This is a genomic window from Acidobacteriota bacterium (genome assembly GCA_035471785.1).
Lineage (GTDB): Bacteria > Acidobacteriota > UBA6911 > RPQK01 > DATIPO01 > JANQFM01.
Genome location: DATIPQ010000138.1, coordinates 1 through 57,525, shown reverse-complemented (window position 1 = coordinate 57,525; position 57,525 = coordinate 1). Strand labels below are relative to the sequence as shown.

Annotated in this window: 50 protein-coding genes and 1 tRNA gene (1 of these 51 only partly in view); 19 read left to right on the top strand and 32 right to left on the bottom strand. The window is 62.6% G+C overall.

Translation table 11 applies throughout. The annotated features are described in order from the left end of the window. On the bottom strand, positions 1–246 hold the start of the coding sequence (locus VLU25_19510; GenBank protein HSR70125.1) for a hypothetical protein. 309 nt of this gene lie to the left of the window's left edge; 246 of the gene's 555 nt are visible here — the first part of the coding sequence; the start codon lies at positions 244–246; its stop codon lies off the left edge, out of view. Further along, positions 243–3,206, bottom strand: a complete 2,964-nt coding sequence (locus tag VLU25_19505; GenBank protein ID HSR70124.1) for a dockerin type I domain-containing protein — start codon at positions 3,204–3,206, stop codon at positions 243–245. Before VLU25_19505 ends, VLU25_19510 begins: the two co-directional genes overlap by 4 nt. Positions 3,207–3,463: 257 nt before the next feature. Between VLU25_19505 and VLU25_19500 the strand changes: the two genes are divergently transcribed. Continuing rightward, positions 3,464–3,631, top strand: coding sequence for a hypothetical protein (locus VLU25_19500; GenBank protein HSR70123.1), 168 nt, complete (start codon positions 3,464–3,466; stop codon positions 3,629–3,631). 140 nt (positions 3,632–3,771) lie between these two features. Here VLU25_19500 and VLU25_19495 read toward each other — a convergent pair whose 3' ends face one another. Beyond that, positions 3,772–4,398 carry a DUF2911 domain-containing protein gene (locus tag VLU25_19495; GenBank protein ID HSR70122.1) on the bottom strand — a complete coding sequence of 209 codons (627 nt, stop codon included), beginning with the start codon at positions 4,396–4,398 and terminating at the stop codon, positions 3,772–3,774. A gap of 119 nt (positions 4,399–4,517) precedes the next feature. On the opposite strand from VLU25_19495, the gene VLU25_19490 reads away from it, so the two are divergent. Then, complete coding sequence (locus VLU25_19490) at positions 4,518–6,032, top strand: type II CAAX endopeptidase family protein (GenBank protein HSR70121.1); 1,515 nt, start codon at positions 4,518–4,520, stop codon at positions 6,030–6,032. Between the two features lie 8 nt (positions 6,033–6,040). Here the strand turns inward: VLU25_19490 and VLU25_19485 are convergent, their stop codons facing one another. Beyond that, a complete protein-coding gene (locus VLU25_19485; GenBank protein ID HSR70120.1) occupies positions 6,041–7,144 on the bottom strand; it encodes a histidinol-phosphate transaminase in 1,104 nt (367 codons plus the stop codon). A 94-nt stretch (positions 7,145–7,238) separates the two neighbouring features. On the opposite strand from VLU25_19485, the gene VLU25_19480 reads away from it, so the two are divergent. Beyond that, positions 7,239–7,314 (top strand) — tRNA-Glu (locus VLU25_19480). 111 nt (positions 7,315–7,425) lie between these two features. Here the strand turns inward: VLU25_19480 and VLU25_19475 are convergent. Beyond that, a complete protein-coding gene (locus VLU25_19475; GenBank protein HSR70119.1) occupies positions 7,426–8,130 on the bottom strand; it encodes an ABC transporter ATP-binding protein in 705 nt (234 codons plus the stop codon). Between the two features lie 295 nt (positions 8,131–8,425). Here VLU25_19475 and VLU25_19470 point away from each other — a divergent pair, with 295 nt between their 5' ends. After that, positions 8,426–9,898: a multicopper oxidase domain-containing protein gene (locus tag VLU25_19470; GenBank protein ID HSR70118.1), complete on the top strand. Its 1,473-nt coding sequence runs from the start codon at positions 8,426–8,428 to the stop codon at positions 9,896–9,898. Positions 9,899–10,213: 315 nt separating this feature from the next. Here VLU25_19470 and ytxJ read toward each other — a convergent pair whose 3' ends face one another. The 16 genes from ytxJ to VLU25_19390 all read right to left on the bottom strand — a co-directional run bounded on the left by ytxJ (position 10,214) and on the right by VLU25_19390 (position 28,897). Beyond that, positions 10,214–10,537, bottom strand: coding sequence for a bacillithiol system redox-active protein YtxJ (gene ytxJ / locus VLU25_19465; protein ID HSR70117.1), 324 nt, complete (start codon positions 10,535–10,537; stop codon positions 10,214–10,216). Between the two features lie 22 nt (positions 10,538–10,559). Continuing rightward, positions 10,560–12,446 (bottom strand): stage II sporulation protein M, encoded by a 1,887-nt coding sequence (locus tag VLU25_19460; protein ID HSR70116.1) that lies wholly within the window; start codon positions 12,444–12,446, stop codon positions 10,560–10,562. Positions 12,447–12,457: 11 nt separating this feature from the next. Further along, positions 12,458–13,789, bottom strand: a complete 1,332-nt coding sequence (locus VLU25_19455; protein HSR70115.1) for a DUF58 domain-containing protein — start codon at positions 13,787–13,789, stop codon at positions 12,458–12,460. After that, a complete protein-coding gene (locus VLU25_19450) occupies positions 13,786–14,835 on the bottom strand; it encodes a MoxR family ATPase (protein HSR70114.1) in 1,050 nt (349 codons plus the stop codon). Before VLU25_19450 ends, VLU25_19455 begins: the two co-directional genes overlap by 4 nt. Further along, on the bottom strand, positions 14,832–16,142 hold the full coding sequence (locus VLU25_19445) for a DUF4350 domain-containing protein (protein HSR70113.1): 1,311 nt from the start codon (positions 16,140–16,142) through the stop codon (positions 14,832–14,834). Before VLU25_19445 ends, VLU25_19450 begins: the two co-directional genes overlap by 4 nt. Next, a complete protein-coding gene (locus tag VLU25_19440) occupies positions 16,120–16,770 on the bottom strand; it encodes a DUF4129 domain-containing protein (protein HSR70112.1) in 651 nt (216 codons plus the stop codon). Before VLU25_19440 ends, VLU25_19445 begins: the two co-directional genes overlap by 23 nt. Then, the gene (locus tag VLU25_19435; GenBank protein HSR70111.1) at positions 16,767–17,702 is read right to left on the bottom strand and encodes a hypothetical protein; all 936 of its coding nucleotides are present in this window, start codon (positions 17,700–17,702) and stop codon (positions 16,767–16,769) included. The genes VLU25_19440 and VLU25_19435 overlap by 4 nt, the downstream gene beginning before the upstream one ends. Positions 17,703–17,787: 85 nt before the next feature. Beyond that, positions 17,788–18,558 (bottom strand): queuosine precursor transporter, encoded by a 771-nt coding sequence (locus VLU25_19430; GenBank protein HSR70110.1) that lies wholly within the window; start codon positions 18,556–18,558, stop codon positions 17,788–17,790. Between the two features lie 48 nt (positions 18,559–18,606). Further along, positions 18,607–19,776, bottom strand: a complete 1,170-nt coding sequence (locus VLU25_19425; GenBank protein HSR70109.1) for an NADP-dependent malic enzyme — start codon at positions 19,774–19,776, stop codon at positions 18,607–18,609. A gap of 59 nt (positions 19,777–19,835) precedes the next feature. After that, complete coding sequence (locus VLU25_19420; GenBank protein HSR70108.1) at positions 19,836–21,083, bottom strand: hypothetical protein; 1,248 nt, start codon at positions 21,081–21,083, stop codon at positions 19,836–19,838. Between the two features lie 520 nt (positions 21,084–21,603). Further along, a complete protein-coding gene (gene prsR / locus VLU25_19415) occupies positions 21,604–22,962 on the bottom strand; it encodes a PEP-CTERM-box response regulator transcription factor (protein ID HSR70107.1) in 1,359 nt (452 codons plus the stop codon). Positions 22,963–22,989: 27 nt separating this feature from the next. Further along, on the bottom strand, positions 22,990–24,360 hold the full coding sequence (locus tag VLU25_19410) for a nucleotide sugar dehydrogenase (protein ID HSR70106.1): 1,371 nt from the start codon (positions 24,358–24,360) through the stop codon (positions 22,990–22,992). After that, positions 24,357–26,459 carry an XrtA/PEP-CTERM system histidine kinase PrsK gene (gene prsK, locus VLU25_19405; GenBank protein HSR70105.1) on the bottom strand — a complete coding sequence of 701 codons (2,103 nt, stop codon included), beginning with the start codon at positions 26,457–26,459 and terminating at the stop codon, positions 24,357–24,359. The genes VLU25_19410 and prsK overlap by 4 nt, the downstream gene beginning before the upstream one ends. Beyond that, entirely contained in the window at positions 26,449–27,042 is a 594-nt protein-coding gene (locus VLU25_19400) for a D-sedoheptulose 7-phosphate isomerase (protein ID HSR70104.1), read from the bottom strand. Before VLU25_19400 ends, prsK begins: the two co-directional genes overlap by 11 nt. Before the next feature lie 14 nt (positions 27,043–27,056). Then, positions 27,057–27,968, bottom strand: a complete 912-nt coding sequence (rfbA, locus tag VLU25_19395; GenBank protein HSR70103.1) for a glucose-1-phosphate thymidylyltransferase RfbA — start codon at positions 27,966–27,968, stop codon at positions 27,057–27,059. Between the two features lie 221 nt (positions 27,969–28,189). Beyond that, positions 28,190–28,897: an AraC family transcriptional regulator gene (locus VLU25_19390; protein ID HSR70102.1), complete on the bottom strand. Its 708-nt coding sequence runs from the start codon at positions 28,895–28,897 to the stop codon at positions 28,190–28,192. Positions 28,898–29,048: 151 nt separating this feature from the next. Here VLU25_19390 and VLU25_19385 point away from each other — a divergent pair, with 151 nt between their 5' ends. After that, positions 29,049–29,510 carry a thioesterase family protein gene (locus VLU25_19385; GenBank protein ID HSR70101.1) on the top strand — a complete coding sequence of 154 codons (462 nt, stop codon included), beginning with the start codon at positions 29,049–29,051 and terminating at the stop codon, positions 29,508–29,510. Between the two features lie 14 nt (positions 29,511–29,524). Next, on the top strand, positions 29,525–30,328 hold the full coding sequence (locus VLU25_19380) for an alpha/beta hydrolase (GenBank protein ID HSR70100.1): 804 nt from the start codon (positions 29,525–29,527) through the stop codon (positions 30,326–30,328). Positions 30,329–30,343: 15 nt separating this feature from the next. On the opposite strand, the gene VLU25_19375 is transcribed toward VLU25_19380, so the two are convergent. Then, positions 30,344–31,894, bottom strand: coding sequence for a M20/M25/M40 family metallo-hydrolase (locus tag VLU25_19375; GenBank protein ID HSR70099.1), 1,551 nt, complete (start codon positions 31,892–31,894; stop codon positions 30,344–30,346). A gap of 147 nt (positions 31,895–32,041) precedes the next feature. Here VLU25_19375 and rarD point away from each other — a divergent pair, with 147 nt between their 5' ends. Continuing rightward, positions 32,042–32,983, top strand: coding sequence for an EamA family transporter RarD (gene rarD / locus VLU25_19370; GenBank protein HSR70098.1), 942 nt, complete (start codon positions 32,042–32,044; stop codon positions 32,981–32,983). Between the two features lie 91 nt (positions 32,984–33,074). Here rarD and VLU25_19365 read toward each other — a convergent pair whose 3' ends face one another. Then, positions 33,075–34,091, bottom strand: a complete 1,017-nt coding sequence (locus VLU25_19365; protein ID HSR70097.1) for a hypothetical protein — start codon at positions 34,089–34,091, stop codon at positions 33,075–33,077. Between the two features lie 213 nt (positions 34,092–34,304). Between VLU25_19365 and VLU25_19360 the strand changes: the two genes are divergently transcribed. Then, complete coding sequence (locus tag VLU25_19360) at positions 34,305–35,981, top strand: formate--tetrahydrofolate ligase (GenBank protein ID HSR70096.1); 1,677 nt, start codon at positions 34,305–34,307, stop codon at positions 35,979–35,981. A 27-nt stretch (positions 35,982–36,008) separates the two neighbouring features. Here VLU25_19360 and VLU25_19355 read toward each other — a convergent pair whose 3' ends face one another. Beyond that, on the bottom strand, positions 36,009–36,911 hold the full coding sequence (locus tag VLU25_19355; GenBank protein HSR70095.1) for a DMT family transporter: 903 nt from the start codon (positions 36,909–36,911) through the stop codon (positions 36,009–36,011). Between the two features lie 68 nt (positions 36,912–36,979). On the opposite strand from VLU25_19355, the gene VLU25_19350 reads away from it, so the two are divergent. From VLU25_19350 to VLU25_19330, 5 genes are all read left to right on the top strand, one after another. Continuing rightward, complete coding sequence (locus tag VLU25_19350; GenBank protein ID HSR70094.1) at positions 36,980–37,810, top strand: RNA methyltransferase; 831 nt, start codon at positions 36,980–36,982, stop codon at positions 37,808–37,810. Further along, complete coding sequence (locus tag VLU25_19345) at positions 37,803–39,116, top strand: replication-associated recombination protein A (GenBank protein HSR70093.1); 1,314 nt, start codon at positions 37,803–37,805, stop codon at positions 39,114–39,116. The genes VLU25_19350 and VLU25_19345 overlap by 8 nt, the downstream gene beginning before the upstream one ends. A gap of 58 nt (positions 39,117–39,174) precedes the next feature. After that, entirely contained in the window at positions 39,175–39,465 is a 291-nt protein-coding gene (locus VLU25_19340; protein HSR70092.1) for a hypothetical protein, read from the top strand. A gap of 453 nt (positions 39,466–39,918) precedes the next feature. Further along, a complete protein-coding gene (gene glgP / locus VLU25_19335) occupies positions 39,919–42,063 on the top strand; it encodes an alpha-glucan family phosphorylase (GenBank protein ID HSR70091.1) in 2,145 nt (714 codons plus the stop codon). A 14-nt stretch (positions 42,064–42,077) separates the two neighbouring features. Next, on the top strand, positions 42,078–42,671 hold the full coding sequence (locus tag VLU25_19330) for a hypothetical protein (GenBank protein ID HSR70090.1): 594 nt from the start codon (positions 42,078–42,080) through the stop codon (positions 42,669–42,671). Positions 42,672–42,690: 19 nt separating this feature from the next. Here the strand turns inward: VLU25_19330 and VLU25_19325 are convergent, their stop codons facing one another. Continuing rightward, complete coding sequence (locus VLU25_19325; GenBank protein ID HSR70089.1) at positions 42,691–43,851, bottom strand: ArgE/DapE family deacylase; 1,161 nt, start codon at positions 43,849–43,851, stop codon at positions 42,691–42,693. A gap of 81 nt (positions 43,852–43,932) precedes the next feature. On the opposite strand from VLU25_19325, the gene VLU25_19320 reads away from it, so the two are divergent. Beyond that, entirely contained in the window at positions 43,933–45,045 is a 1,113-nt protein-coding gene (locus VLU25_19320) for a zinc-binding dehydrogenase (GenBank protein ID HSR70088.1), read from the top strand. A gap of 365 nt (positions 45,046–45,410) precedes the next feature. Here the strand turns inward: VLU25_19320 and VLU25_19315 are convergent, their stop codons facing one another. The 3 genes from VLU25_19315 to VLU25_19305 form a co-directional block, all read right to left on the bottom strand. Further along, on the bottom strand, positions 45,411–46,166 hold the full coding sequence (locus VLU25_19315) for a hypothetical protein (protein HSR70087.1): 756 nt from the start codon (positions 46,164–46,166) through the stop codon (positions 45,411–45,413). Positions 46,167–46,278: 112 nt separating this feature from the next. After that, positions 46,279–47,469, bottom strand: a complete 1,191-nt coding sequence (locus VLU25_19310) for a phosphoglycerate kinase (protein HSR70086.1) — start codon at positions 47,467–47,469, stop codon at positions 46,279–46,281. A 19-nt stretch (positions 47,470–47,488) separates the two neighbouring features. Continuing rightward, positions 47,489–48,493 carry a malate dehydrogenase gene (locus VLU25_19305; GenBank protein HSR70085.1) on the bottom strand — a complete coding sequence of 335 codons (1,005 nt, stop codon included), beginning with the start codon at positions 48,491–48,493 and terminating at the stop codon, positions 47,489–47,491. A 192-nt stretch (positions 48,494–48,685) separates the two neighbouring features. Between VLU25_19305 and VLU25_19300 the strand changes: the two genes are divergently transcribed. From VLU25_19300 to VLU25_19280, 5 genes are all read left to right on the top strand, one after another. Then, positions 48,686–49,981, top strand: coding sequence for a BamA/TamA family outer membrane protein (locus tag VLU25_19300; protein HSR70084.1), 1,296 nt, complete (start codon positions 48,686–48,688; stop codon positions 49,979–49,981). Between the two features lie 13 nt (positions 49,982–49,994). Beyond that, positions 49,995–51,683, top strand: coding sequence for a hypothetical protein (locus VLU25_19295; protein ID HSR70083.1), 1,689 nt, complete (start codon positions 49,995–49,997; stop codon positions 51,681–51,683). Beyond that, entirely contained in the window at positions 51,680–52,255 is a 576-nt protein-coding gene (locus tag VLU25_19290) for a TIGR00730 family Rossman fold protein (protein ID HSR70082.1), read from the top strand. Before VLU25_19295 ends, VLU25_19290 begins: the two co-directional genes overlap by 4 nt. 2 nt (positions 52,256–52,257) lie before the next feature. Further along, a complete protein-coding gene (locus VLU25_19285; protein HSR70081.1) occupies positions 52,258–52,770 on the top strand; it encodes a GNAT family N-acetyltransferase in 513 nt (170 codons plus the stop codon). 193 nt (positions 52,771–52,963) lie between these two features. Then, complete coding sequence (locus VLU25_19280; GenBank protein HSR70080.1) at positions 52,964–54,322, top strand: radical SAM/SPASM domain-containing protein; 1,359 nt, start codon at positions 52,964–52,966, stop codon at positions 54,320–54,322. Positions 54,323–54,329: 7 nt separating this feature from the next. Here VLU25_19280 and VLU25_19275 read toward each other — a convergent pair whose 3' ends face one another. From VLU25_19275 to VLU25_19260, 4 genes are all read right to left on the bottom strand, one after another. After that, the gene (locus VLU25_19275) at positions 54,330–54,851 is read right to left on the bottom strand and encodes a hypothetical protein (protein HSR70079.1); all 522 of its coding nucleotides are present in this window, start codon (positions 54,849–54,851) and stop codon (positions 54,330–54,332) included. Between the two features lie 116 nt (positions 54,852–54,967). Then, positions 54,968–56,254 (bottom strand): CDP-alcohol phosphatidyltransferase family protein, encoded by a 1,287-nt coding sequence (locus VLU25_19270; protein HSR70078.1) that lies wholly within the window; start codon positions 56,252–56,254, stop codon positions 54,968–54,970. A gap of 235 nt (positions 56,255–56,489) precedes the next feature. After that, complete coding sequence (locus VLU25_19265) at positions 56,490–57,014, bottom strand: tail fiber protein (protein HSR70077.1); 525 nt, start codon at positions 57,012–57,014, stop codon at positions 56,490–56,492. Positions 57,015–57,026: 12 nt separating this feature from the next. Then, positions 57,027–57,525 (bottom strand): tail fiber protein (locus tag VLU25_19260; protein ID HSR70076.1); only part of this gene is annotated, 499 nt, incomplete at its 5' end.

Here is a 57,525-nt window from a genome sequence, read left to right as displayed (position 1 = left end):
CAGGTCGGGATCGGCCATCACCAGATCGAACTGGATACCGCTGAGACCGCTGGGAAGGCGGGTCAGCTCCACGGTCGCCTCAAGGGTTCCCTGGTTGCTCGGCTGCAGCTTTCCCAGGCGCAATTCGCCTGCTCCAGGAGAGCCGAGCGCCAAGGCCGTCCCCAAGGGAAGGACGGCCGCGACGAGGGCGGCTGCAAGTTTGCGTGAAAGGGTGCGGATCAACCGTGGGCGGAAATTTCTGCTCATTGGCATCCTCCACCAAGTGCGGCGTTGATTACCGCCTGAATGTCGGCCACGTTAATGGCGCCGTCTTGATTCAGGTCGCAAGTGGGCGGGGCGCTTTGCAGGGCTTCGTTGATCATGCTCTGCACGTCCGCGACATCTACGCCTCCATCGTCGTTGATGTCGCAGTCGCAACCGGCTCCGGCCGCCGAGAAAAAGATGAAATCATTGCTGAAAAGACCATTGCTGTTCTGGACCTGCAAGAAGTGCATGCCGGGCGACGGGGGAACCGTCGCCAATTGGACCACTACGTCCTCGCCCGAGCAGTCGGGAAGCTGGCCTCCTTGATGACACCGGACGTTGCCCAGGATCCGTCTTCCGTCGACATAGACTCGGGCCCCCGCTTCAACATGCCGTGCGCTGAGCAGCATGGAGTTGCTGCCGTCCAGGACGGTGGGGAAAATCTGGGGCCCCCGTTGCTCCTCGATAGGTCCCTGACTCCAAAGGGCGGGCTGGGGGTGATCCAGATCGACATTGACGCCCAGGCGTCCGGTAAAGGTGACGAGCAGCTCCCCGGCCGAGGCGCGTCCGATCAGATCGGAGCGGGTAAACCTTTGGGGCCTGGGACCGTCCTCCACATAGAGGCCCGATACGTACTGCAAGCGGACCGGCAGGGCGCTGTCGCCGTCGATGAACACACCTTCGCCCTGGAGCAGGACGGCGCCTTCACTAGCCGACACTTCCAAGGCGTTGAGCAGGTCATCGGTCAAGGCGGACCGGGCGGAGCCCTGATTGAGGGTGACCTGGCGGGCGAAGGATCCGGAGAAACCGGTGCTGCCTTCGGTCACCATGTTCCAGGCGGGCTCGAGGGCCGGGCTCAGCCCCACCCACATGTCCCTCTCCACGATCCCGGTCTGGCGCGCGGAGGGGAGCATGAGGTCCACCAGGTTGACCCGGCCCTGGGGCAGAATCAGCCAGCGGTCGTAGGCTCCGCGCCAGGTGGGTGCGTCCATCCCCGTCTCCGGCGTATTGGTGCTGACCCAGAAGGGCATTCGATGACAGTCGCCGCAGGTATTGGGGCCATCGGCAGTAATGACTCCGTCGATGTGAAAGACCTTGAAGCCCCGCTCGGCGGTGTCTGAAAGGACGTTGTCGAAGGAACGCCTCCTGGACGGCGGGTAAGGTACGCTGAGCAGGAACCTGGCCATGTCATCGCGCTGGCCGGCTGTAAATGCGCCGGGTTTGCCTTCGTCGTTGACCGTCGGGTCGCCAACCCTCAGCATGGTGGTAGCCAACCCTCCGTCGACGAGATGGCGGGTACTGCTCTCAGGAACATTGACGTCGCTGTTCGGGGGGTCGGAGCCCATGATATTGGCGGTGTTTCTTCCGCCATAGGGATCGCCGGGAATGCCGTCCCAGTGATAGGGGGCGGTGTCGCGCAGACCCCGGACCGGCATCGTTATGCGAGGCGGAATCTGGGTGCAGCCTGGCACACTGCAGATCGGCGTGTCCAATACCCACAGCAACTGGTCGGTGTGCCCGTCAGGATGGCAGCTCTCGCAGGAGAAAGTCCCCGTGCTGGACGCACTGGCGTCGTGAAAGACCATCCGCCCCCGCTTCACTTCGGGATGAGTGGGATCCTCCAAAGCAACAGTCTCGACCACCTCGGGGTGGGAGGGATCGGAGAGATCGACCAGCGACACCGTGTTGGAGACGGCATTGAGTACCCAGGCCCGGGCCGGCTCACCCTGGACGCCCGACTCCAGCGCGATGCCTCTAGGAACCGCGCCGACATCGGTGCGTCCCAGAGCTTGTCCGCTGGCGGCGTCGATGGTGAAGAGCTTATTGGAGCCAGCCGCCGAGACGACCAGCGTCGAGTCGTCGGCGCTGATCTGAATGGCGTAAGGCGTCGCCAACGCCATAGCAGGCGCCGGATGCTGGGGTGGAAGCGGCTCGAGATCGATCACCTGGGGAGAGCCGCAGCCCCCCCCGCCGCAGTCGACGCGGGCGATCTGGTTGAGGAAGGCCCGGTTTTCCAGCTCAGCCAAGCCGTCCCCTCGGGTCCCGGCCCGGCCGTTGACATGATTGCGGGCCTCCGTCTGAGCCACGAAGACGCGTCCGGCGGAGTCCACGGTCAGGCCATAGAGCAACGTCCCCACCTTGCTGACAACCCGGACCAGGCGGTCGGTAGTCGTATCGAAGACGTAAAGGTCGCGGTCCGGGACGGCCGGATTCTTGACGATGTCGACGTCGATGCCCAACGACAACACGTTGTTGGAATGTTGGATGGCATTAAAGGTACACAAGTCCCCATTGACGGGTCCTGTGCAGCCCGAGATCTGGGTCTGGTTGTTGGACTCGAAAGGAATCACGTAGAGCCGGTCGCCGCGCACGGTCAACGCCCGAGGATCCTGGGCCGTGATCGTCAGCCGTTTCACCACCCGCCGCTCGGGCACGCTGATGACGGCAACCTGGTTCTCTGACGACAGCGCCACGTAGGCTTTCTCATTGTCGGCGAAAGCCAGCCCCACAGGCTCGTCAAAGCGGGTCGCCTTGGTGACGGGGTCGAAGTCCTGAACCGTGGCCAGGACTTGCAGGTAGGTGAGGCTTTGCGGATCGCTGTCGATGACGCTCACCGAGTCTGAGATGTGATTGCTGACCCAGACTTCCTTGCCGTCCGGACGCACCGCGATCGCCACCGGGTCGATGCCCACGTTGACCCGCGCGAGGATGGAATGGCTGGAGGCGTCGATGACGTCCACGGTATCGGCGGGAGTGTTGGCGACGAAGACGCGTCCGCCGATCAGGACGATGGGATTGGAATGCGGACTCATGAAGGTGGGATGTCCCGTCTGGGAGCGCTGCAAGGGAGGCGCTTGGGCGCCGTTGGCCTCCTGCAAGCCTCGGGCCGTCAGCAGTCCGGCCACGGCTACGATCCCCAGGCCCAGGATGCTTGTTGCGGATAACTGCTTGAAGCGTCTCATGCTGTTCTCCAGGCCACAACGCTGATCGTTAAAAAGTGCGGAAGCTTGATGCTCAAGTTAGCACCGTTCTTTTCTCGCCTTCTGACCTGCGAAGGCACTTCCCGGGGACAGAAGCCCGATGGCCTTGAATCTGAAATCGTGGGCGGTAACGAGGAACGTATGGAGCGTTGGCCGTTGCCAGGTATCAAGCGCCGACCACGTTCTCCTTGGCTGGGGCCGCCTTCCCGGTCAGTTGCGAATCTTGTAAGCTCTAGGCCATGCAGCGAACAGCTTCTCCCAACATGGACCCGGCGCCCAGGGACATCGCGCCGGGACGGTTGTGGATCGACGGACGGCCCTGCGAGGCGGCTTCCGGCAAGGCCTTGGAAGTGGACTACACTCTCGATCTCTACAGCCAGACCAAGAGCGTCTGGATCAGGCTTTGACTGGATATGCGCGCTTTCTACGACGAGGACGCTGATCTGGAGGAGTTGCGGGATGAGACCGTGGCCGTGCTGGGCTAAGTCATCCAGGGGAGGACCGAGAGAAACCGGGAAGTGAACACATTGGATTCAGCGCTTTGGACCTATTCTTCCGGGCTGACCTGGGTTCCTTGGAACAGGGCTTGCACCGGGACCCACAGGCGGTGGGGGCCGAAGCGGATGTTGAGGACGGCTTTTCGGTGGTCGGCTTCGTCCAGCGTGAAGTCGATTTGCAGCTTGTCGGCCACCCTCTCTTCCTTCGACCATTGCAGCGGGACGCGGAGGCCCTCGGGACTTTCCTTGCGGTTGACGTGCCAGGCGTCGATCTTCATCTCGTAAGTCGAATCGGGATCGAGCAGAATCAGTGCCCAGTCGTCTTCGGCGCTGCGTTCCAGCACCGCGTAGTAGATTCCGGGCTGGACGGTGGTTTGACCCATGCGCAGGGGAAAACGGGTGTCGAGGTTGCTCCAGTAGTTCTGACCCATGCGCCAGCGCTTGCCCCGGGTCAACCGGTCGAACTGCTGGGCGTACTCCTGCTTCCAGGGAGGTTGGCCGTATTCGATGGCCACCTGTCCGGGCGAGTAGTTCCACGGTTTGTCCGAGGTCTTGCTGAAGTAGATCAGGCGGGTTGAGCCCCGTTCTTCGCTCATCGCCCAGCCTTGAAAAGGCGCGTCTTTATAGTCTTCCGGCGGCGCCGCCAGAAGCAACACCATTGTTACCAGTAAATGCATGACTTCTCCCTTCACTCCCTTTGATATTTACACGCCGGCAAGTCCTCAGGGGTTCCGTCCTGAGGAGCGGGAGTCAGGGGAGGCCGTCTTCCTGGCAGCGACGCTGGTAGACTAGAAGGGTGGAAGAGACACCCAGGGACGCCCCGGAGAACACGCCCCAGCACGATGCTGCAAGAACTGGACAAGAAAAATCTCCGCAGGACCTTGACCCGCCGCGCCAGCCGACGTGGTGGCTTTGGCTGCTGCTGTCCCTGTTCGTGGGCGCATTCATGGTGCTGGCCTTCCTCCAGCAACAAGAGCTTCACCAGTCCAGCTCGTCGCCGCTGACGCAGCCGCTGGGAGATCTCGCTGAAGATCCTCACTTCCGCCTGACCTCCCGCTATGCGCTGGGCGTCTATCGCCTCTCCAAGATGGGGATCGCAGTCGGCGGTAGTGCCGAAGATGAAACGAGTTCGGAGCAGCTTGTGGACTCGATGCTGGAGGAAGTGGAATCTTCCGCCGCGACGCTTGTTAGCCGGCTCCGCACCGTCCCTGTCCTGGCCGAGATGCGGGGAAGAGATGCCGCTCTGCAACGCCTTGAAGAGGTCAAGGGCTCCATCTCGGCCGTCATTGCCGGCTCTGGCGACGACCAAGCACCCTCGGTTTCTCCCCAGAGCCTGGAAGAGGACGCTCAGGTCTTCGCCACCATCTACCAGCAAGGCTCCGACTCGCTCTCCCAGGAGCAGCGCCAGAGGTTGATCGATCGCCATCACTGGTATGCCCGCTTGGCGCTGGAGCAGGGCGGCGACGAGTCGGTGTCGGCCCATTCCGTCATCTGGAGAACGACAATCGTCCTCTTGTCGGCAGGACTGGGACTGCTTGCGGCAGCCGCGACGGGATTCGTGCTCTTGGCGGCGGCAATTCTCCTTTTCGCCAGAGAACACCTGCGGACACACTACCGGACCCTGCGCAGTCAATCCGCCGCCCTGAGCCGTCCTTTGTTGGAAGTCGTCGTCTTCTTCTTGCCGCTGCTGCTGATGCTGACCGTGATTGGGGAAGGGATAGGACAGCTCTTGGGAGGCGTACCCCTGCTGGCCATCGTCCTTTGGGGAGCATTGCTGGCGCCGCTCTGGCCGCTGCTGCGGGGCGTTTCGCGGAGGCAGTTGAGGCAGGCGCTGGGCTGGAATCGGGGACGCGGCGCCGGATGGGAAGTGCTCAGCGGGGTGGGCGGCTACCTGGCCGGAATTCCAGTGATGGCGGCGGGAGTGGCAGCGACCTTCTTCATCTCTCAGGTTTTCGAGACCCAACCCAGCCACCCGGCGGCTCTGGAAGCGTTGAGCGGCGGATTCTGGCAGATCTTGCAGATCTATCTGCTGGCCTGCGTGTGGGCTCCCGTGGTGGAGGAGTCGGTTTTTCGAGGAGCCCTCTTCAGCCACCTGCGTATGCGCTACTCCGGAGCGACATCGGCGTTGTTGTCGGGGATTATTTTTGCCGCTATCCATCCTCAGGGACTGGCCGCCCTGCCCGTTTTGACCGCCATCGGATTCGTGCTGGCCATGCTGCGCGAATGGAGGGATTCGCTGATCGCCCCCATGACGGCCCATGCCCTCAACAACTTCCTGGCGATCACTCTCCTCTTGCTGCTCTTCCGCTGAAGGAGGGCTTAGACCACCTTCCTGAGGGCCTCTACGAACTGCTCCATCTCTTCTGGCAGGCCTAAGGAAACGCGGTTCCAGTCGAGCAGCGGGGGGAAGGGGCGGCCTACCAGCACTCCCTGCCGGCGCATCGCTTCGATGTGATCGGCAACCCTGCCGGGGATGCGGTGGAAGATGAAGTTGGTCTGGCTGGGCAGGTACTCGATTCCCATTTCGTCCAGAGCCGCAGTGACGATCCGCCGCGCCTGCAGGTTGCTCTGGAAACTGCGCTGCAAGTATTCCTGGTCGCCGTAGCAGCCCAGGGCGGCGCAGGCGCCGGCGTGGTTGACTCGACCCCATTGGGCCAGCTCGCCCAACTGCTTGGCCGTCTCGGGATGGGCCACGCCGTAACCGACCCGCAAGCCGGCCATGGCGTAAATCTTGGAAAACGTGCGGGTGACCAGCGTGCGGGGACGGGCCGCCGCCTCGGCAACCAAACTGCGGTAGCGTTCGTCGCGCACGAACTCGTGATAGGCCTCGTCGATCAAAAACCAGGTTTCGGACGGCGCCTCCTTCATCCAGTCGGCTACAGCCTGGCTGGAAATCACCGTCCCGGTGGGATTGTTGGGATTGCAGATGTAAACCAGCACCGGCCCTTCTATCTGGCTGGCCGCCTGGCGCATGGCGTCCAGAGGATAGTCGCGTCCATCGGCCAGGTCGAATTCGCGCACCGTCACGCCTCGGGCCTTGGCCTGATCGGAGAAGGTCAGGAAAGTGGGGCGGCCTTGCAGGGCCGTGCCCCCTTCAAGCTGGGAGAAGGCCTCGGCCGCCATCACCAGCAGTTGGGCCGATCCTCCGCTCATGACCACCTGCTCCGTCTCCACGCCCAGCGCGCCCGCCACCATCTCCTTGAAGCGGGGATAGATGTCGCCGGGATAGCGGTTGGCGTCCACCAGCCCCTCCACCAGGGCCTGGCGGGCTGAAGGAGCCAGTCCCAGGGCGTTCTCGTTGGAATCCAGCCGCAGCAAGGGAGTCCCGTCCCCGGCGGCCTGAGGATCCCGGGGCTGACAGCCCATCACCTTGAGCGCCGCCAGTCCTGCGGCAGTCCCGATCAGAAAGCGTCTTCGATCCATCTGTTCTCCTCTGCAAGAGGGGGGTTTAGGGGCGATTCTGACAGGGCGGCCCTGGATTGACAAGCTCTCGGCGATCTTGCTACATTCCTGCGGCGGCCCCATCGTCTAGGGGACTAGGACGCCGCCCTCTCACGGCGGAAACGGGGGTTCGAATCCCCCTGGGGCTACCAAACCCGTTCCAATCTCCGGTCAGGGAAACGCTGGAACTCACCCTTCCGCCGCCGACTTCAGTTCTTATCGACCCTCGGAGCAGCTTGACAGCGGACCGGCATTGGAACTGCTCAGTTGCTGGTTTCGCCGTCGAAGAGTTTAACGGTGCGTTGGGAGCGGCGGGCGTAGTCGGGGTTGTGGGTGACCAGGAAGAGTGTAGCGCCTTTGGCGTGGAGGTCTTGGAGCAGGCTCATCACGGCTTCGCCGTTCTTGGAATCGAGGTTGCCGGTGGGCTCGTCGGCCAGCAGAATGAGCGGATCGGCCACCACCGCCCGGGCCACGCCCACGCGCTGCTGCTCGCCGCCGGTGATCTGGGAAGGATAGCGGCGGGCGTAGGAATTCATCCCCACTTTGGAGAGCGCGTCCATAACCCTCTGACGACGTTGCTCGGCGGGCATCTTCAGGTAGGTCAAGGGCGTTTCCACGTTTTCGTAGACCGTCAGGTCGCCGATCAGGTTGAAGTTTTGGAAGATGAAGCCGACGCACTTGTTGCGGATGTAGGCCATCTGCTGGGGCTTCAGTCCGGCTACCGGAGTTCCGTTGAGCGTGTAGGTGCCGGTGGAAGGCGTTTCCAGCAGGCCGATGATATGCAGCAAAGTCGATTTCCCGCATCCCGAGGGACCCGCCACGGTAACGAACTCGCCCCGCTCAATCTGCAGATCGACTTCGCACAGGGCTTGCGTGCGCACCTCGCCGTTGCCGCTCACGAAAACCTTGGAGATTCCCTCCAGGCTGATCAGAGGCGTGTCGGCGCGGGCCCGCAAAAAATCTTCCATCTGCTGTTGGGCGTCAGAACCCGAAATTCGGCGCAGCAATGTCTTGAGCATTACCCTTAAGACGGACTTCACCCTCGGATGGTTGGCTTTTAAAGGACAGAATTCTCCACCTCCTGCCAACTCACCGGGCGGATCGCGGCGGAGCCGGCCCAATCGGCCTTTAAACAGCGTCCCTCACTGTGCGTGGCTGTACGAGCTATAGGCTATTGACAGCACCGACCACCCCGCGCATAATCGGCCCTCAAGTCCATCAGGACAATATTTCAAATTGTTCATTGCATTAGGGGAGGAGAAAATGTCGAGGATCGCGACCACGCCCAAAGTCCGTCTTTTGGCCGTAGTGCTGAGTTTCTGCCTGGCCGTGGGCTGGCTGCAGGCTCAGAACTGCGAGGGCCAGAATCTGCTCCAGCCCGAGATCAGGGATTCCGAGAACGGCAGGCTCGACACCGTCATGACGGTGGCCTATGCCGTCAACATCCTGGGATGCGACAAGGTCAACCTGCGCAACTATGAAGCCACCTTGAGGCCGCCCACCTTCAAGGTCAAGGCGGGCGACCGCATCACCATGCAGCTCAACAACGACCTCCCCCACAAGGACATGAACCATCCCGCCGATCCCAATGTCCCACACGGGTTCAACATCACCAACTTCCACACCCACGGATGGCACATTTCGCCCACCGGCAACAGCGACAACGTCCTGCTCGAGCTGGAGCCCGGCCAAGGCCTTCTCTACGAATTCAACTTGCCCGACGATCACCCGGCGGGAACCTTCTGGTACCACCCCCACAAGCATGGATCCACGGCCATGCAGGTGGCCAGCGCCATGGGCGGAGCCCTGATCGTGGAAGGCGGACTGGACAACAATCCCCAAATCGCCGCCGCCAAAGATCGGATCATGATCTTGCAGCAGATCCCCTACGAGCTAGGCGACGACGGGATCGGCACCATCGAAGACTTTGCGCAGTTGCAGGGCGAGTACACCCGCCCAACCTTCGTCAACGGGCAGGTCCATCCGGTCATCCGCATGAAGCCCGGCGAGGTGCAGCGCTGGCGCTTCATTCAAGCCGGCATTCTGGAACTGGTCCACCTGAGCCTGCAAGGCCATGAGCTCAACGTCATCGCCTGGGACGGGCTGGCCACCGGTTCCATCGACCCTCATGAATCGGTAGAACTGGCTCCGGGCAACCGTGTGGACGTACTCGTCAAAGCGGGAGCGCCGGGAACCTACCAGCTCATGAAGATCGCCGAACAACCCGATCAGGGCCTGCGCAATCTGCCGACCAACGAGGAGCTGGTAGCCACCGTCGTGGTCGAGGGCTACCCGGTCGTGATGTCCCTTCCCAATAGCGCCGAACTGGCCAAGTACAAGCCTTTCAGAGACATCCGCCCTGACCAGCTCCAGTCGCAGAAGGACGTGGTCTTCGCCAAGAACAACTCCAGCACCTTCTTCAACATCAACGGCGTCCCCTTCAATCCCAACGAGGTTCCCTGGCAGCTCAAGCTGGGCCATTACGAGCAGTGGAACCTGTCCTCCGACGACCAGAACCACCCCTTCCACATCCACGTCAATCCCTTCATGGTGGTCAAGATCGGAGATGAGGAACTCAACCCGCCGCGCTGGATGGACACCATCCTGGTGCGCAAGGGCAAGCCGGTGGTCTTCTATACCTTCTACAAGCGCTACATCGGCAGCTTCGTCTTCCACTGCCATATCCTCAACCACGAGGATCAGGGAATGATGCGGCTGGTGGAAATCGTACCTTGAGGGATTCTAGTGCGCTGAAGTTTTGAGCCGCCCCGTTGTGTTATTCCACGCCTTCAGCGTTCGGACCTTGGCCGTCCTGAACCCAGGGTGGCGCCGCCGTCTCGCTGGCGCTCGCCGGGGCTGACCCTGGGCTAGCGAATCGCTCCCCTTCAGGGAGCTTGTGCTCGACTTTCAACACAGCCACTGCCTGCCCTCCGAAGCCCTGCCTCGCCCTCCGTAGCCTCTGGCGAAGGGGGCGAAGGAGGGGGCTGGCGCATCTGTCCCTTGCAGGGACAAGAAGCAGGCGTCCAGCGTCCAGTGGTTTGACCGGCAGCGCTAGGCTGAGGCGAGTTTCCTGGCGATGCGGCCGGCGGTAATGCCGAAGTGGGAACTGTGCCATTCCACCTGGCCGCCGCGCAAGCAAATCATCTGAGGCGAGGCGTGGGCTACTGAAGTCTGCCGGGCGATGTAGTTGGAAACGTCGCGTTCTTCGATGACGTGCACCTTGTGGACGACGGCGCCAGGATGCTGGGAGAGGTATTTTTCCACCTCGCGATGAGCGAAAGAACTGATGGCGCAGGAGGTGCTGTGCTTGAAGATCAGGGCGGTGGCTTGCTGAAAGAGCTGATCGACTTGAGCCGTTTCGATGAGTTGCTGCATGTTTTTCCTCTACCCTCGCGCACTAGGACGCCGCGGCCGGGAGGTTGGATTCTCCAGGAGCGGGATCTTTTTCAGCCCTGCCCTGCAGCCCGACTGCGCCCAGGTAGAGGAACCACATCAGCAAGGTGGCTGCCAGGAAAGCGATGCGGCCCGAGAAGCCCAGCGTGCTGGGCGAAATGAACCCTTCCACCAGACCGGCGAAGACCAGCATCACCATCACGCCCAGTTCCAGCGTCAGGGCACGCGGAGCGACACGCTTGAGGGCTTCGCTGCGGGTCAGCCGTCCCGGCGCCAGCATGGTGCGGGCCAAGAGGAATCCGGCGGCTCCAGCCAGGACGATGGCCAGCAGCTCGGTGCCTCCGTGAGGCATGATCCAGCCCCACAAGGCCCGTCCATTGCCGTTGAGCGTCATCCATCCTGCCACCGCGCCGATGTGGATGCCGTTGTAGATCAGCAGCAGCGCGGTGCCCACTCCCGCCGTCAGTCCCAGTCCGAAGGCCAGCAGCGAGACCTGCAGGTTATTGGTCATGATGGAGCTGGCGGCCACGGGACGCATCAATTCGGGAAAGCTGTGCATGGTGTCTTCGCGGGCCGGTTGGAAGTCGAGAAACGCCGCCGGAACCAGGTCGTAGCCCAGCGAGGGGTCGCCCATCACGGCAAAGGCCGTCACCACGGCGGGAAAGAAGAAGAAAAAGGCCGACAGTCCCGCCGCCCCCAGAGAACGTCGGAAAGCCCTTGGAAAGGCGGCCAGCCAGGAAGCGCTCTCTGCCCCGCCCTTGCTGTGCCGGGCGTAGCCGTAGAAGAGCAGATGGCCGGCCAGGGCGATGCGGTTGAGTTCCAGCACGGCGTCCTCGTCTCCCCCCATCGAGCGGGCCCGGGCCAAATCGGCGTTGACGCGGCGATAATCCTGGCTCAGGTCCTCTATGTTTTGGGGGGAAAGGCGACGCAGGGCCGGAGCGCCGCGCGACAGCAGGCGTCTGACCCGGCGCGAAAATCTAAGCCAGAGCAGGCGTTTGCGGGCCGCGGCATCGAGTTCTTTTTGAGGTGGCTGCTCGCCTTCCTTCAAGGGGGCGGCCTTAAGCCGAGCGGCGTCAACCTGCCGGGAAGAGAGTTCCAAGATGCGCCGCAGAACGCCTTCGCAGTACTCGCGCGGATCGGGCAGGGCGGCCACCCGCTCCGGGTCTTCTCCCATCATCTCGAGGAAGGGACGGGTGATGCGCCAGGCCAGTTCGGAGCGTTTGTCGGGGTTCATCTGCAGGCGGCGGTCCATGAACTTTCGCACCAGCGCCAACTGGCGGGAATCGATCTTGCCCCGGGGAAGAGTAACCACCTGGCGGGACTGTCCCGCTTCGACCCTGGCCAACCATCCCGAGCTGGAGCGGAGAGCCGACTGGCGAACAGGATCGGTGGCGAAGGCCTCACGCACCACGATGGTGCCGGCCGCCATGTCGCCCAGGCGTTTTCCATGAGGATGGTAGAGGGCCACGATTCCGCCCAGCACGTAGGTGGGTATAGGGAGCATGTCGGCGGCCCGCAGCAGGTTGCGCAATGCGCTCTCGCGCAAGGTGACCGGAAAACCGTCGTCACGCAGCACCCGCAGACCAGCAGCAGCCTTACCGGGAGTGCGCCCGCGCATGAAATGTTCGACCAAGACGTAGTAGCCCCAGTTGAGGAGAAAGAAGAGAATCAGCAGGACGGCTGCCCCGAGAGAGTTGAGCCCCTGGCTGAAGGGATTGTCCGCGGCCAGGTTGAGCAAGCCCACTGCTGTAGCCAACAGGCTCAGCACCACCATCAGCCCTATGATGATCAGGGTATCGAGCAGCAAAGCCGCAAAACGGGCCAGGGGTCCGGCCAGTTCGAAATCGATTTCGACGTGATCGGGAGTTCTGATGGTGTAGCTGCCGTGCACGATGTCCTATTTTAAATCAGGTTGGCCTGACGAATTTCAAGATACTTGCGAACCAGTTGGATGCTGAGCTGGCGGGGATCGGTCTCCAGCACCAGAATGCCGCGCGAGCGCATCCGTTCCAAGGCGATCTGCCGCTCGATGCGGAAATGGGCAGCGGCGGCTTTGCGGAAGGCCCCGCGGGTATCGCGGGGGACGCAGTCGGCTGTTTCCTCCACCTTGGGCTCGGAGAGCACCACGCACAGAACCAGGTGCTTGGAGGAGGCCCGCATCAAATTGGCAATCAGTCCTGAGCTGGAGACGGAGTCGAGCACATCGGTCAGCACCAGCACCAGGCTGCGGCGCTGCAACAGGGCCATCGACTCGGCGATGACCTGCCAGTAATCCGATTCCACCTCCCTCAACTGGACGCGGTAGATGCTCTCCAGCACCGAGGGCATGATGAGGTGTCCGCGGATGGGCGGCAGGAACGATTCGATGCGGTTCGAGAAAGTGGCCAGGGCGATGGAGTCGCCCCGCTTCTGGGCCACGTAGGCCAGCATGACGGCGGCGTTGAAGGCGTGTTCGAGGCGGGCGAACTCGCCGATCTGGGCGGCCATCAGGCGTCCGCAGTCGAGCAGGATGGCGATCTGCTGTCCCCTCTCCACCTGGAAGACCCGGCTGATCAGGTGTCCGCGGCGGGCGCTGGCTTTCCAGTCCACTTTGCGCAGGTCGTCTCCGGGCACATATTGACGCAGGCTTTCGAAGTCGGTTCCGTCCCCGCGCAGCCGCCGCGGACGGCGCACCACCTCTTCCCGCTCGTCGATCTTGGCCAACAGTTCATACTCGGCCACCTGCAGGAACTGAGGATAGATCTTGCAGCGGTCCTGAAGATCGAAAGCCAGCCGCCGCTCCAGCAGTCCGGCCTTGGACAGGCGCAGGAAAAGCAGCAATTCGCCGAAGACATGATCGCCCCGCCGCACCGGGCGCACCTTGTAGGCGGCCCTGACGGCCTCGCCCGGCGCCACGCGTCCGGCAGGCAGCGGATCCAACACCTGCAAGGCCGTCGGGGGCTGGTCCTCAAGAGAAAGTGAGATGGCCCGGAAAGAGTTGTTTTGCAGCTTGATCTCGATGTTCTGCACCGAGTCCATCGAGAACCTCCTGGGCAGTTGGCGGGAGGCTTCGATGTCCGGGGAGGAGGGCAAGGCGGAGCGCTCACGCAGCGCCGCCAGTGCCAGGAGCAGCCAATAGGCGGGTGCCGCCAGCCAACCCATCGGCAAGACCAAAGAAAGAAGCCACAGCGGCCCGCCCAGGGCAATCAAGCCCAGCAGAACGGGAGTCGGGACGGTGCGGCTGCGGCTCTTCATGAGGGGGTTTCGGTGGGCTCGCCGGCGGACGCTTCCTCTGCCTCAGCGGCGGGAGGACTGAAGCGCGGCACCGCCACCTGCTCGAGCAAGGCCCGCAGACAGTCGTCCGCATGCAGGCCCTCGATCTCGGCCTCGGGCGTGAGGCGGACGCGGTGACGAAGCACCGGCAAGGACATGGCTTTGACATCGTCAGGAGTAGCGTAGAAACGGCCTTCCAGCACGGCCAGAGCCTTGGCGGCCTGCAACAAGGCTACTGCCGCCCGCGGCGAGGCTCCCAAAGACAGCGAGTCGAAGGCGCGCGACTGACGGATGACATCGACGATGTAGTGCCGCACCGACTCGTCCACCTCCACCTGATGAGAGAGCCGGCGCAGTTGCAGAATCTCCTCGGGCCTCGCCACCGCTTGGATGGTTTCCGAGGGACGGGCGGCGGTCGGGCCCAGACGGTGCATCTTGTCCAACATCTCGCGCTCGGCCTCCAGCGAAGGATACTGGATGGAAATCTTCATCAGGAAGCGGTCGAGCTGGGCCTCGGGCAGCGGATAGGTTCCCTCGTATTCGATAGGGTTCTGGGTGGCCAAGACGAAGAACAGAGCCGGCAATTGCCGGGTTTCTCCGTCGATGGAAACCTGCTGCTCCTGCATGGCCTCAAGAAGGGCCGACTGGGTCTTGGCGGGGGCCCGGTTGATCTCGTCGGCCAGCACGATCTCGTTGAAAAGGGGACCCTGGCGAAAGGAGAATTCCCCTGTTTCAGGTTGGTAGACATTGACTCCGGTGATGTCGGACGGCATCAGGTCGGGCGTGAACTGGATGCGTGCGAAGCGGGCTTCGATGGCGCAGGAAAGGCAGCGCGCCAGCAGTGTCTTGGCCACGCCGGGGACTCCTTCGAGCAAGACGTGTCCTCCCGCCGTCAGGCTTGCCAGCAAGTCGCGCATGATTTCGTCCTGTCCGGAGATTACCCGCTTCAGTTGACGGCCGATAGCCTCGGTCAATTGCAGGGCTTGCTCAAAAGGAGGACGGTTTTCGGGTAGCTGAGATGAGTTCATGATGACTTCAGTTCCTGAGCCAGTTTTCCGGCTGCTTGGGCCAGCTCGGTCAGTTGTTGGGGAGTAACCGTACCCTCTTGGGGCAGGTTGCGCCAGTGAAGCAGGTAGTCGCGGAAGCTGCGGGCCCGACTATGCTCACCCAGGCTGAGTTTGCGCTGCACCCGCTCCTCGTCGATGTCGACGCTGTAGCCCACACTGCGCGAGAGGCGCAAGGCCAGCGAGCGGTGCATCCAGCGGGCGCAGAGGCGTCCCGCGCCGGCGGCCTGCAAGAGTCCGGCGCGGGCGTCGATCCACTCCAGCGGACTGGCCCGGCGGGGCGGCGGCGCCTCCTCCACCCGGCCGAAGCGTGCCTGGAAAATCAAGAGGTAAGCCAGCAGGGCCAGGGTGATCTGCAGGCACATCCATCCCCAGGGCGTAGTCGCGAAGTCCCACAGCAGCGACACCATCCGGCGCCGGCTGCCGAAACCGTGGTGGTATTCATCGAAGGCTACTTGACCGCCCCGGTAGGAAGCTGCCGTACGCACCAGCCAGATGGCGTTATCGCTCTCCCGCAGGCGGGAGTTGCTGAATGCCAGCGGATCGGAGATGACGGCCAGTCGCCCCCGTCCCACCGTCTTCCAAACGGCCCGGGGACCTCTCGGTCCCTGGGCGATCACCTGCAGCCCTTGCCCCTCGACGATGAGATCGCCGCTCTCCAGGCGCAGCGGCGGCGAAGCGCCGGCAGCAGCCTCCGCTGATTCCCCGCCCTCATCCTGGACGGAACCTGATGCGGGAGCGGCGCGAATCACGATTCCCAGACGTTTGAGGAACCCGTCCGGCGGCTGGTCCGGGTCGACGTTGGGCGACTCTTCCGCTTGCCGGCGGGAGGAGGCCCGAAATCGGCTCCTCCGGCCTTCGATCAACCAATCGCTCTCCAAACAGAGAATGGCCTGACCGCCGTCTTCCAACCACGTCCGCAAGCGCTCTGCTTCACCAGGTGAGAGGTGAAGGCGGGGATGGGCCACAATGAAGGTATCGACGGGCTCCTCCACGCCTTGGCTCCGGGCTGGCTGGGAGGTCGAGGGCAAGGCCAAGAGGACGCTGCGCCAGCGCTCGGCCGAGGTAAAGCGCTGCAAGACCAGCAGGGCGGCCCGCATCCCGCTGTCGTCAGTAAAGAAGGTCGAGGGTTGGCGCCTGACGCTTCGACGGCTTTCACCCGAGAGGCTGCCCAGCAGCACCGCCAAGCCGAAGGTCAGCAGCAGCGACAGCGCCAGCAGCATCCAGTTAAGCCGGTTGGGCCCGGAGTCAGGATTGACGGTAAAACTCATCGACTTGATTGAGAAGTCCCTGCAAGCGTCCCTGGGCGGCGGGACGGTGAGCGTATACGATTTGGTCGTAGGCCTCGGAAAGGTCCTGCAACAAGCGGTAGCCTTGGCCCTTCTGGCGGCACTCCTTGAGATAGTCCCGGTTGGTTTTCCAGCGGGCGAACTGCAGCAGCCCCCGCTCGTCCATCACTCCCAAGAGCAAACGGTGGGAGATCCAGACTGCCTGGTAGAGGTCGCCCCGCTGCAGGGCGCGGCGTGCCAGCTGCAGGGCTTCCTTCCAACTGGCGGCTTTCCCTTCCAGGGTCTTCCAAGGCGTGCCCGCCACCCCAATACGTTGGTCCTGGCGCTGGGGCAAAATCCGCCAGATGGTCCAGGCGATATGGGCCAGCAGAGCCACCAGAATAAGGGAAAGCACCACGATCAGAACCCAGCGTCCGGTTGGGTTGGCTTCCGCCCATCCGGCCAGCGACGACAGTTGATCCCAAAGCCAGTCGATGGCCTGTCCCAGCCAGTCGGAGAGCGGGTCTTTGGCAAATTCGGGACGAAGGAAGACCTCTTCTACGGCCTTTTCGATTTCAGCCGGAGGGGGCGGCTCGGAAGCGGGTTGCGGCTGCATCACTGTCGACGTCATCCTCTCTTGTCCGGCTGCGTCCCGCCGCCTCCCTGGACGGCCTCTTCCAGGCTTTGGCTGAGATAGTCGAGATCGAAGGCCTCCTTGCGGATACGCAGGTCGTAATAGACGAAGACCACGCTGGTATAGAGAAGGGGCGTTGAGATCAGGTTGCCCACCATTTGGGTGACTTGCCCGAAGATGGGATTCTCGACAGCCTCCAGTCCGAAAATGGCCATGCCCGCTGCCAACAGCGCCACGTTGACGACGATGATGACGACGTAAAGCACGGCGAAAACGGCGAAAATTTTGATTCGGTTGCCGCGGGTCAATTCGATGCTGCGGCGCATGGCCTGCACGGCGTTGAGCTTTTCAAGCAACACCACCGGTACGACCATGCTGAAAATCACGAAGACCGCCACCATGCCTCCGAACATGGCCACGCCGCTGCCGGTGCCGAAGAAGAGAAGAAAGAAAAACCGGGCCGATGGGCCCATCAAGCTGGAGAGCAAGAAGACAGCCGAAATCAGCAGGAATCCCCCCAGCACAATGCCGGCCAGGACCACTCCCACCAGCAAGTAGGCCAAAAAAACATGGATGAAGCGCCGTAAGGCGACGCGAAAGGCGCTGATGATGGAAACCCGGCGCTCCAGATAGCGTTCGCTGACCGCCACCAGAGTAGCGGCAATCGAGAGAGGAGAGAGGACGAAAAGCAGTAGGACAAGTCCAAGTCCTGAGACCAGGACGGCCACCAGCGTCATCAGTCCCGGCTCCCCGCTGCGGGCAAGCAGCAGCAAGAGGATGGCCGCGCCGTAGTATGGAACGAAGGCCACGGCTGTGATCCCGGCCAGCAGAGGGATGTGACGCACGTACATGCGCAGCGTCGAATCCAGTATTTGTCCCACCGACATGGCCTGAAAACGGGGCATCATGTCGGCCAAGAATTCGGTCATGCTGGTTTCCTAGCTTGAAAGCGCATCCATCACTTGCCCGAGCAGGTTGCTTTGCAAGGGTCGCACACTCGGATAGAAGAGGCAATTATCGTGATTCACCCTGACTAAGAGGCGCCGGGATCTCCAAGTAGGCGCTCAACCATCGTACGCCGAGATAGAAAGGAACGGTGTCGAGCAGGGCTGAGACCAGCTTGAAGACGTAACCGGAGCCTATGAAAACCCAGAGTTGAGGCCAGATGGCGGCTTGTTCGTCGACCGGCAGGGCGCGGGCGTAGAAGTGAGTGATGGTGATGACGGCGAAGGTGTCGATGAACTGGCTCACCAGAGTCGAGCCGTTGTTGCGCAGCCAGAGATGCTTTCCTTTGGTCAGGTCCTTCCAGAAATGAAAGAGGTAGACGTCGCAAAACTGAGCCGACAGGTAGGCCAACATCGAAGCAGCCACAGCGCCGAAGGTCAGGGCCCTGATTTCGAAGAAGACTGGAAGCCGTCCCGCGGCGTCGCGTACGATCTGGCCTGTTTGCGGGTTGACCTCCTCGTAGCCGGGAAGCACGCCGCCCAACCAGAGGATGAATATCACCCAGAGGTTGAGAATCAAGCCCACCCAGACCATGAAGTTGGCGCGGCGGCGCCCGAAGAGTTCGCTGATGAAATCGGTGCAGAGAAAGGTAATGGGGTAGGGCAGCACGCCAACCGCCAGGACGAATGGGATGCGCAGGCCGAAGATCTCGAAGCTGAGATCGACGAAGCGGCTGATGCCGATGATGTTGAGCATGGCCAGCGAGCCCAGGAAGAATCCGGCAAAAACCAGAAAGACCCTCTCGCGCCGTTCCCGCAGATTGCTGTCCGATATCTTCATCGTCGTCATCGTCGTCAGCAGCTATGAGGATTGGGATCTGTCGCTTCTTCAGGCAGAGCGGGCCGCCTCGGCTACCTGCTTGGCCACCCGGGGAGCGACCGAGCGGTCGAGCGCGGCGGGCAGAATGAACTCCGGACGGAGGTCCGAGACGCAGTCGGCGATGGCGTCCGCGGCGGCCAGCAGCATGGCATGGGTAAAGCGGGGAGCGCGGGCCAGCAGGGCTCCTCTGAAGAGCCCGGGGAATGCCAGTACGTTGTTGACCTGGTTATCGTAATCGCTGCGTCCGGTGCCCACGATGGCAGCCCCGCCCAGGCGGGCTTCGTCGGGATCGATTTCAGGAATGGGATTGGCCATGGCCAAGACGATGGCATCCTCGCCCATGCGCTTGATGTCGTCGGCCGTAAGCAGATTGCCCTTGCTGACCCCGATGAAGATGTTGGCGCCATGCAGGGCGTCCCTCAGATCGCCTTGACGCCCCTTGGCGTTAGTACGCCGGGCCAGTTTTTCCTTGAAGGTGGTGTTGCCCGGGCGCCCCGGCCAGAGAATGCCCTTGGAGTCGCATACCAATACGCTGCCGGCCCTTAAATCGGCATCTTCGGCCGCAGGACTGCTGAGCAGCCGGGCGATGGCGCGTCCGGCGGCGCCGGCACCGTTGATGACCACTTTAAGGTCCTGGAATTCCTTGCCCAGAAGTCGCAGGGAATTCTTGATGGCGGCCAGGGTGACTACGGCGGTTCCGTGCTGGTCGTCGTGAAGGACCGGGATTCCGATATCCTGCAATCTCGATTCGATCTCGAAGCAGCGGGGAGCCGAAAAGTCCTCCAGGTTGATGCCGCCGAAAGTGGGAGCAATGGCTTTCACCACCGCCACCACGTGATCGACCTCGCGGGCGTTGATAACCAGCGGAATGGCATCGATGCCGCCGAACTCGCGGAAAAGCACCGCCTTGCCTTCCATCACGGGAAGGGCGGCTTCGGGACCGATATCGCCCAACCCGAGGACGGCGCTGCCGTCTGAAACAACCGCCACGGTACGGCCTCTCCAGGTCAGGTCCCAGGCTCGGGAGACGTCGCCGGCGATGACTTCACAGGGACGGGCGACGCCTGGCGTGTAAGCGAGGGAAAGGTCTTCGCGCGAGTTCAGGGGCATGCGCGAACGGATTTCGACCTTTCCTTTCGTTTCTCCATGTCGTTTCAGAGAGCGTTCGTAAATGTCCATCGAGGCAATCTTCTGACGTTGGACCGCTCGCTGTCAACAGGCAGGATTTGAAGATACGATCAAGGTTGCTGAGCCTCTTGCAGGCTGACCACCAAGTCATAAGTGAAGGCGGGGCCACCCTGCAAAGCGAAGTCTTCAACCCGCAGAACGTACTCGCCGTCGTCCGGAAGAACCACCTGAAGGAAGGAGTCGAACCGGCGCAGCAGCCGGTTGAGGTCGTTGAAGGCCAGCAGTTCTCCGGAGGGCGTTTCCAAGGAGAGGAAGGAGTCGAGGCGGGAGACGCCGCGCTCGGTTTGGGTATAGACGGTCAGGATGTCGCCCTGGCTTGCCTGGAAGCTGAAAAGGTCGGTGTCCTGAACGGGCGTAACCACGCCCGAAACGCGGGCAGGCAACTGCAAGTCGCCGGCTGTCTCGAGGGTGTCGTTGGGCTCCTGCTCGGGAACGGCGTCCAGGCTGGAGGTGATGTCGAAGGAGGAGAACACGGGACCCTCGCTGACCGCGATGGTCGAGAGGATGCCTTGCTCCAGACGCAGGGCCGTGAGTCCGAAGTCGATGCCCGCAGAGACGCTCAAGACACCTCGGAAGTCGTTCAATCCCGGAAAGAGACGCTCATCGTCGACAAAGAGGGAGGTATGCCCGTCGAGGTCGAGTTGCAGCACCTGCTGATCGACGATCATTCCCTGCTCGTCGATGAGAGTCAGGACGAAGCCCTGGGGGGCGGGATCAGGAGTGGCGATGAGCCTGAAAGATCCGTTGGCCAAGGCCAGTCCGGTGTTGACCCCCGCCTGGGAGTCGACTTGGACGGGGAAGCTGAAGCTGTTGAGGGGAATCAGAGAGGACACCCCCAACTGAGTTTGCAGTTCGCCCTGTGCGTCCAGCACGCGCAGAACATAGCTGCCCCGCAATGAGATCTCGGCCGAATGGGTGATGCGGGCGTAGCCGGGAATGGCCACTTCACTGTCCAGAGAGACGGGTACCACGCGGCTGTGCCCGGCACCCAGGGAGAAGATGATCTGGCCGGCCGGCTGCTGCTGGCCCAAGTCGACCATCAGGGGCTGGCCGTCGTCGCCCCAGAAGTCGATGCGCACCTGGGCATCCTCGACGTATCCCTGATTGGTCACCACCAGTTCGCCCGAGAACCCCCCTCCCACGGCAATCTGAGGAAAGACCTGATAGATGCAGACCGCAAGGTCGACCTCGTCTCGAGCCGTGCAGTCGAATGGGTCCGGTTCTCCTTGGGCGAAAGCCGGAACGGCAAGCAGCCATGCCGATAAGATGATGACACCGATAAACTGAATGCTCTTCATTTCAACTCCAAATCAATCGAATTCCCGGCACTTTGGCGCGACAAGAATACATCCCCACTATACTGCCGCTCGTCACCGTTTCGCGCACCTTGCCCCCTGCCTTCCTCTTGCCACAATCGCTGAGCGACCTCATCATGCCCAACCCATCGACCAATCGCCGACGTTTCCTTAAACAAGCTTCCGCTGCGGCGGCACTCTTTGCGCTTCCGCGCCTGGCTTGGGCGGAGAGGATGCGGCATTCGGGACCGCCTCAAGCCGGCACCCAGCAGGACTGGGCCGCATGGCGCAGCCAGTACCGGTTGAAGTAAGGCATCATCCATTTCAACCACGGCTCCATCGGCACAATTCCATCACCTGTGCTGGAGGCCTGCAAGGACTACCGGAGCACTCGTTTGCGCTCGCCGGGGCTGACACAGTCGCTGGGCTGGCGAATCTGTCCCTGCCAGGGACTAGAAACGGAGGGTCCTGGCTCAGAATTTATGACCGGCAGCACTTAGCGGCTCCTTGCGTCCCTGGCGGATCAGGGACGCTCGACGTTGAGCTTGTCCATCAATTCGTAGAGAGTGGGCCGGCTGATCTCCAGATCCGCTGCCGCCCGGCTGACGTTGCCCTGGTTGCGTGCCAAGGCCCGGTCGACCATGTCTTTCTCAAGGGCCTCACGGGCGGCCTTCAAACTCAGACCCTCGTACTTGGCATGCCCCCCCTCCAGGCCCAGGTCGTCGGGAGTGATGTTCGCCTTGTCGGCCATGATCACAGCCCGCCGCACGCGGTTCTCGAGTTCCCTGACATTGCCAGGCCAGGCGTGGGTTTCCATGGCGGCCACGGCTTTGGCCGAGAAGCCTTTGATCTTTTTGGCGTTCTCGTCGGCGTAGCGGTCGAGAAAGGACTTGGCGAGAGGCAAGATTTCACCCTCCCGCTTTTGCAGGTTGGGCAGAGGAATCACGATGACGGCCAGCCGGTAGTAGAGGTCGTCGCGGAAGCTCCCTTCCCCCATCATGGCCTCGAGGTCGGCGTTGGTGGCGGAAATGACCCTGACGTCGACGGCGATCTCCTTGCGGCCGCCCACCCGCTGAATGACGCCTTCCTGCAAAAAGCGCAGCAGCTTGACTTGCAGGTGGGAGGGCAGTTCGCCTACTTCGTCGAGAAAGAGCGATCCGCCTCGGGCAGTTTCGATCTGTCCCTTTTTCTGGGCATGAGCGCCGGTGAAGGCTCCCTTCTCATGACCGAAGAGCTCGCTTTCCAGCAGATTCTCAGGGATGGCGCCGCAGTTGATGGGGACGAAGGCACCGTTGCTGCGTCCGCTCAGATTGTGGATGGCGCGGGCTGCCAATTCCTTGCCGGTGCCGCTTTCGCCCACGATGAGAACCGGAGCAGTGCTGGCGGCTACCTTGCGTATGGCTGTAAAGACCTGCTGCATCTGGGGCGAACTCCCCAACATGCCTTGAAAGCTGTCCTCGCGGAAGTGTTTGCGCAGCTTGCGATGTTCGACCTCGAGGCGGCGCAGATAAACGGCCCGCTTGAGAATGACCTTGAGCTCCTCGATTTCCACCGGTTTGGCCAGGAAATCGTAGGCCCCTTGTTGGATAGCTGCCAGGGCGTGCTTTTTCTCGTCCTGGCCGGTGATTACCACCACCTTGACCCCCTGGACGGCTTCAAGCAATTGACCCAGGGCATTCATCCCCTCGCTGACGTTATTGGCTTCGGGGGGCAAACCCAGGTCGAGCGTCACCGCCTCGGGCTGTTCCTTGCGGGCGATCTCCAAGGCCCTGGGGCGACTGTCGGCCAACAGTATCTGGTAGTCGTCGATCAGTCCCCATTTCAACTGGCTGCTGAGATCTTCGTCGTCGTCGACGATCAGCAATTTCGTCTGTTCGCTCATGTGCTTCGCTAATGTGGGACGGGCTGGCTACCGCTGGCCCTCTTTTCTGCTTTCCCGTCCGCCCAGCGTCACCACCCTGGCGCGTCCGCTCATCCGCCGCGTAACGCCCCGAGTGTCGACCACCAGCCCGCTGTGATCGAGCAGCAACTGGTAGTCGATGGCGGAATGATGGGTAACGATGACGGCGGCATCGTAAGACTCCAGAGCCGTTTGGCTGATTTCCCGGCTGCGCAGCGTGCACGGCTGCGGCCAACCGAAGGCAGCGGTTTCGATTTCAGGGATGTGGGGATCATGGTAGGCGATCTGCGCTCCCATCTCCTGCAAGCGGCGCAGGATCTCCAGCGCCGGACTCTCCCGCAGGTCGTCGACATCCGGCTTGTAGGCCGCACCCACCACCAGTATCTTGCTGCCCCGTACCGGTTTCGATTCCAGATTGAGGGCGTCGGCCACCTTACGGACCACGAAGGCCGTCATTTCGGAGTTGATCTCGCTGGCCAACTCGATCATGCGCGTCTTAAAGGAAAGGGCCCGCATCTTCCAGCTCAAATAGTGGGGGTCGACCGGAACGCAGTGGCCTCCCAGCCCGGGTCCGGGGGTGAACTTCATAAAGCCGAAGGGCTTGGTGGCCGCGGCCTCAATCACCTCCCACACGTCCACCTGAAGCCGGTCGCAGACCTGGGCCAGCTCGTTGGCCAAGGCGATGTTGATCATGCGGTAGGTGTTCTCATAGACCTTGGTCAACTCGGCCGCCTCGGGACTCGATACGGGGACCATCTCATCGAAAATCTCCTGGTAGAGGGAGAGCCCGGCCTGCAGACAGTCGTCTGAAAGGCCGCCCATCACCTTGGGGGTGTTGCCGGCATTCCAGATGCGGTTGCCGGGATCGACCCGTTCAGGACTGTAGCAGAGGAAGAAATCCTCACCGGCCTTCTTTCCCGACGTCTCCAGCACCTCCAGCAACACTTCGCGGGTCGTGCCCGGGAAGGTGGTGCTTTCCAGCACGATCAAATGGCCCGGCTTTAGGTGGCGGCTGATCTGGCGTCCCGCCTCGACCACATAGCTGAGGTCGGGATCCTTGATCTTGTTGAGGGGCGTGGGAACACAGATGGAAACCGCATCGCACTGGCCCAGGCGGGAAAAGTCGAGGGTGGCCTGGAGGCTACCCTCTTCCACCAAGGGGCGAAGGCGTTCCTGGGGCAGGTCCTGAACATGACTTCGCCCTGCCTTGATTCCGTCTACCACTTCCGGACTGACATCCAGTCCCAGACAGGGGAATCCTTTCTCAGCGGCCACCACGGCCAGCGGAAGGCCGACGTAGCCGAGCCCGACCACGCCCAGGCGGGCGCTGCGGTCTTCGACTTTCTTCAAGAACCGTTCGAGTAGGGGAGATTGACTCATTCTCTCTCCTCGGCCGCGGGGAGCTGCACCCGTATGGTGGTTCCCCTCCCTTCCCGGCTTTCCACTTCCATATGGCCCTTGTGGGCCTCGACGATCAACTTGCTTTGATAAAGACCGATGCCCATGCCGTCTTTCTTAGTGGTTTGAAAGGGCCTAAACAAGCGACTCTCGATGAATTCCCTCGACATCCCGCATCCTTGATCGCTGACGGCGAACTCGACAACCCCGTTGAGCAGCCGGCTGGTCAGGACCACCTGGCTCCCTCGAGCCGAAGCCTGAGCGGCATTGATGAGCAGATTGCTGGCGACCGAATGCATCTGCTCAACATCCAGAATCACTGGAGGCAAGGGGGAAAAATCGGTCTCAAGCTTAACTTGAAGGGATCCTTCCAACTCGCCGGCGATACCGGACAGCAGGGCGTTAAGATCGACCTTCTCGCGGGCCGCGCCCCATTTCTGCAGGGTGGAAAGGCGGCTGCAGAAGTTCTTTATCTTGTCGACACTGCGCTGCATGACGCGGATGGCGTCCTGGCGGAACTCGGGATTGTCGAAATACCTGGGGAGGTTGTCAGCCGTCAGGGAGAGGCGCGAGACCAGATTCTTCAGATCGTGGATGAAGAAGGCCGACATGTTCTGGAAGACTTCCATCTCCTTGGCCCGGCGCAGACGGTCGGAGAGCTCCATATTGAGCATTTGAGCGGCGGCCTGGTCGCAGATGACCTGAAGCAAATCGTGGTCCTCAATCGTCAGCGGACGATCACTCACCCGCCCCTCAACGGTCAGGATCCCCAAAAAATCACCCTGGGCCCGCAGCGGGAAGCAATAGCGGATCATGGCCTCTTTGAGGAAGTCGCCGTGAGTTTGGCGAAGCTCCTTGCACCATGGCGCGGAGCTCTCCATCAGATCCAAGCCCTCTTCTTCGGCCGCCACGCCCGTCAACAATTTCTCGAAGGGCTCCCGCTGAGAGGTGCAATCTTGTCCCGCCGACTGGGTCAAGGCGGTGGATGCGTCCATGCTGACGCGGGCGGCGCCCGAGGAAACCACCCAGATGGTCACGGCGTGGGCTTCCAGCGTCTCGGAGAGCATCTTGACCGCGGTGCGGCTGAGTTCTCGGCGGTCGACCAGTGCGGCGGTGCGCAGGGTGAAGTTCCGCCATACCTCACGGTAATCGTAGAGCGGACGCTTGAAATGGCGGCTGACGAAGCGGCGCAGGCTGAGGCGCAAGCGGTCGGAAAGGAGAGCCGCCAGGAGCGCCAGCAGGGTGACGAGGATGAGGATGGTGTCGAGATGAGGAACCTTGTCGAAGAAGCTGGCCAGGTGAACGGCCAGGGCCACCGCCATGAGGTAGATTCCCACCGCCAGTATGGCGATGGAGCGATGAAGCATGGCGTGGGAGACGTAGAGATCAAGTTCCAGGGCCCCGCTGCGCCGCATGCCTACCAGAATGAGGACGGCAGCCAGCATCATCACAAGGCTGTTGACCACCTCGATTTGGGTGTCGATCTGGGCGTAAAAGAGCGCGTTGGAGGCGGTAAAAATCCGGCAGGCGAAGATGCCCACCAATCCCAGCACCAGGAACTTGAGCCGCCAACGGGCGTGACCCGTGGTGGAGACCAGGGTCCGTTCCAAGGCGGCGATGACCAGAGTGGAAGTCACCAGCAAGATGAGGTGGTAGACCTCTCCGGCGAAGCCGATGGGAATGATCCAGTTGTGGGGGGGCTCAAAGATGGGGACGGCAGCGAAGAATCCCGGCTGAAAGAGCAAAGCCAGCGCCGCGGCAGCGGAGATGACCAGCGTGGCCAACCATCCGCGTCCCAGTCGGTGCCTTCCTTCCGGCTGTCCGAAGGTCAGCGTGAAAGCCAGCCAAAGGGGCGGCGACAGGGCCAGAGCCGCCAGACCCACCTGCATGAGCGGGGTAATCCCGGTCCCGTCCGACGAGCGCATGCTCAGGAAGAGGACGGTCCGCTCCACGGCGAAGGTCAACATCCCCAGCGCGAAGAGCTGGTGCAGGTGTGAGCCTCGCCGAAGCCACAGTGCGGCTGCGCCCAGCAGAGCCGATAAAATGGATGCCGCCAAAGCGGCGCTCAATTCAATGGTCATGGTTCTCGGCAACCATCCCCAGATCCTGCTCAACGGCCCCCACCAAGAGATGCCCGATCAGGATGTGCATTTCTTGAATCCTGGCGGTTGAGCGGGAGGGTACAACGATGACATGATCGGCCAAGTCTCTCAACTTGCCCCCATCGCCTCCGGTCAGAGCAGCCGTCACGGCCCCCAGCGCGCGCGCCGCCTTTAGGCCTCTCAGAACGTTCTCGCTGTTTCCGGAAGTGGAGATCCCGATCACCACGTCTCCTTCCCGGGCCAGGGCCTGGACCTGCCTGGCGAAGATCTCCTCGAAGCCGTAGTCATTCCCTGCCGCCGTCAAGGTCGAGGTATCGGTTGTCAAGGCGATGGCGGGCAGCGGACCTCTGTCGCCTTGCAGGCGGACGACGAACTCGGTGGCAATGTGCTGGGCATCCGCCGCGCTGCCCCCGTTGCCCATCACCAGCAACTTGCGGCCGCTCTTCATTGTATCGACGAGGACGCCAACCAGCAGTTCGCAGTGGGGAAAAAGCGACTCCCGGACCTGATCGAGCAGGGCTCGATGAGCATCCAAGACAGTGTTCCACAGGTCGATCTTCATACTTCGCTCCCCGCTCATCCGCGGAGTGTGGAGTGGCGCACCTCCTGGAGGAGGCTCCTCAGGTATGCGGCGTATCCGGTGCCTTTCAGGTTGATGATGCAGGACTCCAGTTGAGAGGCATCGATATATCCGAGACGGAAAGCGATCTCCTCCAGGCAGGCCACTTTGAGTCCTTGACGCTTCTCCAGGGCCTCGATAAAGGTGCCGGCCTCCAACAGCGATTCATGGGTCCCGGTATCCAGCCAGGCGTAGCCGCGCCCCAAAAGCTCCACTTCCAACTGGTTTCGCCGCAGGTAGTGCTTGATCACGTCGGTGATTTCGAGTTCGCCTCGCGAAGAGGGCTCCAGTCCGGCGGCTACATCGGCCACGTCACCGTCGAAGAAGTAGAGTCCGGGAACGGCATAGCTAGACTTGGGTCGGGAGGGCTTCTCCTCGATGCTGAGGACGCGTCGCCGGGCATCGAATTCCACGACTCCGTAGCGTTGCGGGTCCTGCACCCGGTAACCGAAGATTACGGCCCCTTTTTCCACGCCGGCCGCCCGCTGAAGGATCTCGGGCAATCCGTGACCGTAGAAGAGGTTGTCCCCCAGGATGAGGCAGGCCCGCTCTCCCTGCAGAAAGTCACGCCCGATGATGAAGGCCTGGGCCAGGCCTTCGGGACGGGGCTGCACCTGGTACGAAAGGCTCACCCCCCACTGGGTACCGTCGCCCAGCAGCTCGCGGAAGCTCTCCTGATCTTCGGGAGTGGTGATGATGAGGATTTCGCGGATTCCGGCCAACATCAAGACCGAGACCGGATAGTAGATCATCGGCTTGTCGAAGACGGGCAACAGCGACTTGGTGACGGCCCGGGTGACGGGATAAAGACGCGTCCCCCGGCCGCCCGCCAAGACTATTCCCTTGCGCGTGGCGGGTTGTTGTTCCATAAGGTTTGCGGTCCAGCTGGGCATTGGGCCCCGCTCCGCCTGAGAATACGCTCCGCGTGTGTCACTTACACTCCTCCTTGCGGACAGGAGGAAAGAGGCTTTGCGGCAAGCCCGGATGGTAAAGAATGTACCAATCCCAGCGACTCCGTGTCACATCTGAATAATGCCATAAGAAACGGCTGGGGCGTCCAAGTCTCTCCACACGGCCTTGCGGGAGCCCGCTAGCTGGGACGCACCAGGCGGCGATAGTGCGCGGGTGTCATACCGGTCCGTTTGCGGAAGGCGCGCTCGAAGGTACGCAGGTTGGAGAAACCCACCTCGTGGGCCACAAAGGTGATGGAGTGGTTGCCGCCCTGAATGAGTTCGATGGCCCGGCCGATTCGCACTTCGCTCAGCCAGCGGGTGAAGGGAACCCCCACTTTGCGGCTGAAGAAGTCGGAAAAATAGGTTTCTTCCATCCCGGCTACCTGGGCGGCCCGCTTGAGAGGAATGGGCTCGGTGTAGTGCTCCAGCACGAAGTCCTGGACTCTTCCCAGACGGCGGTAATAGTGAAAGGCTTCAGGCTCCACCGGCAACGACTTGAGGATCTCAGGCGTCTCCAGCATGTGGGCCTCGGGGGTGGCGACCTCAGAGGAGATGTTCTTGAGCAGGTGGGGACAGTCGAGGAAGTTGACGTGGACCTCGAAGGCCCGGCCGGAGCGGATTTCCATGGCTGAAACCGAACCGAAGCCTTCCAGCAGGTCGGTCCCGCCCCCGATCATCGGCCAATCCAGGCAAAGCTGGATGGCATCGCCCACACGGGGCCGATAGTCGGTCCGGCAAACCGCCTCTGCCGAACTCAAGCAGGTGGTGGAGACGGGTATTTCCAGGCCGGTGGAAACCAGGATGCCTTTTCCCCGCAGTCGCATTTGCAGCTTCCAGGCTTGCATCTATCTACTCTAACCCAGGCGGCGCTGCTGGAGGGATGGCAAGGTCGAGGGCCTTCAAGAAGGCGATGCCCGAGGGGGCGTCTGCTACAATTGCCCCTTCCCGCGGCCTCCTTGTTGAGCCGGCCCCGCAGCGTGGACGGAGGACGTTCTAATGGCATTGGATTTGATCCGCACCATCTACGAAGAGAAGATACCCTTCCATGAGATACTGGGGCTACGGATTACCGCTGCCGGCCAGGGCAGCGCTAGCCTGGAGTTCGACTTTCAGGAGAGACTGGTCGGCAACTACCGCACCCAGGCCCTGCACGGGGGGGTCATCGCTGCCGTGCTCGACGTGGTGGGCTCGGCGGCGGTGCTGACGAGCTTTACGCCCCAGCGTCCTCCCCGGGGACTGGGCACCATCGACCTGCGCACCGACTACCTGATGCCGGCCCGCGGCAGTTCCTTCAGGGCCAGCGCAGAGGTTCTGCGTCCCGGCCGCTCGGTAGCGGTCACGCGCATGGAACTGCGCAACCAGGACGATGAACTGCTGGCGGTGGCAACGGCGACCTACCGGGTCAGTCTCTCCGCTTCGGGAGGACACGACATCATGCAAGGATGGCTGCAAGACTGAGCGGGAGGAGGGGCATGCATCAATCGGAAATCCGCGGACTGTGGACGCGGGAGCGCCAATCGGCCCTTGGGCGTGGAGACCTGGTTCTGATACACGGGCTGGGCGAGTCGAGCCTGGGCTTTGAACGTCTCATCGCCAGTCCCCGCCTCGAGTCGTGGAGCTTGTGGGCGCCCGACTTGCCCGGCTACGGAAAGACTCCGCCCGATTCCTCCTGCCGCACCCTTCCCCAGCAGGCCCGCCACCTCAGCCATTGGATCGCCGAGTTGCGCTTGCGCCGGGTGGTGTTGGCAGGCCACTCCATGGGAGGGGTCATCGCCACCCTGATCTGCGAGGAGCGTCCCGAGTGGTTGCAGGCCTTTGTCAACATCGAAGGCAATATCAGCCCGGGAGACTGCCACTACAGCGCCAAAGCAGCCGAGTTCGAGGAGGAAGCCTTCTGTCGGCAAGGCTACGCCCAGGTGGGCAGCCTGATCATGGAAAAAGGGAAATCCGACCCGGCCCACGGCAGTTATTGGGAAAGCTACCAACTGTGCGACCCGGCCCTCTTTCACCTCAACAGCCGGGAACTGGTGGAGCTCTCGGAAAAGGGCCGCCTGGCCCGCCGCATGCGCGACATCGGACGCACTCTCCCCGTCATTTATCTGGCCGGCTACCCGCAGGGAGCCGCCCGCGAAACGCTGGACGAACTGTTCCGCCTGGAAGTGCCCGTGCGCATGCTCTATCCCAGCGGACACTGGCCTTTCATCGACCGTCCCGAGGAGTTCGACACTGAACTGCTGCGCTTTCTCGACCACCTGGAAATCCTGGGCGCCGGCTGACTCTGCCGGATTGCTTCAGAAAGTGAAGATGGCGCCCATCAGGTCGATTCCGTACCAGAGATTGGCCAGCCGCAGGTTTTCGTCGGGAGCGTGCTGGTTGTCGTCGTGGTTGGCCATGGGGGTGATGACCAGCGGCGCCTGCAGGAGATCGGTAAAGAGATAAAGAGGCAGAGAGCCTCCCAGGCTGGGGACCAGAATCAGCTCTCCCCCTCCGGCCATTCGGGCCGCCGAGGCGATTTCCAGAGCAATGGGCAAGTCCATGCGGGTGCGGGCAGCCGGGTATCCGTCCCCCCTCACCACCTTGACGATGCGCGGATGAGCCAGCCGCGTGGCCTTGTCCGGCGTCTCGCGCACGATGTGATATCCCTGGCGCCGGATGTGAGCCTCCACACGATCAAGCATGTCTTGAGGATCGTTGCCCTTGACCAGGCGGATGTCGAGAGAGGCGATGGCATGGGTGGGAATCACGTTGCGGGCCTGGCGTCCCACGCTGGCTGCCGCCAGTCCGCGGACGTTGAGCGAGGGCAGCAGCAGGCGTTCCATTAAGGGCTGATTCCCGTTTTCGCTGCGGGCCAGCCCCAGTTCGCGACGAAGCTGCTCGTCCACTTGCGGAACCTGTTGCAGCTCCTCCCGCTCGCGGGCGGTGAGAGGCGCTACCGTGTCGTAGAAGCCCTCCACGACGGCGTTGCCTTCCGGGTCCTTCATGGAGGCCAGCAGTTCAGCCAGCATCTGGGCGGGATTGGGAGCCCAATTGCCGTAATGTCCGCTGTGCAGGTAGCGGGTGGGGCCGTAGACCGTCAGTTCCATCTCTACGATGCCCCGTACTCCGAAGACCAACTGGGGCGTGCGCGATTGGTGGACCGGCCCGTCACAAAAGAGCCAGATGTCGCCCTCCAGGAGATCGCCGTAGGCTTTCAAATACTGCTCGAGGTGGGGCGACCCGGCCTCCTCCTCGCCCTCGAAGAAGAACTTGAGGTTGGAGGTGGGCTGTATCCCTGCCTGGCGCAGAGCGTCCAAGGCCGTGAGGATGGCTGGGATGGGCGCCTTGTCGTCTCCGGCCGAGCGGGCGTAGATGCGCCCTTCAGGATCTGTACGATCTCCCGGCTGTGGCCAGTCGATGGGCTGTCCTCCGTCCTCCATCGAGGCCGAGTAGAGGACCGGTTCCCAGGGCTTGTGGGTCCACTGCGGAGGCAGCGCCGGCTGGCCATCGTAATGGACGTAGATGTTGAGCGTCCGCTGCGCGCCGGGGACTTTCAATTCGCCGAACACAATCGGCGGCGCCTCTTCCTCTTGTAAGGTCAGCAAACGGGCTTCCACTCCGCGCCGTGCCAAGGCATCGCGGATCCACTCCGCGTTGCGGCGGATGTTGGGGGCGTCGAAGGCCACGTTGGGAATCGAGAGCAGTTCCCGGAAATCTTGCAGGATCTCGACCTCGTGGGCCTGACGATAGAGGCGCACTTGCTCTAGGGCCTGTTGGGCGGTAGGAGAGGATGCCTCCTGCCCCATGAGGGTTGAGATGAATAAGGCCAGTAGCGCCGCGATGCCTCCGATTGTCTTCTCGTGCATGCTCCGATTCTAACCGCTCCAGCCTGGCACTGCATGCCTTCGGGAGGGTCGGCTTTTTGGCAAAAACGACCTCGAGGAGCGATACTAGGCCGTCTGCCGGGGAGCGGGGCTTCCGTTCTGCGCAGAGAGGGAGCGAGGAGAGCGGATTTGTCCAACGATGCGGCCACAGAGCATACGCCTTCGTCCAGCGGCGCGGGCGTTCTCTACGGAGGTGGAGCCTTCCTGATATGGGGACTCCTTCCGGCCTTCTGGAAACTGCTGCAGGCTGTGCCGGCGCTGGAGATCCTTTGCCATCGCGTTCTCTGGTCGGCCCTCTTCGGGGCCCTTCTGATCAGCTACAAGCGCCGTTGGAAGGAAATCCCCCAGATCCTGCACTCCGGCCGGACCATGGCGGCGCTGAGTGCCTCCACCCTCATCATCGGATCGAACTGGCTCATTTTCATCTGGGCCGTCAACAACGGATACCTGCTGGAAACCAGCCTGGGCTACTTCATCAATCCGCTCCTGAACGTGCTTCTGGGCATCCTCTTTTTGCAGGAGCGTCTCAGCCGGCTGCAGGGCCTGAGCGTACTGCTGGCGGGTCTGGCCGTGCTTTACCTGACTTTGGACTACGGAGAGTTCCCCTGGGTGTCGATGGCGCTGGCTCTGACCTTCGCCTTCTACGGGCTGGTGCGCAAGAAAGCTCCTGTGGGTGCCTTGATGGGACTGGGTTTGGAAACCTTCTTGCTGACCCTTCCCGCCGCCGCCTATCTGGGATGGCTGGAGTGGACGGGCGCGGGCGCCTTCGGCGGGGGAGGCGGATTGGCCTGGTTGCTGGCGGCCGCCGGACCGGCCACCTTCATTCCCCTGCTCTTCTTCAACGAAGGGGCCAAGCGCCTGCCCCTCTCCACCCTCGGCCTATTGCAGTACCTGGGTCCCACTCTGCACTTCCTGCTGGCGGTCTTCGCCTATGATGAAGAGTTCACCAGGAGCCATCTCATCACCTTTACGCTGATCTGGACGGCCCTGGCGCTCTTTTCCATCGAGATGCTGCGTCGCGAACGCTCGCGCCGCCGCGCCCTGCGCGCAATCCCGCCGGGGAAGCTCTAGCGGGCAGCCTCATACCGCCTAGAGCAATTGGGCCTTCACCACGGTCGCTGAAACCTGACCCGCGTGTGAACTTGTTGGCCACCTCATGGCCCTAGCGGGCCTGGATCTTCATCTCGACGTCCTCTTGCAGTTTGAAGGCGAACTTCTGTTCCACCGGGAAATCGACGGTCTTGCCCTTGGTGAGCAGAACCGCTCCGGTGCCCGCTCCGGCTCCGATGGCGGTGCCGATGGCGGCGCCTTTGCCTCCTCCGGCGATGGCGCCGATGACGGCTCCGGCGGCGGCACCGATTCCGATCTTCTTGGCGTCGCCCTTCTTATCGCCCTCGGCTTGAAAGGCCAGGGTATTGGTGTCGATCGAGTAGCGCTCCTCCTCGACGTAGATACGGTCGAGGGTAAAGGACAACTCGGCCCGTCCCTTGACCTTGCCCGAGGGCTTGGCGTTGGTGACGCGTCCCGTGATGCGGCTGCCGCGGGGGGCCAGCAACTGGCCGTCGACTTCCAGGTCCTCGGCCAGAGACGCCTCGAAGATGTCGCCTGCCTGACTCTGCTCGCTGCTCAGCGACTGTTCCAGCCGGATCTCGAAGTTGAGCCCGGCGGGAAGAGTGGCCGTGGTTGGCGCGGGCGGTTCGGCGGCAGGCGGTTCGGCGCCGGGCGGCTCGGCGGGGGCCGCCTGTTGAGCCGGGGGACTCTCGCGGCCGGCCTGGCGGTCGGCGGAGGAACGGGTCGGCTGGTCCGGCGTCGCGGCCTGGCTGCCCGAAGCGTCACCGGCCGGAGGAGCGGCTTCTTCCGCCTCATCCCCCTCGGCCTGAATGTCTTCCTCCTCTGCGCCCGCGAAATCGCGCTGGGCTTCGATCATCTGGCCCACGGTCATGCCGGCGGGCAGCTTTTGCCCGGCGGGCACGTCGGCCCGCGCCAGGTAGTCCTGAAGCAACTGATATTCCTCGCTGCTCAAGGCGTTGCTGGCGATGATGTCGTTGTAGAGTTGCTCCTGGTTGCTTTCCGTCACTTCCACGTCGAGCAGAGGACTGTCCGCGCCGCCGCGGTTGCAGGCTGCTCCTAAAACTGTGATCAAGGCCAGCGCCATGATCCAGGTCTTCATCGTTTTCATCGTTAAACTTCCTCCCTGTCGGACTCTCTTTTGGGGGCTTCCCGCCTCTGGCGTGCTCGCTGCGGCGCCTCGCCTACTTGACGAGGCTGGGTCTGCCACGACTCTATTATCGCAAAGCGCCGCTCCCCACGACAAACGCCCAAGTTCTTGCTTCGATGCGGTGGATGGGTTATTCAAGGTGTAAGACGAGGAATCACAGCAAAGGAGCTTCAGGTGAGAGAGCAAAGCATCGAAATCGCTCAACGTTCGACACTCAAACCCATCCACGAAATCACCTCCGCGCTGGGATTGGAAGAGGACGAGGTGGAGCCTTGGGGTCGCCATAGCGCCAAAATCAGCCTGCAGGTGCTGAAGCGCCTCGAGGACCGTCCCCAGGGTCGACTGATTCTGGTGACGGCCATGACTCCGACCCGCTTCGGCGAGGGCAAGACGCTGACCACGGTAGGACTGGGCCAAGCCTTGCCGAGGATCGGCAAGAAAGGGGCCATCACCTTGCGCGAGCCTTCGGTGGGACCAGTCTTCGGCGTCAAGGGCGGAGGATGCGGCGGCGGCCACGCCCAAGTGGCTCCTCAGGAAAAAATCAACCTTCACTTCAACGGCGATCTGCATGCCATCACCACCGCCCACAACCTGATGGCCGCGCTTCTCGACAATCACATCTACAGAGGCAATGAGCTGGGCATCGACGTCCGTCAGGTGCTGTGGCCGCGGGCCATGGATATGAACGAGAGAGCCTTGCGCCAAATCGTCATCGGTCTGGGCGGACTCATCAACGGCATCCCCCGCGAATCGGGCTTCATCATGACCTCGGCCTCGGAGATCATGGCCATCTTGGGCTTGACCTCGTCACGGGCCGATTTCAAGCGCCGGCTGGGCGAAATCGTGGTGGCGCTGGACGGCGACCAGCGCCTGATCAAAGCCGCTCAACTCAACGCCCAGGGATCGATGGCCGCCGTCCTCAACGACGCCGTTGAGCCCAATCTGGTGCAGACGCTGGAGCACACCCCGGCTTTCATCCACGCCGGACCCTTCGCCAACATCGCTCACGGCACCTGCAGCGTGCTCTCCAACCGCATGGCGCTGAGATTGGCCGACTATGTCGTCACCGAGGCCGGATTCGCCGCCGACCTGGGCGCCGAGAAATTCTTCAATCTGGTCTGCCGCAGCTCAGGACTGTGGCCCTCGGCTGTGGTTATCGTGGCCACTTGCCAGGCTCTCAAGCATCATGGAGGGATTGAGGCCTCGCACATTCAGCAGGAGAACACCGAAGCCCTGCGCAAGGGGTTCGTCAACCTTCAAGCCCATATCAGGAACATCCGCAAGTTCGGCGTGCCGGCCGTGGTGGGCATCAACCGCTTTCCCTTCGACAGCGATGCCGAAATCGCCACGGTGGAAGAGCTGTGCCAGGAGATCGGAGCCTCCTGCCAGCCGCACGAGGCCTTCATGAAAGGCGGAGAGGGAGCCGAGGCTCTGGCCCGCAAAGCGGTCGAAGCGGCCGATGCGGCGGGAGCCCCTCAGCCGCGCTTCACTTACGAACTCTCCGACGATCCCAAGGAGAAGATCCGCAAGGTGGCCACCGAGATCTACGGGGCCGACGGCGTTGTCTTCGATCCCGCCGCCGAGAAGTCGCTCAAGGCCTTCTGGGAGGCCGGCTACGGCGAACTGCCGGTGTGCATGGCCAAGACCCAGTCCTCGATATCGGACAACCCTGCGGCTCTGGGAGCGCCCAGGGGCTGGAAGCTCAGGGTCAACGAAGTGCGCCTGTCGGCGGGCGCCGGATTCCTGGTGGTCGTGTGCGGAAACATGATGCTGCTGCCCGGCCTTCCCAAGGCGCCCTCGGCCATGCGCATCGACGTCGACGGAGCGGGGAAAATCTCGGGACTCTTCTGAAGTGCCAAGTGGACTGAAGGGAGCCGCTTAGCCGGCTTGCAGCTTGGCTCGGCGGGCCTGGCGGCGTTTGGGCCATTCGGCGATGAAAATTCCGGAGAAAATGAGCACTACGCCCACCGCCACTCCCCATGAGGGCGTGATTCCGAAAACGATCCAATCCAGCAGCAGGGCCAGCACGGGAGTGACGTAGATGATCAGCGACATGGTGGTGGCGTGGAAGCTCTGCAGGAGCCAGTAGTAAAGCGAAAAGGCCAGGGCTGAAGCGGCCGCCGCCAGGTAGAGCACCGCCCACCAGGACACCGCCGGAACCGGCCAGTCGACGGTTTCGCCGGACAGCCATCCCAAGAGCAACAAGCCGGTGGCGCCGGGCAGCATCTGGTAGAAGGTGAGCAGGGCCGGGTCCAGACGGCTGAGACGCAGCTTGGTCAAGCCGATGCCCAGGGCGCCCCCGGAAGCCCCGGCCAAGACGGCCAGACCCGCCCAGGGAGCCATTCCCTGCAGGCGGGCGCGCACCAGGTCGGGAGCGAAAATGGCGGCCACCCCCGCAAGGCCCAGAAGCATCCCCACAAGAACCCCTCCCCGGAAGGACTCGATGCGGTAGACGAAGATGGCGGCGGCGGCCGTGAAGAGCGGGAAGGTGGCGAAAAGCACCGCCGTCACGCCCGGATTGAGGTGCTGCTGGGCCCAGTAGATGAGCCCGTAGTCCCACACGTAGGTGAGCAGTCCGGTAACGAGCAGCGGCCACCAGTAACGACGCTCCAGCCGCAGATGGCCTCGACGACGCCAGACGAAGATGGCCAAGAACGACACGGCCAGCGAAAAGCGGAGTCCGGCACCCAAGAACGGCGGGAACCCCTGCAAGGAGAACTTGATCCCGATCCAGGAACTGCTCCAGATGAAGCAAAGCAACACGAAGACGAAGATCTGCACCGCCTGATTATGACCCAAAGCGCAAAACCGGGGCGAGAACCCGTGGGGGAGGCGGAGCCGGGAGAAGAATGCCCGACTTACGGGGATGCTACAATCGACTTTTCGCTGCGGTCCGCGCCATGACGTCCTTCATCGAAAGCCGCCACAACCCGCGTTTCAAGCAGTGGACCCGCTACCTGCGCCGTCCCCAGGAGGAAGACTGCCCCTGGATCGCGGTAGAAGGATGGAAGCACCTGCTGGAGGCCTGTGCCTGGTCCCCCCCTCAATTGCTGCTCTACAGCGACTCGGACGACCGGCGCCTGGGACCGCTCTTGGACCGGTCGCGGGAAGCCGTACGGCTCACGCCGGCGCTGATCAAGCGTCTCTCCGAAGTCAAAACGCCCCAGGGCGTAATGGCCTTCTTCGACAAGCCGCGCTGGAGCAGCGGCGACCTGGGCGAGTTCGTGCTGGTGGCGGACGGGCTGCAAGACCCCGGCAATCTGGGGACGCTGCTGCGCAGCGCCGCCGCCGTGGGCGCTTCCATGGCCTCCACCCCAGGCACCGTGTCGCGCTTCAATCCCAAGGCCGTGCGGGCCTCGGCGGCGCTGATTTTCAGCGTCCCCTTTCTCCAGGACACCTCGCCGAGCTTCTTGGAGGAGCGGGGATACCGCCTGTGGACGGCCTCGGCCCAGGGACGGAAACCGCTCTTCCAGACCGCTTTTCGGGGGCCCACCGCGGTGCTGCTGGGCAGCGAGGGCGGCGGCCCCGGAAGCGAATCCCGCCAAAAGGCCGCGGGAAGCTTGCGAATCCCCATGCGTCCTCACGCCGAGAGCCTCAACGCTTCCGTGGCCGGATCGCTGATTCTCTACGAGTGGTTCCGACAGCGCAGCCAGCCCGACAAGGAGGCCGCACATGAGTGACTCGCTTTTTCCAGACATGAAGCAGCCCCGAGAGGAGGGCCGGGCGGGCGGGAGCGGCCCGCGGGCCTCGGCGGCGGAAAAGGGAGCGGCGCCGCTGGCCGACCGGATGCGGCCAGGCAGCCTGGAAGAGATGCTGGGCCAGGAGCACCTCTTGGGCCAAGGCAAGGTGCTGCGGCGGCTGATCGAAGAGGACCAAGTCTCCTCCATGATCCTGTGGGGACCTCCAGGAGTGGGCAAGACCACGCTGGCCCGGCTGGTGGCCCGCCACAGCAAGGCCTATTTCGTCTCCCTCAGCGCCGTCCTCTCAGGCGTCAAGGACATCAAGCAGGTGGTCGAGCAAGCCCGCCGAATGACTGCGGCCGGGCGCCGGACGGTACTCTTCATCGACGAATTGCACCGCTTCAACAAGGCCCAGCAAGACGCCCTGCTGCCTCACGTGGAAAGCGGCGCACTGACCCTGATCGGGGCCACCACCGAGAATCCCTCCTTCGAGGTCATCGCGCCGCTGCTCTCCCGCTCGCGGGTATTCGTGCTGCGTCCGCTGGAGGAAGAAGACATTCTCAAGCTGCTGCACAGGGCCCTGCAGGATGAAGAGCGTGGACTGGGCAAGTGGGCCATGGAGGTCGAGGAGGACGTCCTGAGCCGTATCGCCTCTTTCGCGGAGGGAGACGCCCGTCAGGCCCTCAATTCGCTTGAAGTCGCCTGCCGCCTGGCCCGAAGCTCGGGTCAGAGTCCGCCGCGGCTGACCGCCAAACTGCTGGCCGAGGCGCTGCAGAACCGCCACCTGCGCTACGACAAGTCGGGAGAAGAGCACTACAACATCATCTCGGCCTTGCATAAATCGATGCGCAACTCCGACCCCGACGCTTCGCTCTATTGGCTGGGGCGCATGCTCGAGGCCGGCGAAGACCCGCGCTACATCCTGCGCCGCATGATCCGCTTCGCAGCCGAGGACGTGGGACTGGCCGACCCCGATGCGGTGGGCCGGGCCGTGGACGCCTTGCGCGCCTACGACTTCGTGGGGCTTCCCGAAGGCAAGCTCTTCCTGGCTCAGACCGCCGTCTACCTGGCCAAGGCGCCCAAATCGAACGCCGTTTACAAAGCCTATGGGGCGGTTGAGAAGGACGTCCGGGAAACGCGCAGCGAGCCCGTTCCCCTGCACCTGCGAAACGCTCCCACCCGGCTCATGAAGGACCTGGGCTACGGCCAAGGCTACCGCTACGCCCACGACGAGGGCGGACGGGTGGAAGAGATGAATTGCCTGCCCGAGAAACTCAAGGACCGGCGCTACTGGGAGGAAGACTGAGGGCCTGCTTGACGCGCCTGGCCTCACGAACACAGTATTATGTCCTGGAGGAGGGATCATGGATAAGTTGGCAAAGCTGAAGAAAGAGGACTTCGACAAGTGCAAAGACAAGCCCTTCAAGGTACGGACCGAGGAATTGGATGAGGACTTCAGCCTGCGCGTTGACAAGGTGGAAGCCATGAGAGGAGAGTCCTTCTCGGTGGTCTTCGCAGGCCCTCAGGAGCCGGTCCTTCAGCAGTCCATCATCCCCTTGTCCCACGCGGACCTGGGAGAACTGGACATTTTCCTGGTGCCGGTCGGTCAGGAAGATGGGACCACCTACTACGAGGCGGTGTTCACCCGCAACTGACGCCGATCACGCTTTTCAATCACAAGGGATGGGGACGAGGTACTCCGCCGGACTGCGGACGGGCGGGCCAGTCTCGATTGCGTCGAGCCTGCAAACTCCTACGAGGCTGCCGGCGTCAGCTTAGAGGCCGACCGTGATCCCCCCAGATTGCCCGTCCGCAGAGAACATTCGAGGCGCCCGGCGTAAAGCCTCCCCCCAGAAAAAATGGCTTGACGCTCCTGGGCCCGCCGCGAATGCCGGCAGAGAACAAAAAGATAGCAACGAGCCTACACAGATGTCAATACCTTCAAGACGAATGCGCGCTTCTGCAAAGTCCTGTCTCAAATGGCCTCGGCCTGGAAAACTCCCCGGCCAGGGAGGGCGAGCGCATCTCAGGCCACGTTGACCTGGATGGGCCAAGTCACAATAATGAGGCCCCGTGACACGTTTGGAGCGAGGAGGGGAGTCCGAAACATGAAAGTGGTATTGCCGAGTTTTCAACAGCTTCCCAAGCGAATCGGCCGTCTGGGAGAGCTTTCCTACAACCTTTGGTGGAGTTGGGATTCCTCTGCCCGGGCTCTCTTCCGGCGACTCGATCTCTACCTCTGGCGCAAGACCAGCCACAACCCGGTCGTCATGCTGCAGGAAATCGATCCGCAAGTGCTGCAGGAACGGGCTCAGGAAGAGGGGTTTTTGGCGCATTACGACCGGGTGATGGCGTCGTTCGATCACTATTTGAGCGGTGAAGACACCTGGTTCGAGAGTTTCCATGGTCACGACTCGGACTGCCGCATTGGCTATTTCTGCGCCGAGTTCGGCTTGCACAACTCCCTGCCCATTTATTCGGGAGGACTGGGGGTGCTGGCCGGGGACACCTGCAAGGAAGCCAGCGACCTGGGTTTGCCTTTCGCCGCCATCGGATACTTCTACCCCGAGGGCTATTTCCATCAGCGCATCGAAGCCGACGGGATGCAAGAGGCCCGCTACGTGCGCCTGGACACTTCCACGGCCTCCATCCTGCCGGTGCTCAACGAGGACGGCAGCCGCTTCATTCTTCCGGTTCCGGTAGCCGACCGCGAAGTCAAGCTGGCGGTCTGGAAAGTTCAGGCGGGGCGGGTCCCCATCTACCTGATGGACACCAATATCGAAGAGAACGACCCTTGGGACCGCGACCTTTCGGCCCGCCTCTACGGGGGCGACCAGTCGGTGCGTCTGCGCCAGGAAATCGTGCTGGGAATGGGCGGACTGAGGGTTCTTAAGGCGCTGGGGCACGAGCCCACGGTGCTCCACCTCAACGAGGGACACGCGGCTTTCGCCGCCCTGCAATTGCTGGCCCGCTTCCGCAAGCAGGGCCGTTCCTGGCAAGAAGCCCTGCAAGAAGTCCGGCGGCGCACCGTCTTCACCACCCACACGCCCGTCAAGGCCGGCCACGACGAGTTCTCCTTTCCCATGATGGAGGAGTTTTTTCGCCGCTACTGGGAAGAACTCGATGTCAACCGTGAGGACCTGCTCAAGCTGGGACAGGTGCCGGGCGGCGACCAGTTCGTCATGACGGTTCTGGCTCTCAGGGCCTCCGGACGCGCCAACGGCGTGAGCAGCATCCACGGTCAGGTTTCGCGCCAGATGTGGCAACCGCTGTGGCCCCACCGCTCTCCGGACAGGGTGCCCATCTCGCACGTGACCAACGGCGTCCACGTCCCCACCTGGGTGCCCCCGGAACTGAACAGGCTCTTCAGGAAATACCTGGCCGAGGACTGGCTGAACCGCCACGACGATCAGCAACTGTGGGAAGGCGTTGACCGTATTCCCGACGAAGAGTTGTGGGCGGCCCATTTGAGCCTCAAGCGGCGGCTGGTCAGCCTGGCCCGCGAGAGGGCGCGCCGGCGCTGGCAGGTCGACGGGGTCTCGGCCGGACAGATGGTGGCTTTCGGAAGCCTCCTCGATCCCGACGCCTTGACCTTGGGCTTCGCGCGCCGCTTCGCCACCTACAAGCGGGGCAACCTGATCTTGCGCGATTCCCAGCGGCTGCGGCGCATGCTCAACGACCGCCTGCGTCCGGTGCAGATCATCTTCTCGGGCAAGGCCCACCCCGCCGATGAGCCCGGCAAGTTCGTCCTGCAGGAAGTCTTCCAGGCCTGCATGGCCCACGAAATGGCCGGCCGGGTGGCTTTCATCGAAGAGTACGACACGCACGTGGGGCATCACATGATTCAGGGCGTGGACGTATGGCTCAACAATCCCCGCCCGCCCCTGGAAGCCAGCGGCACCAGCGGACAGAAGGCGGGCCTCAACGGCGTCCCCAATTGCAGCGTCCTGGACGGATGGTGGCAGGAAGGCTACAACGGCAACAACGGATGGGCCATCGACGCCGACACGGCCGGCGACGACGGAGCTACCGCCGAGGCCATCTACGGCCTCCTGGAAGAAGAGATCATACCCCGCTACTACCGGCGCGACGAGAGGGACGTGCCCCTGGAGTGGGTCGCCATCATGAAGGAAACCATCCGCTCCCTGGCGGCTCCTTTTTCGGCCCGGCGCATGATGAAGCAGTATCTTGAGCAGATGTACCTGGCGGCGCTGCGCCAGGCGCGTGAGTCGCAGGTCGGCGTCGAGCCGTGATAGACTTCTGCACCATGGCTTCCAAGGGTTGGTTCAGTTTCTGGGAGAGCAAGATACTTCTGGTGTTTATCGTGGCCTCGCTGGGCCTGAACGTGGCCTACTACCTGAAGGTGCAGGACCTGTCGCAGGCCTTGCGGAACCGGACGTTGCAGGAGACGCCGATCCTGCAGGTGGGAGACTGGGTGCCCGACCTGAGGGCGCGTCACTTGGACGAGACGGTTTCCTCCATCGGCTTCGCCCAACCCACCATGCTCATGGTCTTTTCAAAGGACTGCCAGGTGTGTCAGGCCAACTTCTCCAACTGGACCGATCTGGAGAATCAGATCGGGGCCGAGAACGTCCTCTATGTGGCCACCAATCCTCTCCAGGCCACGCGTGATTACGCCCGCCAGCGCCGCATTGAGGACCGTACCGTTCTCTTCGCCGAGCTCAGTCAGCGCGATAGGGCCTACCACATCCACCGCGTTCCCCAGACCATCCTGATCGACGGCAGTCAGGTCAAGGCCATCGAGACCGGCGTCCTCAGCGCCGAGAAGAAGGAGCGGCTGATGGAAGCCTGGAGCAAGGCCGCACCCGCCCCCCAGCAGACCGCCTCCCAAGACGGGTAATGAGCGCGATCTCCGGATCCTAATGGCAATAGGCAGCGGCGGCGCGGGCCAGGATGGCGGATAGGTCATGGACCGAGTCGAGATCGACCCATTCGCGGTCGGAGTGGGCGCCGCCTCCGCTGGGTCCGATGACCGCCGTTTCGATGCCGGCCGCCGAGAGCAGCGCTGAATCCATCCAGGGATTCTGTCCGCAGTGGGGCGGAAGGCGTCCCAGAACGTTTCGGCAGGCCTCTTCAAGCGTGGCCACGATGGCGGCATCGGCCCCTATCTCGAAAGGCTCCCGAACCAGCCCGATCCTGAGGCTGGCCCGAAAGGACTCGTCCTCGGCCTCAAGCCTGCGCAGGATGGAGCGGATTTCCTCCTCCACCTGGTCGGCGCCTTCGCCCGGCAAGGTGCGCCGTTCGATGGTGAGTCGGCAGGATGCCGCGTAAACGCTGGGGGAAGTGCCTCCTTGAATCTGGGCGGCATGCAGCGAGGGCGGGCCCAACAAGGGGTGAGGAGGGCGGGCCCGCAGGTCGCGCTCCAGGGTTTCAAGTTGATGCAGGAAGCGTCCCATGCGCATGTTGGCGTCGATGCCCTTGTCGAAGCGGCTGCCGTGGTAGGCGCGCCCACGGGTCTCCACCTCGAGCCAGATGAATCCCTTGTGAGCCGTGCAGATTTCCAGTTGGCTGGGCTCGGTGACGATGGCGGCGTCGACCGTGAAACGCTTGAGGAGGTCGGACGTCCCCAGGCTGGCGTGTTCTTCGTCGGCCACCGCCGCCAGCACTATGTCCCCCGAGGGCTTAAAGCCGGCCTCCATCAGCGCTTTCACGGCGGCCATCGAGGCGGCCAGGCCGGCTTTCATGTCGTAGGCGCCGCGCCCCAGCAGGCGTCCCTCTTCGATCCGCCCCGAGAAGGGCTCCTCCATGCCTTCCACTCCTACCGTGTCGTAGTGGGCATTGAGCATCAGCGAACGTCCGCCGCCGGAGCCGGGCCACAAACCGGTGACGCTGACGCGTCCTGGAACCGGTTCGTGGAGCTGCACCTGCAGCCCCAGTTGGCCCAGGCGCGAGGCCGTGTAGCGGGCGATTTCGGCTTCGCCTGCGGCGCCCTCCACCAATCCCGGATTGACGGAATCGATGCGCACCAGCCCTTGCAGGGTTTCCACCAGGTACTTGCGGTCGATCTCGAAATTCAGCATCCTTCCTCCGGCGGTTATTCTAGAGCACCAAGGCGCAAATTGGAGCTTGGTTGGCTTGGCTGGTGAAAAATCGAGGAAACGATGAGCAAGATCAGGGCTGCGGTGATGCCGGGCGGCGGAGCGCCCGTGGAAATAGAGGAGTTCGTTCCGCCTCAATTGGAAGCGGGCAGTGCGCTGCTGGAGGTCGATCTGAGCGAGGTGTGCGGAACCGACGTCCATCTGCGCGACGGACGCCTTGACGGTGTCCCCTACCCCATCATTCCGGGTCATGTCTCAGCGGGACGCCTGGCCCAGGTGAGAGGGCCCCTCAGCGACATCGAGGGCCAGCCTCTGCGGGAGGGCGACCGGGTTACCTTCCTGGACGTCCACCGCACCTGCCACGCCTGCTGGCATTGCCTGGTGGCCAAGGCCTCCACCCGCTGCCCCCGGCGCAAGGTTTACGGCATTACCTATGGTGTCGAAGACGGGCTGGCGGGAGGATGGTCACAGCAGATCTACCTCAAACCCGGCACGAACTGCATCAGGCTGGAAGGCGTCGATGCCCGGGCCTTCATGGCCGGGGGATGCTCATTGCCTACCGCCCTTCACGCTCTCGACCGGGCCGAAGTGCGCATCGGCGACACCGTACTGGTCCTGGGCAGCGGACCCGTGGGGCTGTCCTCCATCATTCTGGCCCGAATGGCCGGCGCCCTGCGGGTGCTCTGCATCGGGGCCCCCGATCATCGCCTGGAGACGGCTCGCCAGGTGGGAGCGCAAGAGGTGCTCAACTTTCAAAGCCATTCCCCGCAGGAACGGGTGCAGTGGGTCATGGAGCGCTGCGGGGGAAGGGGCGCCGACATCACCATCGAAGCCACCGGAGCCCCTTCGGCCGTGGTCGACGCCATGCGCTTCACCCGCGATGCGGGGCGCGTGGTGGTGGTGGGACAGTACACCGATCACGGCGAGATCGCCTTCAATCCCCACCTTGACCTCAACAAGAAGCATCTCGACGTTAGGGGATGCTGGGGATCGGACTTCTCCCACTTCCACCGCGGGGTCAAGGTGCTGACCGATCCCGAAAGGGCCGAGCCTTGGTTGAAGATCCCGCTGCGCTCCTTCGCACTCGAGCAGACCAACCAGGCCCTCAGCGCCGTGGAAAGCGGGGAGGTGGTCAAAGCTTTGATCGAGCCTGGTGCTGCCGGTCATGAGTTCTGACCCAGCCCTCCGTTCTTGTCCCTGACAGGGACAGATTCGCCAGCCCAGGGTCAGCCGCGGCGAGCGCTGGCGAGACGGCGGCGCCACCCTGGGTTTCAAACGCCAAATGTGCCAACGCTGAAAGCGTGAGATAACGCCACAGGGCGGCTCAAAACTTCTGGCGCACTGCACTGATGCGGGGCGTCAAAAGTCTTGAGCCGGAGTCGTGCCAAGGTCGAGGTGAGATATGGGAAGTTCGAAAGAACCACGAAGGGCTGCAAGCGTAGCGACGCAAGGGCGCAATGCTGGGTCCCGAGGGTAATCGAATTCCAGTTGCGATGCAGCATGGCTCAGAACTCATGAGAGCCAGCACCAGGTTGCTTGGTTCAGTGGGCGCCGCAGAGGTGGAATTGGGACATGAAGGCGGTCAGGGAGTTCTCGTCGGCGGGGGTGCCGGAGTAGTCGACTGAGTCGTCACCCGCAGCTTCCTGGCCGGGTGCATCTCCGGCGCCGGCTTGGGCGGGATCAGGCACCACCCAGGCTGCGAAACGGTTGCGGGTGTCCTCGGGGCAACGAATCCACATCATGGCGGCCAGGCTGTCGCCCCGCGACCGTCCCAATTCGACGCCGCCCCGCATGACGCGGTAGTAGGCCGTGTAGCGATTGACTTCAAACTGTCCCAGCTTGATGAATTCGGCATCGTCGAAGTCGAGATCGATGGGTCCCTGCACCCGCACGTGCTCGAGTGCCTCCATGTCGTCGGCCTTGCCCGTGAAGAAGTCCTCCATCTGGCGCTTCTCGTCGCCCATAAAGCGGAAATTGAAGAAGAAAAAGGCCCGTTCCCTGGGCTCGCCGGCCTCGCCGTTCTCCTTCGGGGGAGTGTCGGTCAGCCCGCCGACGTCGCCTAAGAAGGGAATATCGACGACCAGCCCGGCATAGTAACCGGAGGGTATCTCTTGGGCGCCCAGCATCTCCAGAGTCCGCTCTTCGCGCTTTTCGGGGCTCTTAGCCAGTTCCTCGACGTCCTTGACGAACTGGTAGCCGAGCACTCCCATGACGACGACGAAAATGATGCCAAGCAATGCGATGAAGGCGCATCCGCCCAGAATCCACATCCACGGGGAGGTCTCGCGATTGGACATGATAGGGTCAGTTTACCGCAGCCGCCTGCCGAGCGGTACCCAAGAGGTGTTTCCTCCCGCCTCTGCCCGCCTTTGGGAGTCGGGCCCCTGGAAGTTGGACCTTGCCAAGCCCCTAGGCGTCGGTAAGGACCTCAACCCCGGGCAGTTTCTTGCCTTCCAGCATCTCCAGGCTGGCCCCGCCTCCGGTAGAGATGTGATGGAAGCGGTCGGCCAGTCCCGACTGCTGGGCGGCGGCCGCCGAGTCGCCTCCGCCGATGATGGTGACGGCGGGCGATTCGGCGCAGGCTTTGGCGATGCGCTGAGTTCCCCTGGCGAACCGCGGCCACTCGAAGACGCCCATGGGACCGTTCCAGACGATCAGTCGGGCCTGCTCGATGCGGTCGCGGAAGACCTGGACGGTGCGGGGACCGATATCCAATCCCATCCAACCGTTGGGTATGGAGGCGCCGGGCGTCTGTCCCCTCTCGGTGTCTTCCTTGAATTCGCGGCCGCAGACGTGGTCTTGAGGAAGGAGCAGTTCGACGTCCTTGGCGGCGGCCCGGCGAATCAGCTTGAGGGCCAGGCCGAGCTTGTCTTCTTCAACCAGCGAGTCTCCCACCGCCACACCTTCCGCTTTGAGGAAAGTGAAGGCCATGGCGCCTCCGATGAGCAGGACGTCGACTTTCTCCAGCAGGTTCTCGATGACGCCGATCTTGTCGCTGACCTTGGCTCCGCCCATGATGGCCAGAAAGGGCGTGGAGGGGTTGTCGAGCACCCGCTGAAAGTAGTCGATCTCTTTGGCCAACAGATAGCCGGCGGCGCGCTGCTCGAAGTGCTCGGCCACCGCCACCATGGAGGCGTGAGGACGGTGGGCGGTGCCGAAGGCATCGTTGATGTAGGCATCACCCAGAGAAGCCAGCCGGTCGGCGAAGTCGGGCTCGGATTGGGGTTTTTCTTCACCGCCATGAAAGCGCAGGTTTTCCAGAAGCAGCACCTCTCCAGGCTGCAAACGAGCCGACGCCTCTTCAGCCTTCTCGCCCACGCAGTCCTCGGCGAAGGCGACCTGGCTCTGCAGCAGTTGGGAAAGACGGTCGGCCACGGGACGAAGGCTCAGGGAGGAGTCGGGCTCGCCCTTGGGACGTCCCAGGTGGCTCATCAGTATCACCGAAGCCCCTTGCTTGAGGGCGTAACGGATCGTGGGCAGCGCCGCTTTGATGCGGGTGTCGTCGCTGACCTGTCCGTCCTGCAGGGGAACATTGAAATCGACGCGAATCAGGGCTTTCTTGCCCTCGAGCTGCAAGTCTTCGATGGTGAGCTTGTTCATCTTCTCTCCGGGGTGCGCGCTACAGATTGGAATTCACGGACGACCATTCTTGCAAAGGCGGCAGGGATCCCAACGAGATGACCTCGTCGCGCAACTTGACCAGGTGCTGGTAGGACTCGCGCAGCGATTCCATCTCCTCGGGGCTGCCCTGAGGCATGCTCCAGCTCATCCCGTCACGGGTGAGGCTGGTTTCCATGGCCATCATGATCTTCGAGAAGCCGTTCTCGGGTGAGTCGACATAGGTGCCGCAGGGCCAGGGATAACCCTGCCCGTCCATGACCGACTTCACCATCAGCAGGGACTGGTGGGAAGGGCTCTGAAAGGAACTGCGGCCGCGGAGTTGGATGATGCGCTTTCCTCCTTGACGCACATGGGCCCGGATGGCGTCCCACTTGTCGTGGCTGAGTCGGTCGCTGCCGATCAGCTCAGACAGAGGACGTCCCGCCACCTTGCAGGTACTGGCGAATACGGCCATCTGTTCGCCGTGTCCTCCGTAGGTGCGGCATCCCGTCACCTCGTCTTGAGGAACTCCGAAATGCTGGCTCAAGGCCGTTTGCAGCCGGGTGGAGTCGAGAGCCGCCAGGGTAGCCACCCGAGAGGGCTTGAGGCCCGAATAGACCAGGGTGGTCAAGCCCGTAATGTCGGCCGGATTGAAGATGATCACCACGAATCTGACGGAAGGACAGTGGCTGCGGATATCGCGGCCCAGTTGTTCGGCGATCTCGGTGTTGCCTTTGAGCAGGTCTTCCCGCGTCATGCCCTCCTTGCGGGGCGCTCCGCCCGAGGAGACGATGTAGGAGGCGTCCTTGAGCGCCTCGCCGATATCGGCGGTCCACCTCACGCGGGCACCCGGAAAAGCGCAATGGTAGATCTCCTCCGCAGTTCCCTCCAGGCCGGGCTCGTAGGGATCGTACATGGCGATGTTGGGTGTCAGGCCCATCGTGAGCGCCGACTGCACCATATTGGAGCCGATGGCCCCGGCAGCGCCCAGGATGACCAGTTTCTCGTCTGTCAGGTATTTCATGAGTTTGACCTCGTCTTTTCGTTCCTTATTCTTCCTTTATTTCATGATTCGAAAGTGTTTGCAATAGCTGCCCCAGTGCCATTCCGGCCCGTCTGATGAGGAGATGGAATTGGTGGTATCCTGTGCGGCATTGTTCGGGCTTTTTTCGGAGAGGCCTGAAACGTCGCATGGGTTTGCGGCATAGAAACGCGTATGACGGCTATGAGGACCATCAGCAAGGGAAAGGGCCTGTTGCCGGCGTCGGCTTGGCTGGCCCTGGCTACGCTTGCGGGGTCCTTTGCCAGGGGCGGCGAGATGGAACCGTCATTCCAAGACCAGCCCCAGAGCCGCCAGGAGATACTGCTTGAAAAACGTCGCCAGAAGATGCAGGACTTGAAAGCCGAGCAGGTTTCCAAATGGGAAAACGTCCTCATCCAGTATGAGAAGAGGCCCATCTTTCAAAAGCTCACGGTCAAGGGCTACCAGGGCTTCAGGCTGGTGGTGGGCGGACTGCCCCAGGGTTCGGGATTCGCCTACGGAGTCGGCTACGTCAATGGGTTAGACCGGGAAAGCGTCCGCTTTACGGTAGATGCCCGCTACTCCAGCCGTCGCTACGAGCGCTTGGATGCCATGGCCGAGTTCTTTCCCAAACCGGCCAGCGATTCGCCCTGGAGGGGGTTCGTCAAAGCCGGATACCTGGACTACAAGAGCCACAACTTCTTCGGTATCGGAAACTTCACCAGCGATGAGGATGAAAGCAGCTTCAGGCTGGAGCAGCGGCATGCTGCCGCGGGTCTTTCCTACCGGGCCAACCGGCGTCTCAAGGTGAGCGGCGAAGTGGGATTCCTGGACACCGGAATCCGACCGGGCGAGGACGACCCGAGTCCTATTGCCGTCCTCGGCGCGGGCCAAGTACCGGGCTTCTTCGAACAGCCTCAATACCTGACCTATGGCGGCCAAGTGGAGGTCAGCCTCTTTGACCGCTGGGAGGCGCCTCCGGTTGGCGTGGCCATAATAGCCTCCGTCAAGCGTTTCGATGGCCGGGGCGGCAGGGCCGGCGGCCAAGTCGGGTCGGGCAGTTTCCTGAGAGCTTCGGGAGAGGTGCAACTCCGAGTTCCGCTGGGACACCGCAACCGGCGCATTGCCTACCGGCTGCGCACCTCCCACTCCATGGCCGACGGCGACGCCGAGGTTCCCTTTTTCCTGCTGGAAACCCTGGGCGGCGCTCACTCTCTTCGGGGCTACGAAGAATTCCGCTTTCGAGACGCCCGCAACCTGACCATGAACCTGGAATATCGCTGGGAGGTCTGGACGTTCGCGGACATGGCCTTGTTCTCGGACGCCGGCAAAGTCTTCAGGCGCGCCGGCGACCTGGACTTCAGCGACCTTCACGCCAGCTACGGCGCCGGCATCATCTTCCGTCCGCCGGGCGGCTTCAGACTGCGTTTCGACGTGGCCCGCAGCCAGGAAGGCATCCGTTTCCACATCGGTTCGGGCCCCAATTTTTAGGACGGCGACGGCTATGAAGCACTCGACCACCATTCTCTTCATCCTGTGGGCGGCTTGGGCAACGGCCGCGGCCCAGAAGGAAGACGTCCCCAAGTTCTATCCCGACGATCCGCTGCTGGTCGACAACGATAAGCTGCACGTGGATCAAAGGCCGGCCGAAATCGAGCTGAGCTCATTCTACGATTTCTTCTCTCACGTCTTCGCCGACCTGGGATCAGATGCCTGGGGCGAAGCCGAGAACGTCAATACGCTGGACGAAGTGCCGGATTCCAGTTGGTTTACCAACCGCCACGGAATGCAGCGGATGTCGGCCCAGGAACTGGCGCGCGGCCCCGACCGGACGGGCGGCCCCGATCCTGCCCGGCTCTGGACCATCTTCCGCAGCAAGTCGGAAGGACTGACGCCCGGCTTCCAGATCGAGGACGAGAAAGGGCACCGCTATCTGATCAAGTTCGGAGCGCCCATTAATCCCGAGCTGAGTACGGCAGCCGAGGTCATCGCCACCAAGATCTTCCATGCTTTAGGCTATCATGTGCCCGAGAACTACATCGTCAACCTGCGTCCCGAGAACCTGCGCATCCGTCCCGGAACCGCGCTGACCGACCGTTTCGGCGACCGCAAGGAACTGACGGGCAAAGAGCTGAAGCGGCTGCTTGAAGACTATCCGCGTCAAGCCGACGGAAGCATGCGGGTGCTGGCCAGCCGCTATGTGGAGGGCCGTCCGGTCGGTCCCTTCCGTTACTTCGGGACCCGCAGCGACGATCCCAACGACGTGATCGATCATGAACAACGCCGCGAGCTGCGCGGACTGCGCCTCTTCGCCGCCTGGACCAACCATGACGACAGCAGGGCTCACAACACCCTCTCCTCCTACGTCGAGGAAGGCGGCAAGCGCTACCTGCGCCATTACCTCATCGATTTCGGATCGACCTTCGGCAGCGCTTCAGTGCAGTTGCAGTCCCCGGCCAACGGCTATCACTGGCTGCTCGATCCGGAGTTGATGCTCACTAACCTCAAGACCTTTGGCGTGCATGTCCCCACCTACCGCAAAGTGGACTGGCCGCCGTTCCCCGAGTACAGCGCCGTGGGACGCTACGAGGCGCAAGTCTTCGATTGCCAGGCCTGGCGCAACGAGTACCCCAATCCGGCCTTCGTCCGCCTGAGCGAACGCGACGCTTTCTGGGCCGGCAAGCTGCTGATGCGCTTCACGCCCGAGGAACTGCGGATCATCGTCGCCAGCGGCGAGTTCAGCCGCGCCTACGAGCAGGAGTACCTCTTGGAAACCCTGATCGCGCGGCAGCGCAAGTGCGGCAGTTGGGCGCTGAATCTGGTCAACCCCCTGGACGGGTTCCTGGTGGAGGCCGGCAAGCTGCGCTTCACCAACCTCTCCCAGTACTATGGCTTCAGCCAGGCCGAGGGTTACCGTGCGCAATGGTTCGTCTTCGACAACGCCGACGGATCGCGCCGGCAGCTCGGCGATAGTCTGAGCAGCGAAGAGACGGCCGTCAGCATCCCCCGTCCCGACTTCTCGCAAATGCAAGATCCTTACCTTGGCGTGGAGATCCGTACCCTCAGTGCCCGGCATCCTCATCATCAACTGCCGGTGACCGTCTACCTGCGCCCCTCGGGACGGGCCCTGCAAGTGGTGGGCATCGTGCGCCAAACCACCGACTTGATTCCGCCCATGGAGGGAAATCCATGAGATTGTGCGTCTTCTGCGGTTCCAGTCCCGGCGTCCGCCCCGAGTATCGGGATAGCGCCGAGCGCCTGGGCCGGCAAATGCTGCGCCGCGAGGTGGGACTGGTCTACGGTGGCGGCAGCATCGGTCTGATGGGAGTGGTGGCCGACGCCGTGCTGGAAGGCGGGGGCGAAGTCATCGGCGTCATCCCTTCCTCGATGGCCCGCAAAGAGGTGGCTCACTCCGGGCTGGGAAAGCTGCACGTAGTGGAGGGCATGCATCCGCGCAAAGCCAAGATGGCCGAGCTGTCGCATGGTTTCATCGCCTTGCCGGGCGGATTCGGCACCTACGAGGAGCTCTTCGAAGTCATCACCTGGTCGCAGTTGCGCTTTCACCGCAAGCCGGTGGGCGTCCTCAACGCCTGCGGCTACTTCGACCCCCTGCTCAAGATGATCGATCACGGTATCGAGGAAGGATTCATCCGGCCCGAAAACCGGGGCATCATCGCCGTTAAGCGGGACCCCGAGGAAATCGTGGACGAAGTGCTGAAGCTGGCCTCGCCCGAGAAGTCCTGGGTGGACCTGAGGGAGATTTGACGATGGGCAATGAAAACAAGTCCAAAGCCTCTGACAAGGGCCTCTCGGAGGTGCTTTCCTTCCGGCCCATCGAGGAAGCGGATCTCGACTTCCTGCGCCGTCTCTATTCCACCACCCGCGACTACGAAATGGACCAGGTGGACTGGAGCCCGGAGCAAAAAAGAACCTTTCTCAACCAGCAGTTCCAGGCCCAGCACAAGCACTATATGGAGCACTTCCCGGAGGCCGAATTCAGCCTCGTGCTGGTGGACGGGCGACGGGCCGGACGGCTTTACATCGACCGCCGCCGCAAGGAAATCCGCCTGGTCGACATCGCCCTGATGCCCGGCTTCCGCAACCGCGGCCTGGGCAAGCGCCTCATGGACAAGGTGCTGGATGAGGGCCGCCGCAACGATTTGCCGGTGCGCATCCACGTTGAGAAATTCAACCCCGCCATGCGTCTTTACCGCCGCCTGGGGTTTACCCACATCGAAGACCAGGGCGTCTATTTCCTGATGGAGTGGCAACCCCGATGAAACTGTCACTTGACCGACCGCTTCGTCCCAAATTCTCGACTATTTTGCCGACCCTTAGCCCTCAAGGGGTGTGCGTCAGAGGACTTTTGTATTAGTATTTGGTGCTGGAAAACCAGGGGGCGCAGAGTCCGTTGAGCGCCGAAGCAAGTGGGCAACGGGCAGGCGCGCCGCCGAACAGCGCAAAGGATGAGCCATGGCTGAAGAGCAGCTTCAAACGAGCGTCCACAGTGACCCGCAAACGCAAAGCAAGGCAGATAGCGGAGCTAAGGCCGACCCAGCGGCTGCCAACGGCCATGCTAAGGGCCACCGCAACGGAAGCAACGGTAAAGGCTACCGCCTGGACGGCGAGCTTCACGACAAGCTGATGAAGCCGCGCGAGTCGTCCCTGGTCGATCTGGACATCAGCGGACCGGGACTTCCTGATCCGGTCTATCCCCAGCTTCCGGAAGACTTCAGGCGCAGCAAGAAAGAGTACCAGCGCCTGAATGCACTGCGGACCGCCAAAGCCTGGGCATTGCCCTACGCCAAAAGCCTGTGGCACCGCAACGAGTTGCGTCCTCTGATCGCCTATCTCTTCACGGAGTGGAAGTGCAATCTGGCCTGCGAGTACTGCTGGGCCTTCGAAAACAGCGTGCCCGGCATGACCGAAGAGGTGGCCCGCAAGTCCATCGACTGGCTGGAGAGCATCGGTTGCCGCGTGCTGGCTCTGATGGGCGGAGAGCCACTGCTGCGCCCCGACTTCATCCACAAGGTGACCTATTACGCCGCCAAGAAGGGCTTTTTCGTCTACCTGCCCACCAACGGACGCCTCATGAAGCCCGAGGTCATCGACAAGCTGGGCGACGCCGGACTGGCGGCCGTCAACCTGGCCGTGGACGCCGTGGACGAGAAGCCTGGCCTGCCCAAGGCGCTCACTCCCATCCGCCCCTATTTCGACTACCTGGTCAAGACTCAGAACCGCTACGGCCACCTGGTGATGCTCAACATCAACATCACCCGCATCAATATCGAGGACGCCCGCCAGTTGACCGAGATCGGGCGCGCCAACGACGTGGGCACCGACTACCACATCAACGAAGCTCCGCTGATCGAGCAGGAACACTTCGGGGACAAGGCCGAAGTCAACTCCACCTACCTGCGTCCTGAAGACTACCCCAAGGTGGACGCGCTGCTGGACGAGCTGAAGGAAAAGCAGCGCCAAGGCTACAAGATGGCCAACCCCATCCAGCACCTGGAAGACATGAAGCAGCTCATGCGGGGCCACGTCGAACCCTGGCCCTGCCGGGCCGGCAAGAACACCATGATCATCCGCACCGACGGAACGCTGGCTCCCTGCTTCCCCATGTACTCGGCCAGCCACGACTGGGGCACCGTCGGCAACCACAAGTTCGAGGACGGGCAGTTGACGGAGATGAAGAAGTCCTGCAACAGCCACTGCCTCTCCACCTGCAACTACATCCTGGGCTACAGCTACAACGCCAAGCGGGTCATCAGTTGGGGACTCAAGCAGGCCCGCCACGGCTTCCGGGGCGCTACCGGAGCTTTCGAGTAAGAGAGAATCAGCGCGAGATACGGATGTCTTTGCGCACGTGCAAAACGCCGGACGCGTCCTCCTCTGCCGGGCGGACCCGCGAGAAGGTCCCCCTCTGCGTCCACCTCTGAAGCTGCGACTCGCTGAGTATGGGGTCGTCGGCGAAATTCAGCTCGAAAGTCCGGCGCGCCATTCCGGGGCCTGATATCACGTAGTGGATGTGGGCCGGAATGCGTCCGCCGGGATAAGGCGCCGGCCTGATGGTCTTAAAGCGGTAGCGTCCCTCGCCGTCGGTGATCATGTCGCCCTTGAGGCGATGCTGCGATTCGTTGCGTCCGCCGGGAGAGTAGTAGCCCTCATGGTCGGTGTGGTAGACGTGCACTTTGACGCCTTGCAGGGGCGTTTCTCCGTCCTCGGCGAAGACGCGGCCCTCCACGATCAGCGGCTGGCCCGGTTCGCCCTCAGGCGGGATGACGATGCTCCATTCGCCCGCCCACAAGACGGCTGCGGCAGCCCAGACAAGGGCGCCCTTGGTCATCCATTGCTTCATGATGGTTCCTCTTCCAGGGGCGAACGATACCAGCCGGCTCTCTATCTAGGTGCACGAAAATTCCGCGGCAAGGTTCCATCGATGCTGAGCGGGCCCGCCCTTCCCGCCAGCCCGTTTCAGGGCGCCGATCGACGCGGAGCCCGGCTCCCTTCAGGCGCACGGCGTCCAAAGAGGCGGGTGACGGAGGCCGCCAGGATGAGGGCTACATTGGTTCCCAGAAAGACCAGTCCCATCAGCACTTTGGCCAAGCCCAGCAGGGTGAAGAAGAAAATGTAGTAGGGCATGGCGGCGCGGGTGGCCAGGAAGGTCAGTTTGCGGGTCAGGAAGGCCAAGGGGCTGCGGTCTTGCTCGGCCTCCACCCGCTTTTGAAAAGCGGTGCCGTACTCGCCCACGTCTTCCCCTTCCTCCCCGTAGCGGCGACGCTGCACCGCCACCACCCAGAAGGCCAACACAACGGCCGCCACCGACTCGATCCCGATGCCCAACCACCAGATGTTGCCGGTTGAGCGGTAGAGCCCGATTCCCATGCCGGTGAAGAGAAAGACGTAGAAGAGGTAGTCGCACACCATTTCCAGCCAGCATCCGAAGTCGGATTGCTGGAACTTGGCCCGGGCCAGCTCGCCGTCGACTCCGTCCAGCATGCTCGAAAACCAGGCCAAAAATCCTCCCGCCAACATGGCCGGATAGGTGCCGAGAGCATAGAGGAGGCCGGCTGCCAGGCTTCCGAAGAAAGTCATCACAGTGACCATGTTGGGCGTCACGGGCGTGGGCAGCAGGATGCGCGAGATGAGCAGCGAGACGCGCCGGTTAGTGCGGGCATAGATGCCGTCGGTGGCCTTCATGGTGGCCAGCAGCACCTTGCGGGCGGCGGGACGCGTTTCGCGGAGCGAAGAGATGCGGTGCCAGTAGTGGCGTCCGATGCTGACCTGACGCGGAGCGGACTGGCCGTCCGGCAAATGAACCTCCAGCCCCAGCGGATGCGGCTCCCCGTCATGCGTCCCTTCAACATATTGCAGGTCGTGATCATCAGCCACGCCCACCTTGTAAGGCGACTTCTCCACTGGCGGATAGTCCGCGGGCCGGTCGTCGATCAAGCTCAGGCTCCGCGGACACTGCTTTTTGGGCCCTTCCAGCAGGAGGCGGACCTGGCGAGCCAATCGCCCCACCATTTTGGGATCGAGCAGGGTATCACCACGCTGATCGATGACGATCTCACCGTGGGGCGCTTTCTCGAATCGTGCCACTACCTCAACTTTGAGCCCTTCCACGGAACTCTTGCAGGCCAGCCGCGAGATCTCCTCCCAAGCCTCTCCGGCGGCGACCTGAATCCGGTCTGCATCGACCCGCTTCCAGGTCAGAAGATGGCGTTTGAAAAGAGTCAGTCCGGCGACCCTTGATTGCAACAGCAAAACGTCCCAATGCGCCAATGCACAATCCAAACGAACCAGCAAGCGATTCCTCTCTTCCTCCTGGGCAGGCTTGAGAACCCGAAGGAGAGTGTACAACTCTTCCCCGACGTACGCAGCCCTGTGCAAGAAACCGCTCAAGGCTTGATCTGTTCCAAACCTAATCCCCAGAACATCTCAAAAGAAAAAGGACCCTCGGAATGAGGGTCCCGGATGACGAGAGAACCCCTCCTCAACTGCGTGACGGATACAACCCGACCAAGGCAATGATGAAGTTCATTGTCAGATAGGGTTGCATGTTGTTGTGAGCCTGCGATCCGCCCGTATCCGACAGGGATGAGTCGCTCATATCCACCAAGTTAGCAGACGTGTTGGTCTGGTAGAGCAATCCGTCGCGGGGCTCGGCGAGGACATTCCCGACAGCTATTCCTGATCGGCCGCGGCCATCAGAGGCGCGCATCGTATGGGTGTGGTTGGGCATCTCCGCTTCGCTGAGCGTGACTGTCTCAACTCCGCCTCTTTGGCCCAGCCGACGGTCCGTCAAACCCGGACCTCGACCCGGATGCATGGGCGCTCTGCCCTGGAGGTTAGGTAGGGCGGTTGTAGTCCGGCCGTCCCCGCCATAGGTTGTGCCGATGAGCGAGAAGAGCGCGGTGTTCTGAGCGATAGGCAACAGTTGGCCGTTACAGAAGGCCCAACCTCGGGGCGCAAAGTTGCCCGCGAAAATTCTGATTTCTGCGACAAATGGTTCAGACATGGCGCTCCTTCTCTAGTGCCTGGACGGATAGATCCCAACCAGGGCAATGATGAAGTTAATGCAAAGATAGGGCATGAGGTTGGTGTGGCTTCGGCTTCCCCCGACACCGGTGATCGAGGACGAGGCCATGTTGACGTCGCTTCCCTGGTCCGAGTAGACCCGGTCGGTTACCGTTTCGGCCAGTACCTCGCCCTGAGGATTGGGTCCGGTGGCGGGATCGGCGGAAGCCTTCAAGTCGTGCCTGTGGGAGGGCAACTGGTTCACGGTGAGCGTGACTTTCTCGGCCCCGCCTTTGGAGCCAAGCCTGCGAGGACTTAACCCGGGTCCTTCACCGGCGTGAAGGGGGATTCTGCCCCGCAAGTCGGGCAGGCCGAAGGTGGTCCGACCGTCTCCGCCGTAAATGGTCCCGAGAAGAGAGAAGAGAGCATCGTTCTGTGAGACAGCCAGCAATTGCCCGTCGCAGAAGGCCCAGCCGCGGGGCGCGAAATTGCCCGCGAACATGCGGATTTCT

Bases quoted from the DNA above. Each gene is read 5' to 3' on its own strand.
- VLU25_19505 (HSR70124.1), bottom strand. From the start codon at position 3,206: ATGAGACGCTTCAAGCAGTTATCCGCAACAAGCATCCTGGGCCTGGGG.
- VLU25_19500 (HSR70123.1), top strand. From the start codon at position 3,464: ATGCAGCGAACAGCTTCTCCCAACATGGACCCGGCGCCCAGGGACATC.
- VLU25_19495 (HSR70122.1), bottom strand. From the start codon at position 4,398: ATGCATTTACTGGTAACAATGGTGTTGCTTCTGGCGGCGCCGCCGGAA.
- VLU25_19485 (HSR70120.1), bottom strand. From the start codon at position 7,144: ATGGATCGAAGACGCTTTCTGATCGGGACTGCCGCAGGACTGGCGGCG.
- VLU25_19475 (HSR70119.1), bottom strand. From the start codon at position 8,130: ATGGAAGATTTTTTGCGGGCCCGCGCCGACACGCCTCTGATCAGCCTG.
- VLU25_19470 (HSR70118.1), top strand. From the start codon at position 8,426: ATGTCGAGGATCGCGACCACGCCCAAAGTCCGTCTTTTGGCCGTAGTG.
- ytxJ (HSR70117.1), bottom strand. From the start codon at position 10,537: ATGCAGCAACTCATCGAAACGGCTCAAGTCGATCAGCTCTTTCAGCAA.
- VLU25_19455 (HSR70115.1), bottom strand. From the start codon at position 13,789: ATGAAGAGCCGCAGCCGCACCGTCCCGACTCCCGTTCTGCTGGGCTTG.
- VLU25_19450 (HSR70114.1), bottom strand. From the start codon at position 14,835: ATGAACTCATCTCAGCTACCCGAAAACCGTCCTCCTTTTGAGCAAGCC.
- VLU25_19445 (HSR70113.1), bottom strand. From the start codon at position 16,142: ATGAGTTTTACCGTCAATCCTGACTCCGGGCCCAACCGGCTTAACTGG.
- VLU25_19440 (HSR70112.1), bottom strand. From the start codon at position 16,770: ATGACGTCGACAGTGATGCAGCCGCAACCCGCTTCCGAGCCGCCCCCT.
- VLU25_19435 (HSR70111.1), bottom strand. From the start codon at position 17,702: ATGACCGAATTCTTGGCCGACATGATGCCCCGTTTTCAGGCCATGTCG.
- VLU25_19430 (HSR70110.1), bottom strand. From the start codon at position 18,558: ATGAAGATATCGGACAGCAATCTGCGGGAACGGCGCGAGAGGGTCTTT.
- VLU25_19425 (HSR70109.1), bottom strand. From the start codon at position 19,776: ATGGACATTTACGAACGCTCTCTGAAACGACATGGAGAAACGAAAGGA.
- VLU25_19420 (HSR70108.1), bottom strand. From the start codon at position 21,083: ATGAAGAGCATTCAGTTTATCGGTGTCATCATCTTATCGGCATGGCTG.
- prsR (HSR70107.1), bottom strand. From the start codon at position 22,962: ATGAGCGAACAGACGAAATTGCTGATCGTCGACGACGACGAAGATCTC.
- VLU25_19410 (HSR70106.1), bottom strand. From the start codon at position 24,360: ATGAGTCAATCTCCCCTACTCGAACGGTTCTTGAAGAAAGTCGAAGAC.
- prsK (HSR70105.1), bottom strand. From the start codon at position 26,459: ATGACCATTGAATTGAGCGCCGCTTTGGCGGCATCCATTTTATCGGCT.
- VLU25_19400 (HSR70104.1), bottom strand. From the start codon at position 27,042: ATGAAGATCGACCTGTGGAACACTGTCTTGGATGCTCATCGAGCCCTG.
- rfbA (HSR70103.1), bottom strand. From the start codon at position 27,968: ATGGAACAACAACCCGCCACGCGCAAGGGAATAGTCTTGGCGGGCGGC.
- VLU25_19390 (HSR70102.1), bottom strand. From the start codon at position 28,897: ATGCAAGCCTGGAAGCTGCAAATGCGACTGCGGGGAAAAGGCATCCTG.
- VLU25_19385 (HSR70101.1), top strand. From the start codon at position 29,049: ATGGCATTGGATTTGATCCGCACCATCTACGAAGAGAAGATACCCTTC.
- VLU25_19380 (HSR70100.1), top strand. From the start codon at position 29,525: ATGCATCAATCGGAAATCCGCGGACTGTGGACGCGGGAGCGCCAATCG.
- VLU25_19375 (HSR70099.1), bottom strand. From the start codon at position 31,894: ATGCACGAGAAGACAATCGGAGGCATCGCGGCGCTACTGGCCTTATTC.
- VLU25_19365 (HSR70097.1), bottom strand. From the start codon at position 34,091: ATGAAAACGATGAAGACCTGGATCATGGCGCTGGCCTTGATCACAGTT.
- VLU25_19350 (HSR70094.1), top strand. From the start codon at position 36,980: ATGCCCGACTTACGGGGATGCTACAATCGACTTTTCGCTGCGGTCCGC.
- VLU25_19345 (HSR70093.1), top strand. From the start codon at position 37,803: ATGAGTGACTCGCTTTTTCCAGACATGAAGCAGCCCCGAGAGGAGGGC.
- VLU25_19340 (HSR70092.1), top strand. From the start codon at position 39,175: ATGGATAAGTTGGCAAAGCTGAAGAAAGAGGACTTCGACAAGTGCAAA.
- glgP (HSR70091.1), top strand. From the start codon at position 39,919: ATGAAAGTGGTATTGCCGAGTTTTCAACAGCTTCCCAAGCGAATCGGC.
- VLU25_19330 (HSR70090.1), top strand. From the start codon at position 42,078: ATGGCTTCCAAGGGTTGGTTCAGTTTCTGGGAGAGCAAGATACTTCTG.
- VLU25_19325 (HSR70089.1), bottom strand. From the start codon at position 43,851: ATGCTGAATTTCGAGATCGACCGCAAGTACCTGGTGGAAACCCTGCAA.
- VLU25_19320 (HSR70088.1), top strand. From the start codon at position 43,933: ATGAGCAAGATCAGGGCTGCGGTGATGCCGGGCGGCGGAGCGCCCGTG.
- VLU25_19315 (HSR70087.1), bottom strand. From the start codon at position 46,166: ATGTCCAATCGCGAGACCTCCCCGTGGATGTGGATTCTGGGCGGATGC.
- VLU25_19310 (HSR70086.1), bottom strand. From the start codon at position 47,469: ATGAACAAGCTCACCATCGAAGACTTGCAGCTCGAGGGCAAGAAAGCC.
- VLU25_19305 (HSR70085.1), bottom strand. From the start codon at position 48,493: ATGAAATACCTGACAGACGAGAAACTGGTCATCCTGGGCGCTGCCGGG.
- VLU25_19300 (HSR70084.1), top strand. From the start codon at position 48,686: ATGACGGCTATGAGGACCATCAGCAAGGGAAAGGGCCTGTTGCCGGCG.
- VLU25_19295 (HSR70083.1), top strand. From the start codon at position 49,995: ATGAAGCACTCGACCACCATTCTCTTCATCCTGTGGGCGGCTTGGGCA.
- VLU25_19290 (HSR70082.1), top strand. From the start codon at position 51,680: ATGAGATTGTGCGTCTTCTGCGGTTCCAGTCCCGGCGTCCGCCCCGAG.
- VLU25_19285 (HSR70081.1), top strand. From the start codon at position 52,258: ATGGGCAATGAAAACAAGTCCAAAGCCTCTGACAAGGGCCTCTCGGAG.
- VLU25_19280 (HSR70080.1), top strand. From the start codon at position 52,964: ATGGCTGAAGAGCAGCTTCAAACGAGCGTCCACAGTGACCCGCAAACG.
- VLU25_19275 (HSR70079.1), bottom strand. From the start codon at position 54,851: ATGAAGCAATGGATGACCAAGGGCGCCCTTGTCTGGGCTGCCGCAGCC.
- VLU25_19265 (HSR70077.1), bottom strand. From the start codon at position 57,014: ATGTCTGAACCATTTGTCGCAGAAATCAGAATTTTCGCGGGCAACTTT.